This window comes from Glycomyces lechevalierae (assembly GCF_027622945.1).
In the GTDB taxonomy this organism is placed as follows: Bacteria; Actinomycetota; Actinomycetes; order Mycobacteriales; family Micromonosporaceae; genus Glycomyces; species Glycomyces rutgersensis.
Genome location: NZ_JAPZVQ010000001.1, coordinates 572398 through 629283, shown reverse-complemented (window position 1 = coordinate 629283; position 56886 = coordinate 572398). Strand labels below are relative to the sequence as shown.

49 protein-coding genes and 1 pseudogene (1 of these 50 only partly in view) are annotated in these 56886 nt (G+C 70.7%); 36 read left to right on the top strand and 14 right to left on the bottom strand.

Annotated features, from left to right (window positions below; genetic code table 11):
* Positions 1–712, bottom strand: the 5' portion of a protein-coding gene (locus O2L01_RS02905) for an ROK family transcriptional regulator (protein WP_270120257.1). The gene continues 509 nt to the left of window position 1, outside the view; only the first 712 of its 1221 coding nucleotides appear in the window; the start codon lies at positions 710–712; its stop codon lies off the left edge, out of view.
* 153 nt (positions 713–865) lie between these two features.
* On the opposite strand from O2L01_RS02905, the gene O2L01_RS02900 reads away from it, so the two are divergent.
* The 7 genes from O2L01_RS02900 to O2L01_RS02870 are packed head-to-tail and all read left to right on the top strand — an operon-like array spanning position 866 to position 11024.
* Positions 866–2542, top strand: coding sequence for an ABC transporter substrate-binding protein (locus O2L01_RS02900; RefSeq protein ID WP_270120256.1), 1677 nt, complete (start codon positions 866–868; stop codon positions 2540–2542).
* Between the two features lie 30 nt (positions 2543–2572).
* On the top strand, positions 2573–3562 hold the full coding sequence (locus O2L01_RS02895) for an ABC transporter permease (protein WP_270120255.1): 990 nt from the start codon (positions 2573–2575) through the stop codon (positions 3560–3562).
* Between the two features lie 13 nt (positions 3563–3575).
* Positions 3576–4634 (top strand): ABC transporter permease, encoded by a 1059-nt coding sequence (locus tag O2L01_RS02890; protein WP_270120253.1) that lies wholly within the window; start codon positions 3576–3578, stop codon positions 4632–4634.
* Positions 4631–5521 carry an ABC transporter ATP-binding protein gene (locus tag O2L01_RS02885; RefSeq protein WP_270120252.1) on the top strand — a complete coding sequence of 297 codons (891 nt, stop codon included), beginning with the start codon at positions 4631–4633 and terminating at the stop codon, positions 5519–5521. Before O2L01_RS02890 ends, O2L01_RS02885 begins: the two co-directional genes overlap by 4 nt.
* Complete coding sequence (locus tag O2L01_RS02880; protein ID WP_270120249.1) at positions 5518–6420, top strand: ABC transporter ATP-binding protein; 903 nt, start codon at positions 5518–5520, stop codon at positions 6418–6420. The genes O2L01_RS02885 and O2L01_RS02880 overlap by 4 nt, the downstream gene beginning before the upstream one ends.
* Positions 6417–8489 carry a beta-galactosidase gene (locus O2L01_RS02875; protein ID WP_270120247.1) on the top strand — a complete coding sequence of 691 codons (2073 nt, stop codon included), beginning with the start codon at positions 6417–6419 and terminating at the stop codon, positions 8487–8489. Before O2L01_RS02880 ends, O2L01_RS02875 begins: the two co-directional genes overlap by 4 nt.
* A 33-nt stretch (positions 8490–8522) precedes the next feature.
* Positions 8523–11024 carry a glycoside hydrolase family 2 protein gene (locus O2L01_RS02870; protein WP_270120246.1) on the top strand — a complete coding sequence of 834 codons (2502 nt, stop codon included), beginning with the start codon at positions 8523–8525 and terminating at the stop codon, positions 11022–11024.
* A 90-nt stretch (positions 11025–11114) separates the two neighbouring features.
* On the opposite strand, the gene O2L01_RS02865 is transcribed toward O2L01_RS02870, so the two are convergent.
* Positions 11115–12329, bottom strand: coding sequence for a trans-sulfuration enzyme family protein (locus tag O2L01_RS02865; RefSeq protein ID WP_270120245.1), 1215 nt, complete (start codon positions 12327–12329; stop codon positions 11115–11117).
* A gap of 98 nt (positions 12330–12427) precedes the next feature.
* Between O2L01_RS02865 and O2L01_RS02860 the strand changes: the two genes are divergently transcribed.
* Positions 12428–12925: an Lrp/AsnC family transcriptional regulator gene (locus tag O2L01_RS02860; RefSeq protein WP_270120244.1), complete on the top strand. Its 498-nt coding sequence runs from the start codon at positions 12428–12430 to the stop codon at positions 12923–12925.
* 5 nt (positions 12926–12930) lie between these two features.
* A complete protein-coding gene (locus O2L01_RS02855; protein ID WP_270120242.1) occupies positions 12931–13590 on the top strand; it encodes a dihydrofolate reductase family protein in 660 nt (219 codons plus the stop codon).
* A gap of 6 nt (positions 13591–13596) precedes the next feature.
* Here the strand turns inward: O2L01_RS02855 and O2L01_RS02850 are convergent, their stop codons facing one another.
* Positions 13597–14808 (bottom strand): ROK family transcriptional regulator, encoded by a 1212-nt coding sequence (locus O2L01_RS02850; RefSeq protein ID WP_270120241.1) that lies wholly within the window; start codon positions 14806–14808, stop codon positions 13597–13599.
* Between the two features lie 449 nt (positions 14809–15257).
* On the opposite strand from O2L01_RS02850, the gene O2L01_RS02845 reads away from it, so the two are divergent.
* A complete protein-coding gene (locus tag O2L01_RS02845) occupies positions 15258–15866 on the top strand; it encodes a hypothetical protein (RefSeq protein WP_270120240.1) in 609 nt (202 codons plus the stop codon).
* Positions 15867–15939: 73 nt separating this feature from the next.
* Positions 15940–17058 (top strand): serine hydrolase domain-containing protein, encoded by a 1119-nt coding sequence (locus tag O2L01_RS02840; RefSeq protein WP_270120239.1) that lies wholly within the window; start codon positions 15940–15942, stop codon positions 17056–17058.
* A gap of 67 nt (positions 17059–17125) precedes the next feature.
* On the opposite strand, the gene O2L01_RS02835 is transcribed toward O2L01_RS02840, so the two are convergent.
* A complete protein-coding gene (locus tag O2L01_RS02835; RefSeq protein ID WP_270120237.1) occupies positions 17126–18586 on the bottom strand; it encodes an MFS transporter in 1461 nt (486 codons plus the stop codon).
* A gap of 109 nt (positions 18587–18695) precedes the next feature.
* Here O2L01_RS02835 and O2L01_RS02830 point away from each other — a divergent pair, with 109 nt between their 5' ends.
* On the top strand, positions 18696–19343 hold the full coding sequence (locus O2L01_RS02830) for a TetR/AcrR family transcriptional regulator (RefSeq protein ID WP_270120235.1): 648 nt from the start codon (positions 18696–18698) through the stop codon (positions 19341–19343).
* A gap of 49 nt (positions 19344–19392) precedes the next feature.
* On the opposite strand, the gene O2L01_RS02825 is transcribed toward O2L01_RS02830, so the two are convergent.
* Together O2L01_RS02825 and O2L01_RS02820 are read right to left on the bottom strand one after the other, a co-directional pair.
* Positions 19393–20220 (bottom strand): serine protease, encoded by an 828-nt coding sequence (locus O2L01_RS02825; RefSeq protein WP_270120234.1) that lies wholly within the window; start codon positions 20218–20220, stop codon positions 19393–19395.
* Between the two features lie 104 nt (positions 20221–20324).
* Positions 20325–20945, bottom strand: a complete 621-nt coding sequence (locus O2L01_RS02820; RefSeq protein WP_270120232.1) for a histidine phosphatase family protein — start codon at positions 20943–20945, stop codon at positions 20325–20327.
* 99 nt (positions 20946–21044) lie between these two features.
* Here O2L01_RS02820 and O2L01_RS02815 point away from each other — a divergent pair, with 99 nt between their 5' ends.
* From O2L01_RS02815 to O2L01_RS02765, 11 genes are all read left to right on the top strand, one after another.
* Positions 21045–22061 carry a LacI family DNA-binding transcriptional regulator gene (locus tag O2L01_RS02815; RefSeq protein ID WP_270120231.1) on the top strand — a complete coding sequence of 339 codons (1017 nt, stop codon included), beginning with the start codon at positions 21045–21047 and terminating at the stop codon, positions 22059–22061.
* Positions 22062–22157: 96 nt separating this feature from the next.
* Positions 22158–23039: an ROK family protein gene (locus tag O2L01_RS02810; RefSeq protein WP_270120229.1), complete on the top strand. Its 882-nt coding sequence runs from the start codon at positions 22158–22160 to the stop codon at positions 23037–23039.
* Positions 23036–24850 (top strand): class I mannose-6-phosphate isomerase, encoded by a 1815-nt coding sequence (locus O2L01_RS02805; protein ID WP_374727651.1) that lies wholly within the window; start codon positions 23036–23038, stop codon positions 24848–24850. Before O2L01_RS02810 ends, O2L01_RS02805 begins: the two co-directional genes overlap by 4 nt.
* 33 nt (positions 24851–24883) lie before the next feature.
* Positions 24884–26143 carry an ABC transporter substrate-binding protein gene (locus O2L01_RS02800; protein ID WP_270120227.1) on the top strand — a complete coding sequence of 420 codons (1260 nt, stop codon included), beginning with the start codon at positions 24884–24886 and terminating at the stop codon, positions 26141–26143.
* A 6-nt stretch (positions 26144–26149) separates the two neighbouring features.
* Positions 26150–27049: a carbohydrate ABC transporter permease gene (locus O2L01_RS02795; protein ID WP_270120225.1), complete on the top strand. Its 900-nt coding sequence runs from the start codon at positions 26150–26152 to the stop codon at positions 27047–27049.
* A gap of 1 nt (position 27050) precedes the next feature.
* Entirely contained in the window at positions 27051–27863 is an 813-nt protein-coding gene (locus O2L01_RS02790) for a carbohydrate ABC transporter permease (protein WP_270120223.1), read from the top strand.
* An 8-nt stretch (positions 27864–27871) separates the two neighbouring features.
* Positions 27872–30004, top strand: a complete 2133-nt coding sequence (locus O2L01_RS02785; protein ID WP_270120222.1) for a glucosidase family protein — start codon at positions 27872–27874, stop codon at positions 30002–30004.
* Between the two features lie 14 nt (positions 30005–30018).
* A complete protein-coding gene (locus O2L01_RS02780; protein WP_270120220.1) occupies positions 30019–31173 on the top strand; it encodes a GDSL-type esterase/lipase family protein in 1155 nt (384 codons plus the stop codon).
* Between the two features lie 19 nt (positions 31174–31192).
* Positions 31193–32284 carry a DUF4185 domain-containing protein gene (locus O2L01_RS02775; RefSeq protein WP_270120217.1) on the top strand — a complete coding sequence of 364 codons (1092 nt, stop codon included), beginning with the start codon at positions 31193–31195 and terminating at the stop codon, positions 32282–32284.
* A 124-nt stretch (positions 32285–32408) separates the two neighbouring features.
* Complete coding sequence (locus tag O2L01_RS02770; protein WP_270120216.1) at positions 32409–32885, top strand: SRPBCC family protein; 477 nt, start codon at positions 32409–32411, stop codon at positions 32883–32885.
* Between the two features lie 69 nt (positions 32886–32954).
* On the top strand, positions 32955–33584 hold the full coding sequence (locus O2L01_RS02765; protein WP_270120215.1) for a dihydrofolate reductase family protein: 630 nt from the start codon (positions 32955–32957) through the stop codon (positions 33582–33584).
* A gap of 58 nt (positions 33585–33642) precedes the next feature.
* Here the strand turns inward: O2L01_RS02765 and O2L01_RS25610 are convergent.
* Positions 33643–34804: pseudogene (locus O2L01_RS25610) on the bottom strand (macrolide family glycosyltransferase).
* A gap of 62 nt (positions 34805–34866) precedes the next feature.
* A complete protein-coding gene (locus O2L01_RS02755; protein ID WP_270120214.1) occupies positions 34867–37230 on the bottom strand; it encodes an ABC transporter substrate-binding protein in 2364 nt (787 codons plus the stop codon).
* Positions 37231–37471: 241 nt separating this feature from the next.
* Here O2L01_RS02755 and O2L01_RS02750 point away from each other — a divergent pair, with 241 nt between their 5' ends.
* From O2L01_RS02750 to O2L01_RS02735, 4 genes are read left to right on the top strand one after another with little or no spacing between them, the layout of a single operon-like run.
* The gene (locus tag O2L01_RS02750) at positions 37472–38695 is read left to right on the top strand and encodes an L-talarate/galactarate dehydratase (RefSeq protein ID WP_270120212.1); all 1224 of its coding nucleotides are present in this window, start codon (positions 37472–37474) and stop codon (positions 38693–38695) included.
* A complete protein-coding gene (locus O2L01_RS02745; RefSeq protein ID WP_270120211.1) occupies positions 38692–39495 on the top strand; it encodes an IclR family transcriptional regulator in 804 nt (267 codons plus the stop codon). Before O2L01_RS02750 ends, O2L01_RS02745 begins: the two co-directional genes overlap by 4 nt.
* Positions 39492–40991, top strand: a complete 1500-nt coding sequence (locus O2L01_RS02740) for an aldehyde dehydrogenase family protein (protein WP_270120210.1) — start codon at positions 39492–39494, stop codon at positions 40989–40991. Before O2L01_RS02745 ends, O2L01_RS02740 begins: the two co-directional genes overlap by 4 nt.
* Positions 40988–41776 carry a sulfite exporter TauE/SafE family protein gene (locus O2L01_RS02735; protein WP_270120208.1) on the top strand — a complete coding sequence of 263 codons (789 nt, stop codon included), beginning with the start codon at positions 40988–40990 and terminating at the stop codon, positions 41774–41776. Before O2L01_RS02740 ends, O2L01_RS02735 begins: the two co-directional genes overlap by 4 nt.
* Here O2L01_RS02735 and O2L01_RS02730 read toward each other — a convergent pair.
* Together O2L01_RS02730 and O2L01_RS02725 are read right to left on the bottom strand one after the other, a co-directional pair.
* Entirely contained in the window at positions 41751–42707 is a 957-nt protein-coding gene (locus O2L01_RS02730) for an NAD-dependent epimerase/dehydratase family protein (protein WP_270120206.1), read from the bottom strand. The genes O2L01_RS02735 and O2L01_RS02730 overlap by 26 nt on opposite strands.
* Before the next feature lie 95 nt (positions 42708–42802).
* On the bottom strand, positions 42803–43378 hold the full coding sequence (locus O2L01_RS02725) for a TetR/AcrR family transcriptional regulator (protein WP_270120205.1): 576 nt from the start codon (positions 43376–43378) through the stop codon (positions 42803–42805).
* Between the two features lie 187 nt (positions 43379–43565).
* Between O2L01_RS02725 and lhgO the strand changes: the two genes are divergently transcribed.
* Positions 43566–44771: an L-2-hydroxyglutarate oxidase gene (lhgO, locus tag O2L01_RS02720; protein WP_270120204.1), complete on the top strand. Its 1206-nt coding sequence runs from the start codon at positions 43566–43568 to the stop codon at positions 44769–44771.
* On the opposite strand, the gene O2L01_RS02715 is transcribed toward lhgO, so the two are convergent.
* A complete protein-coding gene (locus tag O2L01_RS02715; protein ID WP_270120202.1) occupies positions 44764–45732 on the bottom strand; it encodes an NADP-dependent oxidoreductase in 969 nt (322 codons plus the stop codon). The two genes, lhgO and O2L01_RS02715, sit on opposite strands and share 8 nt — an antisense overlap.
* Before the next feature lie 87 nt (positions 45733–45819).
* Here O2L01_RS02715 and O2L01_RS02710 point away from each other — a divergent pair, with 87 nt between their 5' ends.
* Both O2L01_RS02710 and O2L01_RS02705 read left to right on the top strand, forming a co-directional pair.
* Positions 45820–46419, top strand: a complete 600-nt coding sequence (locus tag O2L01_RS02710) for a TetR/AcrR family transcriptional regulator (protein ID WP_270120201.1) — start codon at positions 45820–45822, stop codon at positions 46417–46419.
* Between the two features lie 85 nt (positions 46420–46504).
* Positions 46505–47383: a pirin family protein gene (locus O2L01_RS02705; RefSeq protein WP_270120200.1), complete on the top strand. Its 879-nt coding sequence runs from the start codon at positions 46505–46507 to the stop codon at positions 47381–47383.
* On the opposite strand, the gene O2L01_RS02700 is transcribed toward O2L01_RS02705, so the two are convergent.
* Together O2L01_RS02700 and O2L01_RS02695 are read right to left on the bottom strand one after the other, a co-directional pair.
* Positions 47371–48435, bottom strand: a complete 1065-nt coding sequence (locus tag O2L01_RS02700) for a LacI family DNA-binding transcriptional regulator (RefSeq protein ID WP_270120199.1) — start codon at positions 48433–48435, stop codon at positions 47371–47373. The two genes, O2L01_RS02705 and O2L01_RS02700, sit on opposite strands and share 13 nt — an antisense overlap.
* Positions 48436–48488: 53 nt before the next feature.
* Positions 48489–49496 (bottom strand): hydroxyacid dehydrogenase, encoded by a 1008-nt coding sequence (locus O2L01_RS02695; protein ID WP_270120198.1) that lies wholly within the window; start codon positions 49494–49496, stop codon positions 48489–48491.
* Positions 49497–49761: 265 nt separating this feature from the next.
* Between O2L01_RS02695 and O2L01_RS02690 the strand changes: the two genes are divergently transcribed.
* The 4 genes from O2L01_RS02690 to O2L01_RS02675 are packed head-to-tail and all read left to right on the top strand — an operon-like array spanning position 49762 to position 53676.
* The gene (locus O2L01_RS02690) at positions 49762–51096 is read left to right on the top strand and encodes an ABC transporter substrate-binding protein (RefSeq protein ID WP_270120197.1); all 1335 of its coding nucleotides are present in this window, start codon (positions 49762–49764) and stop codon (positions 51094–51096) included.
* A 59-nt stretch (positions 51097–51155) separates the two neighbouring features.
* Positions 51156–52118 (top strand): carbohydrate ABC transporter permease, encoded by a 963-nt coding sequence (locus O2L01_RS02685; protein WP_270120196.1) that lies wholly within the window; start codon positions 51156–51158, stop codon positions 52116–52118.
* The gene (locus tag O2L01_RS02680; protein WP_270120195.1) at positions 52115–52975 is read left to right on the top strand and encodes a carbohydrate ABC transporter permease; all 861 of its coding nucleotides are present in this window, start codon (positions 52115–52117) and stop codon (positions 52973–52975) included. Before O2L01_RS02685 ends, O2L01_RS02680 begins: the two co-directional genes overlap by 4 nt.
* Positions 52976–52980: 5 nt before the next feature.
* Positions 52981–53676, top strand: a complete 696-nt coding sequence (locus O2L01_RS02675) for a hypothetical protein (protein ID WP_270120194.1) — start codon at positions 52981–52983, stop codon at positions 53674–53676.
* A 29-nt stretch (positions 53677–53705) separates the two neighbouring features.
* On the opposite strand, the gene O2L01_RS02670 is transcribed toward O2L01_RS02675, so the two are convergent.
* Positions 53706–54767 (bottom strand): LLM class flavin-dependent oxidoreductase, encoded by a 1062-nt coding sequence (locus O2L01_RS02670; RefSeq protein ID WP_270120193.1) that lies wholly within the window; start codon positions 54765–54767, stop codon positions 53706–53708.
* A 208-nt stretch (positions 54768–54975) separates the two neighbouring features.
* Between O2L01_RS02670 and O2L01_RS02665 the strand changes: the two genes are divergently transcribed.
* The gene (locus O2L01_RS02665) at positions 54976–55893 is read left to right on the top strand and encodes a carbohydrate ABC transporter permease (protein ID WP_270120192.1); all 918 of its coding nucleotides are present in this window, start codon (positions 54976–54978) and stop codon (positions 55891–55893) included.
* 9 nt (positions 55894–55902) lie between these two features.
* Positions 55903–56718: a carbohydrate ABC transporter permease gene (locus O2L01_RS02660; RefSeq protein ID WP_270120191.1), complete on the top strand. Its 816-nt coding sequence runs from the start codon at positions 55903–55905 to the stop codon at positions 56716–56718.
* The last annotated feature ends 168 nt before the right edge of the window (positions 56719–56886 follow it).

Sequence of the window (56886 nt, the reverse complement as noted above, 5' to 3'; positions counted from 1 at the left end):
CGACGGCGTTGGACGCCCGGCCCCGGTAGCTCTCGCCGTCGACGATCACCCCGCCGCCGATGCCGGAGCCCATGTAGACCAGGCCGAACGTGTCCGTCGGGACGGCCCCGGCCCACTGCTCGCCGAACGCGGCGGCCGTGGCGTCGTTCTCGAGCAGGACCGGGATGCCGAGCCGCCGTTCGAGGGTCGCGGTGAGCGGGAACTCGAGCCACGCCGGATCGGGCTGGACGGTGAGCAGCACGCCCCGGTCGCGGTCCTGCGGGCCGTGCGTCACGAGCCCGGCCCCGAGCACCCGCTCATGCGCGATGTCGTTGCACCGCAGCAGGTCCGCCACGTGCTCGCCGAGAGAGGCGATGGTCGCGTCCGGGCTCTGGCCGCCCGAGCCGCGCAGGCTCGCGTCGGCGACGCGGACGCCGGCGAAGTCGAGCACGACGATCGTGGTGGTGGTGCGGTCGATCTGCACGCCCACGGCGTACCAGGCCGTGGGGTCGAGCTCGAGGAGGCGCCGCGGCTGGCCGCGCCCGCGCTGGTGCCCGCGCCCGATCTCGTGCACGAGGCCGGCGTCGATGAGGCGGCGCATGGTGTTGGTGATGGTCGCCGGGGTCAGGCCGGTGCGCTCGGCGAGCTCGACACGGCTGAGGGTGCCCCGCGTGCGCAGCAGGTCGAGCATGCGCCCGGCGGTCGTGGCGCGGCCGACCGCGCTGGCGGCCATGGGGTGATCCATCCGAGCGGTTCCGTTCACTGGGCCGAAACTTCTTCTTGACACGTTTAATTTAACGCGTTAATAATAAACGCGGCGCCCGGAGCGGACGCCACCCCTCCCGTCCCGTGGGAGTTCCCTCCCCACGGTCCTGAAAGGACAATGATGTCTCTCTCCATCCGAAGGCGAAGTGCCGCGGCGCTGCTCGCGGGCGTGGCCGCGGTCGGCCTGCTCGCGACGGGCTGCTCCTCAGGCGGCTCCACCGGCAGCGGCGACCCGGCCACCCTCATCGCCTACACCGGCCAGGCCGGTGACTACCAGATCAACTTCAACCCCTTCTCGCCCTCCCGGATCGGCGCGCTCGGCACGATCTACGAGCCGCTGTTCTTCAACAACAAGGCCGAGGTCTCCGACCCCGTGCCGCTGCTGGGCACCGAATCGGCCTGGAGCGAGGACGGCACCGTGCTCTCGGTGACCCTCCGCGAGGGCGTCAAGTGGAGCGACGGCGAGGCGTTCACCGCCGACGACGTCGCCTTCACCTTCAACATGATCAAAGACAACCCCGCCATCAACACCGGCGGCTTCGACGGCGAGGTCGCGGCCGTCGACGACACCCACGTCACCCTCACCTTCGCCGAGCCCTCGTTCGTGCGCGGGCCCGACCTCCTCAACACGCCGATCGTCCCCGAGCACCTGTGGAAGGACGTCAACCCGGCCGAGGACGTCATCGAGAAGCCGGTGGGCACCGGCGCCTACATGCTCGACGACTTCAAGCCGCAGGCGTTCACCTACAAGGCCAACCCCGACTACTGGGGCGGCGAGCCCGCCGTGAAGCAGATCCGCTTCCTAGCGCTCTCCGGCAACCAGGCCGGCGCGGACGCGATCGCCGCGGGCACCATCGACTGGCAGACCGGCCCGATCCCGGACATGCAGAACACGCACGAGAACTTCCCGAACTACGACGCGTACACGCAGGCGCAGAACCAGATGGTGCTCTCCACCTGCTCGAGCGCCGACATGGGCTGCGAAGGGCCGCAGACCGATCCGGCCGTGCGCCAGGCGCTCTACTACGCGATGGACCGCGAGCAGATCAACAGCCTCGCGTTCATGGACACCGCCAGCGACATGTCGCCGACGTTCGCACTGACCCCGAGCCAGGACTCCTTCGTCTCGGCCTCGGTCACCGAGAAGACCGTGCCGATGGCGCCCGACACCGCCAAGGCCGGGCAGCTCCTCGAAGCCGCCGGCTGGGCCAAGGGCGACGACGGGATCTACGCCAAGGACGGCGAGCGCCTCTCGCTCACCATCGAGGTCGTGACCGGATGGACGGACTACATCACCGCCGTGGACACCATCACCTCGCAGGCGGCCGCGGCCGGCATCGAGGTCAAGGCCGCGCAGTCCTCCTGGAACGAGTGGACGGACAAGAAGGGCAAGGGCAACTTCCAGCTCGCGATCGACTCGCTGTGGCAGGGCCCGATCGCCGACCCGTACTACCTCTACAACTACTTCTTCGACTCCTCCTCGGGCGCCGAGGTCGGCGAGGCCGCCGGCAACAACTACTCGCGTTACTCCAACCCGGTCGTGGACGAGGCCATGCAGGCACTCGTGCAACTGCCGCTCGACGACGCCGCCGCGAGGCAGCCGTACTTCGACACGATCCAGGGCGAGATCGTGCGGGACATGCCGTACATCCCGATCCTCACGGGCGGTACGACCAGCGTCTGGAACACCGCGAAGTTCACCGGCTGGCCCTCCGACGACGACCTGTACGCCTTCCCGGCGGTCTGGTCGGCGATGGACGCCGCCGAGATCTTCAAGCACCTCGAGCCGAAGGGGTAGCGGGGCCCGTCGCCCCCGAAGGAGAACCGCATGAGCTACTTCCTGCGCAAAATCGGCTTCTACGCCGTCGCCCTGTGGGCCGCGCTGACGCTGAACTTCGCGATCCCCCGCATGCTCCCGGGCAACCCGGTGGACATCCTGCTGGCCAAGCTCCAGCAGCGCGGCGGCCAGATCACGCCCGAGACCAGGAAGGCGTACGCACTCCTCCTCGGGGGCGACGACACCCAGCCGCTGTGGCGGCAGTACTTCGACTACCTCGGGAACCTCTTCCAGGGCGACCTGGGCGTCTCGGTGAGCTACTACCCGGCGCCCGTGAGCGAGGTGATCGGCCAGTCCCTGCCCTGGACCGTGATCCTCGTCGGGCTGGCGACGGTCATCGCCGCCGTGCTCGGCGTCGCGCTCGGCGCGTTCGTCGGCTGGAAGCCGGGCACCTGGCTCGACTCCCTCATCCCCGCGACCACGCTGCTCGCCGCCGTCCCGTACTTCTGGCTGGCACTGCTGCTCACGTACCTGCTCGCCCGCGTCCTGGGCTGGTTCCCGCTGCAAGGCGGGTACGACGTGGTCCTCACGCCCGGATGGAACGCCGAGTTCATCGGCTCGGCGATCCAGTACGGCTTCCTGCCCGCGCTCACCATCGTGCTGGCCTCCATCGGCGGCTGGCTCCTGGGCATGCGCAACATGATGGTCTCCACCCTCTCCGAGGACTACATCCTCACGGCCGAGGCGAAGGGGCTCTCACCGCGGAAGATCCTGCGGTCCTACGCCTCCCGCAATGCGGTGCTGCCGTCCGTGGCCGGGTTCGCGATCTCGCTCGGCTTCGTCGTCTCGGGCTCGGTGATCACCGAGCAGGTGTTCTCGTACCCCGGCATCGGCGGCCGGCTGCTCGGCGCGGTGTCCAACAACGACTACGCGCTCATGCAGGGGCTCTTCCTCTTCATCACCCTCGCCGTGCTCGGCGCCAACCTCGTGGTCGACCTGCTGTACGGCCTGATCGACCCGCGCACCCGCGCCCGGTCCTGACGGGAGACGCACCATGACGAACCTGAAACCCACCAGCGAGCCCTCGGTCGCCGACAGCGCCGAACTGCTCGCCGAGACCTCGGTCGAGACGGGCCGCAAGCCCCGCGCGGGCTGGCGGATGCTCGTGCCCACCATGACCCCCTGGCTCGCGATCGGCCTCGGCCTCATCGCCGCCATCACCCTCTTCGGCCTCATCGGGCCGCTCTTCGTGGGCGACCCGCGGACCATCCGCGACATGGGCCTCACCCCGCCCTCGGGCGAGTTCTGGCTGGGCACCACCCAGACCGGCCAGGACGTGCTCGCGCAGCTCGCCTACGCCACCCGCGGCTCGCTGCAGATCGGCGTCATCGTCGGCCTGCTCGCCACCGCGCTCTCGGCGTTCTTCGGCATCTACGGCGCCTACCGGGGCCGGGTCGTGGACGAGGGGTTCTCCTTGTTCACCAACGTGTTCCTGGTGATCCCCGGCCTCCCGCTGGTCATCGTGATCTCCGGATTCGTGCCGGCCGAGAGCCGCGGACTGTGGACGATCGCGATCGTCCTGGCCGTCACGAGCTGGGCCGGCTCGGCCCGCGTGCTGCGCGCCCAGACCCTCTCGGTGCGCAACCGCGACTACGTGGCCGCCTCCCAGGTCTCGGGCGAGCGGCCCTGGCGGGTCATCGTGGTCGAGATCCTGCCGAACCTGCTCCCGGTGATCGCCTCCCAGTTCGTGTTCGCCGTCATCTCGGCGATCCTCGGCGAGGCCGGCCTGTCCTTCATCGGCCTCGGCGCCTCGAACTCCTCCACGCTCGGCACGATGCTCTTCTACGCGCAGAACGGGTTCGCGCTCTCGCTGGGCGCCTGGTGGTGGTTCGTCCCGCCGGGCCTCATCATCGCCCTGTTCGGCATGGGCCTCTCCCTCGTCAACTTCTCGATCGACGAGATCATCAACCCCAAGCTGAAGAACCTCCGCCTGCACCGCAAGCGCGCCCGCCGCGCGGCCCGCCTCGAACGCGAGCTCGCCCAGGCCTCCCGCCGCAACGGGGTCCCCTCCCAGCAAGCAAAGCCGAACCAGGACAAGGAGATCGCGCGATGACCGCCGACCAGCGCCAAGCGGTGCTCACCGTCGACGACCTCACCGTCGTCTACGAGACCGAGGAGCCGGTGACCGCCGTCAAGCACGCCGACCTCGTGCTCCACAAGGGCGAGATCCTGGGGCTCGCGGGCGAGTCCGGATGCGGCAAGACCACCCTCGCCTACGCCGTCAACCGCCTCCACCGGCCCCCGGCCCGCATCGCCTCCGGGCGCATCACCTTCCACGGCGACGACGGCGACACCGACATCCTCGCCCTCGACGACGCCGAGCTGCGCGCCTTCCGCTGGGAACGCCTCTCCATGGTCTTCCAAGGCGCCATGAACGCCCTCAACCCCGTCACCACCGTCCGCGCGCAGCTCAAGGACACCCTCCTCGCGCACCGGCCCCGCATGTCCCGCAAGGAGATCCGCGAACGATCCGAGGACGTGCTCACCCGCGTCGGCGTCGACCCGCGCCGCCTCGGCTCCTACCCGCACGAACTCTCCGGCGGCATGCGCCAGCGCGTCATGATCGCCATGGCCATGCTCCTCGAACCCCAGATCATGATCATGGACGAGCCCACCACCGCGCTCGACGTGGTCGTCCAGCGCGACATCCTCCGCGAGATCGTGCGCCTGCGCGACGAACTCGACTTCGCCGTCATCTTCATCACCCACGACCTGCCGCTGCTCCTGGAGATCAGCGACCGGATCGCCGTGATGCTCGACGGCGAGATCGTCGAACTCGAAACCGCCGACCGCCTCTACCGCGAAGCGAAGCACCCCTACACCCGCAAGCTCCTCGGCTCCTTCCCGAGCCTCTCGGGGGAGCGGGGCGCCTTCATCCGCACCGGCGTCGACGAGACCACTGAGGACAGCACCGTGGCAACCGCGAAGGAGCGGGCATGACCAGCGTCAAGATCACCGACCTCGTCAAGGACTACACGCTCCGCAGCGGCCTCAAGCGCACCCGCCTGCGCGCCGTCGACCACGTGAGCCTCGAACTCACCCCCGGCCGCACCGTCGCTCTCGTCGGCGAGTCCGGCTCCGGCAAGTCCACCATCGCGAAGATCCTCACCCGCATGGAACGACCCACCGCCGGCACCGTCGACGTGCGCCTCGACGACGGCACCCCCGTCACCAACGCCCACTACCGCCGCGAAGTCCAGATGGTCTTCCAGGACCCCTTCGCCTCCCTCAACCCCTTCCACTCCATCGAGCACCACATCGCCCGGCCCCTGAAGATCCACGGCCGCACCAAGACCCAGGACGACACCCGCGCGCGCGTCCTCGAGATGCTCGAACGCGTCAACCTCACCCCGGCCGAGGCCATCGCACCCCGCCGCCCGCACGAGCTCTCCGGCGGCCAGCGCCAGCGCGTCGCCATCGCGCGGGCCCTCGCCCCCGGCGCGCAAGTGCTCATCGCCGACGAGCCGGTGTCCATGCTGGACGTCTCGATCCGCCTCGGCGTGCTCAACCTCCTGGGCCGCCTGCAACGGGAAGACCAGCTCGCGGTCCTCTACATCACCCACGACCTCGCGACCGCCCGCCACTTCTCCGACGAGATCGTGGTCCTCTACCGCGGCCGCGTCGTCGAACGCGGCCCCTCGGACGCCGTGATCCTCGACCCGCACCACGACTACACCAAGCTCCTCGCGCTGGCCGCCCCTGACCCCGAGCGGCCCGGCCGCGTCACGTCGGAGGCGCCGGTCGACCGCGAGGCGATCGACAACAGCACCTGCTACGACCACTTCAAAGGCGAGTGGACCGAAGCCGGCGTCCCAGCCCGATCGGAGTCCAAGGCATGATCGACCCGTTCCAGAGCGGCGGCGGCGAGCCCGCGGTGCTCGCGAGCGTCCCCGCGCCGCCGCCCCCACCGCCTCCGATCCGCCTGGCCGACGGCCTGGCCTTCGGCGGCGACTACAACCCCGAGCAGTGGCCGCGGGAGGTGTGGGACGAGGACGTGCGCCTCATGCGCGAAGCGGGCGTGAACCTCGTGAGCCTGGGCATCTTCGCCTGGGGCACCATCGAGACCGCCCCCGGCGTACGCGACTGGTCCTGGCTCGACGACGCGGTGGACCTGCTGCACCGCAACGGGATCGGCATCGACCTGGCCACGCCTACGGCGGCCCCGCCGAGCTGGCTGCTGACCGCGCACCCGGAGATCGCCCCGGTGCTCGCGGACGGCTTCCGCGAACCCGCGGGCGGGCGCCTCGCCTGGTGCGCGGCCTCCCCGATCTTCCGCCGGTACGCGCTCCTCCATGTGGAGGCGCTGGCCGAACGCTACGGCCGCCACCCGGCGGTCCGCCTGTGGCACATCGGGAACGAGTTCGGCGGCGGCAACGCCCGCTGCTACTGCGACTTGTCCGCCGAGGCGTTCCGGGCGTGGCTGCGCGAGCGCCACGGGACCCTGCAGGCCGTCAACGCCGCGTGGGGCACCGAGCAGTGGGGGCACCGCTACAGCGACTGGGACGAGATCCTGCCCCCGCGCGGGCGGCACGGAGCGCCGAACCCGGGCCAGTTCCTCGACTACGAGCGCTACTCCTCGGATGCCCTGCTGTCGCAGTACCTGGCCGAGAAGGCCGTCATCGAACGGCATTCGGCCGCGCCGGTCACGACGAACCTCATGGTCGGCGCGGGCGCGCAGGTCGTGGACTACGCCTCCTGGACGCCGCACACCGCTATCGCCGCGAACGACCACTACACGCTGGTGGACGATCCGCTGCGGGAGCAGGAGCTGGCATTCGCGGGCGATCGGATGCGCGGCATCTCGGCCGGGCGCCGCCCCTGGCTGCTCATGGAGAGCTCCACCGGCAGCCCGAGCTGGCAGCCGCGCAACCGCTCCAAGGACCCCGGCGAGATCGTGCGGCACTCCCTCGGGCACATCGCCCGTGGCGCGGACGGCGCGATGTTCTTCCAGTGGCGCGCGTCGCGCGCCGGGGCCGAGCAGTTCCACTCGGCGATGCTGCCGCACAGCGGGACCCGATCGCGCGTCTGGCAGGAGGTCCTGGAATTGGGCCGCCACTTGCAGTCGCTCGCGGAAGTGCAAGGGACGCAGGTGGAACCGGCACGGGCGGCGATCGTCGTCGACGACGTCGCCGGATGGGCGCTCAACCACGGCCTCAAACCGCACCGCGGCCTCCGCTACGGTCGCGAGCTGCGCGAATGGCACCGCGCGTTGTGGGAGCGGCAGATCCTGTGCGACGTGGTCGCCCCCGACGGCGACTTCGACGGCTACGACCTGGTGATCGTGCCGACGCTGCTGAACATCGCCGAGTCCGACGCCGCGCGACTGCGGGCCGTGCCCGAGCGCGGCGGGTCCCTCCTGGTCACGTACCTGTCGGGCGTCTGCGACGATGACGGCCAGGTGATCACCGGCGGCTTCCCCGGCGCGTTCCGTGACGTCCTCGGCGCGTGGTCCGACGAGTTCTACCCGCTCCAGGCCGGCGAGTCCACGGCGCTGGACGACGGTACGGCCGTTGCGGAATGGACCGAGCGCGTCCACCTCGACGGCGCCGAGGCGGTCGTCCGGTACGACTCCGGCTCGCTCGCCGGAGGCCCGGCCGTCACCCGCCGCGCGGTCGGCGACGGCGCCGCCTGGTACGTCTCGGCGCACCTGGCCTCCGCCTCGATCGACCGCATCGCCGACCGGCTCATCGCCGAGGCCGCGCTCGCCCCCGTGGCCGAAGCCGAACCCGGCGTCGAAGCGGTGCGCCGCACCGGCGACGCGGGCTCGTTCCTGTTCCTGCTCAACCACACCGACGCCGACCGCAAGGCCACGGCCGAGGGGTTCGACCTGCTCGCGGGCGAACCCGTCGGCCCCGCCGTCACGATTCCCGCCGGCGGCGTGCGCGTCCTGCGCGAGCCGACCGCCTGACCGCTGACCTCACCCATCTCGAGGAGCCATTCCATGCCACACCCGCCGACCTTCCGCGCCCTCCACGAGGGATGGACGCTGACCGCCGCCGACCTGGCCGGCACCGCCCCCGAGGCGGTGGCCGCGCCGCTCGCGGACGGCATCCCGGCCGCCGTCCCGGGCGAGGCCCACCTCGACCTGCGCCGGGCCGGGCTCATCGCCGACCCGTTCGACGGCGACAACGAGGCCGCGCAGCAGTGGATCGGCGACACCGCCTGGCGGTTCACCACCACGTTCGACTGGACCGACGACGGCTCCGCCCGCCACGACCTGGTCGCGCACGGCCTCGACACCGTCGCCACCGTGGCGCTCAACGGGATCGAGATCGCCCGCACCGAGAACCAGCACCGGAGCTACCGCTGGGACGTGCGTGATGCGTTGCAGGAAGGCGCGAACACGCTCACGGTCACCTTCGCGGCCCCGATCCCGGAGGCGGTCGCCCGCGCCGAGCGCGACGGCGCGTTGCCGCACACCAACCACCACGAGTACAACCAGCTCCGCAAGATGGCCTGCTCCTTCGGCTGGGACTGGGGCATCGACGTCGCGGGCGCCGGGATCTGGAAGCCGATCGGCCTCGAATCCTGGTCGGGCGTGCGCGTCGCCGCGGTGCGCCCCCTCGTCGACGTCGTCGGCACGGACGGCGTCCTGACGGCCCATGTGGACCTGGAGCGCGACACCTCCGCGCCGGTCGAGGTCCGCGTCAAGGTCACCGGCCCCGACGGCGAGACCTTCGAGCAGCGTGCGACCGTCGCCGCCGAGCACGCCTCGGCCACTGTCGAAGTGACCGTCCCCGACGCGCGGCTGTGGTGGCCGGTCGGCCACGGCGACCAACCCCTCTACCGCGTCGAGGTCACCGCCGGAGACGCCGCTTGGGAGCGCCGGATCGGCTTCCGCACCGTCGAGCTCGACACCGAGCCCGACCCCGCCGGGGCGCCGTTCCTGTTGAAGGTCAACGGGGAGCGAGTCCTCGTACGCGGCGCGAACTGGATCCCCGACCACGCGTTCCTCACCGAGATCGACCGCGACCGGTACGCGCTGCGCGTCGCGGACGCCCTCGAGTCGAACATCAACCTGCTGCGCGTGTGGGGCGGCGGGATCTACGAGTCCGACGACCTGTACGACCTCGCGGACGAGCACGGCCTGCTCATGTGGCAGGACTTCCTGTTCGCCTGCGCCGCGTACAGCGAGGAGGACCCGCTGCGGTCCGAGATCGAGGCCGAGGTCCGCGAGAACGTGACCCGGCTCAGCCCGCACCCGTCGCTCGTGATCTGGAACGGCAACAACGAGAACACCTGGGGCTCGGTCGACTGGAGCTGGGCGCACCGCCTGAACGGGCGCGGCTGGGGCGACGCGTACTACACCGAGGTCCTGCCCGCGATCCTCGCCGAGCTCGACCCGACCCGCCCGTACTCGCCCGCGAGCCCGTACTCCTTCGGCGACTACCGGCACCCCAACGACGAGCGGTACGGGACCATGCACGTCTGGGACGTGTGGAACCGCGTCGACTACAAGGTCTACGCGGACTACCTGGCGCGCTTCGTCTCCGAGTTCGGGTTCCAGGCCCCGCCGGCCTGGTCGACGCTCGTGTCCGTGGTGCACGACGAACCGCTCGACCCGTTCGGCGCGGAGATGCTCGTGCACCAGAAGGCCAACCGCGGCAACGAGAAGCTGGAGCGCGGCTGGCAGGGCCACCTGCCCGACCCTGAGTCCATCGAGGACTGGCACTGGACGACGCAGCTCAACCAGGCGCAGGCGATCCGCTTCGGCGTCGAGCACTACCGGTCGCTCACCCCGCACAACACCGGCACGATCCTGTGGCAGCTCAACGACAACTGGCCCGTGGTCTCCTGGGCCGCGGTCGACTTCGCGGGGCACCGCAAGCCGCTGTGGCACGCGCTGCGCGACGCGTACGCGCCGCGGCTGGCGACGCTGCAGCCGCGCCCGTCGAACGAGAGCCGCGCGAACGCGTGGGAAGGGGTCAAGCCCGAGTTCGACCAGCTGGCGCTGGTGCTCGTGAACGACACGGGCGAGGCGTACTCGGGGTCGTTCACCGTGACCCGGGAGTCCTTCGACGGCAAGGTGCTCGCGAAGGCCGTGGTCGAGGCGCGGGTCGACCCGCGCGACGGCGCGACGGTCACGGTGCCCGCCGAAGTGGCGGCGTTCGGCGACCTGAGCGGCGAGTACATCCGCGCCGAGGGCGACGGCTTCGCGCCCGCGTTCTCCTACGGCGCCGAGGTGATCGACCAGGAACTGGACCCGCGTCCGTTCGAGGTCGCGGCCGAGGCCGTCGAAGGCGGATGCGTGCTGCACGTGTCCGCGAACTCGCTGGTGCGGGACCTGTTCTGTCACGCGGACAAGGTCGACCCGGCCGCCCGCGCCGAGCAGGGGATGCTCACGCTGCGAGCGGGCGAGTCGGCCCGGATCGACATCGTGTCCCCTTCGGGCGACCCGGCCGCCTTCGCCGCGGTCCTGCGCTGCGCGAACGACCTGCGTTAGGGGGCTACCCCCCCCCCCCCCCCCACCCGCCGGGGGGCCCCCCCTCGGCCCCCGCGCGGAGCAGCGGGCGCGGTCGCCTTCGGCGCCGGCTCACGCGACCGTCGGCTGCGCCGCGTCGCGTGAACCCGCCATCATGGACAGCGGGGGAGTGAGGGCCTGATCCAGATCGGCGATCAGGTCCTCGGGCGCTTCGAGCCCGATCGACAGCCGCACCAGGCTGTCCGCCGGGCGGGCGTCGGCCGCGACGGGCCGGTGCGTGAGCGCCGCCGGATGCTGAATGAGCGAGTCCACCCCGCCCAGCGACACCGCGTGCGTGAACAGCCGCACCGTCGAGGTCACCTGCGCGGCCTGCTCGAACCCGCCGCGCAAGTCGACCGAGATCATCGCCCCGGTGCCTAGCATCTGCCGCCCGATCAGCCCCTGCGGATCCCCGTCGCTCCCCGGGTAGTACACGCGGGCGACACTCGGATGCCGCTCGAGCCAACCGGCGACGCGCTGCGCGTGCTCCTGCTGCGCACGCACTCTGATCGGCAGCGTCGTCAATCCCCTGTGGAGCAGGTATGCGCCGAGCGGATGCAGGAGCCCGCCCGTCACCGCCCGGACCCGCCGCAGCGCGGCCGCCGTCTCCTCGTCGCAGGCGATCACCCCGGCGATCACATCGCCGTGTCCGCCAAGGTACTTCGTGGCGCTGTGCAGCACCATCGAAGCGCCGAAGTCGATCGGGTTCTGCAGCACCGGCGTCGCGAACGTGTTGTCCACCAGCACCGGAACCCCTTGGGCCGCTTCGACGACCGCCCGGATGTCGACCAGTTCGAGCGTCGGGTTCGCGGGCGTCTCGAGCACGACCATCGCCGTGTCGGGCCGGATCGCCTCGGCGACCTCGCCGGCCGCGCAGAAGGTCGCCTCGGTCCCGAGCAGCCCCGTGGACAGCAGGTGGTCGGTCCCGCCGTACAGCGGGCGGACCGCCACGACGTGCCGGCCGGTCCCGGCCGCGAGGATCGCCGCCGTCATCGCCGCCATGCCCGAGGAGAACGCCACCGCCGCCTCCGCGTGCTCCAACCGCGCCAGCGCCGTCTCGAACCGCGCCACCGTCGGATTCCACAGCCGCGCGTACACCGACCCGCCCTCGGTCGTCGGCGTGCCGCCGTTCGCCATGGCCTCGTAGGAGAGTCCGCCCGCCTCGATGCCCGGCAGCGGATTGGTGGAGGAGAGGTCGATGGGCAGCGCGTGCACGCCGAGCGCCGCCAGGTCCTCGCGGCCCGCGTGGACCGCCACGGTGTCGAATTGCAGTCGAGGCGAGATCATGCCCAGAATGTAGGCTGAACCGCAATTACGCGCAATACAGCCTGCGGAAATCCGCACAGATCGCGCGAATCCATGAAGATTCAGCGGAAGGACCGGGAATGGCCGAGGAGCGGTCGAAGAAAACGCAACCCCCAGCGGCGTCGCTCGACGGCACCGACCTGGCGATCCTCGCCGCGCTCGTCGAGGACGGCCGGATGACGAACGCCGCGCTGGCGGTCCGTGCGGGCGTCGCCGAGTCCACCTGCGCGTACCGGCTGCGCGCGCTCCGCGAATCGGGCGTCCTCACCCGCATCGCCGCCCACCTCGACCCCGAGGCCTTCGGCCGCCCGCTACACGCGATCATCAAGGTGCGCTTGGGAAGCCACAGCCGCGAGCACGTGCACCACCTCTACGACCGCCTGGTCGAACTGCCCGGCGTGATGACCGTCTTCCATGTGGGCGGCGACGACGACTTCCTCCTCCACGTCGCCGTGGCCGGACCCGAGGCGCTGCGCGACCTCATCCTCGAGCACGTGACCGCCCACGCCGTCGTGCGCCAGACCGAGACCCAGCTGGTCTTCGAAGTCCGCGAGGGCCGCGGCGTGCTGCCCCGGTAGGTGGAATGCTGGAGCCCAACGACACCGGACTCTCAACGACGAATGTGGAGGTGCGCATGGGCAAGGTCGTCTGCGGCATCACGATCACGGCCGACGGCTACGCGGCCGGTCTCAACCAGACGGAGGAGCGGCCGTTCGGCGACGACGGCGGCAACGGCATGGGCGAGAGCCTGCACGCCTGGATGTTCGACACCGCCGAGGAGAACCCCGAGGAGATCGCGCAGATGACCGCCGCCAAGGCGTTCATCATGGGCCGCAACATGTTCGGCCCCGTCCGCGGCGAATGGGACCGCGAATGGAACGGCTGGTGGGGGGACGATCCGCCCTACCACGCGCCGGTCTTCGTGCTCACCCATCACCCGCGCGAACCGCAGGTGATGGACGGCGGCACCACCTACACGTTCGTCACCGACGGCATCGAGTCGGCGCTGGCGCAGGCGCGCGAGGCGGCCGGCGACGGCGAGATCGCGGTCATGGGCGGCGCGACCACGGTCAACCAGTACCTTGCGGCCGGACTCATCGACGAGCTGCGGCTCCACATCGCACCGATCACGTTCGGCGCGGGCACGCGGCTCTTCGAAGGCGTCCCGCCGCTCGACCTGGAGCAGGTGAGCGCTCGCGCGGCCACAGGCGTGGTCCACGTGACCTACCGCGTGCGCCGCTGAGGCGGTTCAGAGCGCCGGAATGACCCTGGTGGTCACCAGGCCGACGTCTCTCATGAAGCGCTCCAAGGCGATCGCGGCGATGCCCTCCATCCCGCACCTGGGGGAGATCTCGATCGCGAGGCCCGCCGCGGCGTCGCCGGGGGCGTCCGCGAGGACTCGCTGCCGCACGATCGGCAGGACCCGCTCGCGCGACGCGGGCGCGTCGGCCCAGCCCGACAGGGTGATGACCTCGGGGTTGAGGATCGCGACGAGGTCGGTGAGCGCGGCGCCGAGGTAGTGGGCGCTGCGCTCGACCGTCGCGATCGCGGCCGGGTCGCCGGACTCGACCGCGGCGGCCAGGTCCGATGCGAACGTCCAGTCGTCGCGGTCGCCGGCGAGCGGGTGGCCGGGCGCGATCTCGGCGAGTGTGCGCTGGATGCCCGGCAGGCCGACGTACGCCTCGACGCATCCGTCACGGCCGCACCGGCATCGGCGGCCCTCGAAGGCGAGCAGGCTGTGGCCCCATTCGCCCGCCGCGTTCGTGGCGCCGCGCACGACCACGCCGTCCTGGATGATGCCCGCGCCCACCCCGATGCCGAGGCTGACGGCGACCACGTTCGCGGAGCGGCGCCCGGCGCCGAGCCACAGCTGCGCGGTCGCGATCGCCTTGAGCGGGTTGTCGACCACGACCGGCAGGCCGAGCCGGTCGCGCAGCCGGTCGAGGTGGAGCCAGATCGCGCTCGGCACCGTCTCGGCCTTCACCGGCCGCTGCATGCCGCCGGGCAGGAGGATGCCGACGCCGAGGATGTCCTCGCGGCTCGCCTTCGCCTTCCCGAGCGCGTCGTCGAGCGCGCCGACGATCCACTCGATCACGTCGTCGGCGTCCTCCACCGGCTCTTCGGAGGTCGCCTCGACCGTCGAGAGCTCGCCCAGCGCCGCGTCGAACACGGTCGCCTCCAGGTACCGGTCTTCCAGGTAGAAGCCGACGACCCGGCCGCGATCGGCGTTGAGCCGCAGCCCGGTCGTGGGCCGACCGATGCCGCCGTGCACCGGGCCGGTCTCGGCGATGATCTCGTACTTGAGGAGGTCCTGCACGATCGTGGAGACCGTCCCGAGGCTCAGCCCCGTGGCCTCGGCGAGCTCGTTGCGGGTCGACCCACCCGCCGCGAGCAGCGCCCGCACGACCACGAGCCGCGATTCGCTGCGGATGTCGCGTGACGTGAGCCGGGCGGCGGCCATGAGCCCTCCTGAATGTTCGGCTTTGAAGACTAACAAAGGATTTCGCCCCGATTCGCGTCCTCGACGACCGATGCATCCGTGACCGCTGTCTCGTCGAATACGCAGCGGCCGCCCGGCCGCCCCGGTGGTCCTGGACCGCCCCGCCCGAGCGGTCGGCGAAGAGATCCTCGACCTCTACCGCCGCGAGGCGGCACTGGCCGACGCGGCCGTCGCCGGCCTGCCGCTCGACGCCGGCCCGGCCTGGCGGCCCGACCCCCACGGGCCCTGGCGCCACGGCGACCTGCGCGAGGTCATGCGTCATCACCGACACCGCCTGCCACGCAGGGCAACTCGACATCCCGCGGGAACTCTGCGACGGCCGCCAGTGGGCTCATGGTCGACCAGCCGCGATGTCGCTGGGGCGCAGTACCGTGGGAAGGGAGTGCCGACCCCTACCGAAAGGCCCTCGCATGGCGGCCGATACCCCCGCGACCCACGGCGACCCGGACGCGCTCCTCGCGCTCTACACCACCGACCGGGACAAGCTCTCCACACTCGCGGGCGAGCGCCTGGCGCTCCTCGCCATCCAGGTCACGTACCTCGGCCTCGCCATCATCGCGCTCGGCGGCCAGCGGCCGATCGGCGGCGAATGGGTCGCGGCCTTCAGCGCCGCGCCCCTGTGGTTCATGCACGCCCACCACCAGATCCTCGTCGCGGCGGCCCTGCAGCGCTCCCGCTCGGTGGTCCTGCTCGAACGGCACGTCGTCGCCCGCGCGGGCCTTCCCGCGGAGGACCACGGCGAGATCGGCCACCGCGCGGGCGTCACGATCCGCGAGCTCACCGGCAGGTACCGGATCTTCAAGATCCAGATCCTGATCTCCTTCGGCGGCATCGCCGCCGCCCTCATCTCGTTCACCGGATACGCGCTGGTGGTGGCCGCCGCCAACTCGAGCTGGCATTCGCTGCCGGTGCTCCTCGCGATCCTCTTCTACGGCGCGTTCGCCGCGACCGCCGCGATCGGCTGGACGCGCACGATCCAACTCCAGCTCGCGACCGCGCGGACCGGCCGCCTGGAGTGAACCCGTTCCGCGTCAGCGGTCATGTCAGCGCGATGCAAGGACGGCGACAGGACGGCCTCCGATAGTTGGGGGCATGAACGAGAACCTCACCACGGCGACCGCCACCGCCACCGCCAACCCAGTCGAGCAGGAGCGCCCCGCGCTCCAGCGGGCCATGGAAGGCGTCGTCGCCGCCGGATTCACCGGCGTGCAGCTGCGCGTCACCGATGCGCACGGCGAATGGACCGCCAGCGCCGGGCACCGCGAGATCGGCGGCACCGAGAAGCCCTCCACCGAAGGCGCCTTCCGCATCGGCTCCAACACCAAGACCTTCACTGCGGCTCTGGTGCTCCGCCTCGTGGCCGAAGACGGGATCGACCTCGACGCCCCGGTCGCCGACCTGCTGCCGAAGTTCACGCTGGACCCGCGCATCACCGTGCGGATGCTCTTGCAGCACACCAGCGGCGTCTACAACTTCACCGGCGACTTCGAGGACGGCGAACTCGTCCCCGGCATCACCTGGCAGGGCAAGGCCTGGGTCGAGGACCGGTTCAGGACCTTCTCGCCCGAGGAGCTGGTCGAGTTCGCGCTCGCGAAGCCGCTCAACTTCGAACCGGGCACGGCCTGGAGCTACTCCAACACGAACTACGTCCTGGCCCGCCTCGTGGTCGAGGCGGCCACCGGCCGCCCGTTCCCCGAGGAGATGCGCCGACTCGTCCTGGACCCGCTGGGCCTCAAGGACACCGCGGTCCCCGAGACCTCGCCGGACATTCCCGGCGAGCACGCCCACGGCTACTACAGGCTTGAGGAGGACGGCGAGGTGCGGATCGTCGACGTCTCCCGCATGAACCCCTCGCGGGTCTCCACGGGCGGCGACATGATCTCGACGACGAAGGACCTGCAGGCGTTCATCACCGGACTCCTCGGCGACGAGTTCCTGCCCGCCGGGCTCCTGGCCGAGATGGTCGAGCCCTACCCGACCCCGATCCCGAACATGGGCTACGGCCTCGGCGTCTTCGTCCAGGAGACGGCAGGCGGCACGCTCATCACCCACAACGGCGGCATCGCCAGCTATGCGGCCCTGATGTTCAGCACGCCCGACGGCTCCAGGACGCTCACCGCCTCACTGAACTATGTGGATGATGTCCGGATGACCCTCGCGACGGCGTTCCAGGAAGTCCTCCAGAGCTTGGTCGACGAGGTCTTCGCCTAGAGCCCCTATGCGTCAGGCCGCGGCCGCACCACCCGGTGCCGCCGCGGCCCGACGCGTGCCGGTCCCCTTACGCCGGCGCGCCCGCGGTCTGTAGCGCCTCCGCCGCTGATTCCGGTTCGCGCCTGCGGCGCGGCAGGAACGCCGCGATGAGCATCGCGCCTATGGCCGCGCCCGCCGAGATCGCCATGATGAGCTGGAACCCGGCCTCCGAAGGCACTGCCGTGCCGTGGAAGTCGGTGGTCATGTTCGCCAGGACCACGCCGGAGACGGCGCTGGCGAACGAGGTGCCGATCGAGCGCATCAGCGTGTTGAGGCTGTTGGCCGAGGCGGTCTCGGACGGCGGCGTCGCGTCCATGATCAAGGCCGGCATGGCGCCGTAGGCGAGTCCGATGCCGACGCCGATGAGCGCGGAGACGACCACGAGCTGCCAGATCTCGGCCATGAAGACCGTGCCGAGCGCGTACGCGGCGGCCACGACGACCGCGCCGGTCATCAGGGTCGTCTTGGGGCCCTTGGCCTTCGTGATCCTGGCCGAGACCGGCGCGAAGAGCATCATCGCGATGCCCGAGGGCGCCATGACGAGGCCGACGGCGACCATCGACTGTCCCATGCCGTATCCGGTGGCCTCCGGAAGCTGGATCAGCTGCGGCAGCAGTAGTGAGATCGCGAGGGTCGCGAAGCCGAACACGATCCCGGCGAGGTCGGTGAGCAGCACCTGGCGGCGCGCGGTGGTGCGCAGGTCCACCAGCGGCTCGCGCGTCTTGAGCTCGAACCGCCCCCAGGCCAGCAGGATCACGACGGCCGCGGCGAACATGCCGAGCGTCAGCGGGTCGGTCCAGCCCCAGCCGGCGCCCTTGGAGACGGCCAGCAGCAGCGCGACCAGGCCCGCCGAGAGCCCGGCGGCCCCGACGAGGTCGAAGCGGCCGCCGCTGCGGACCTTGGATTCGGGGACGATCGAAGCCACGAGGCCGATGCACACGACGCCGATACCGGCTGCGGCCCAGAACAGGACGTGCCAGTCGACGTTGTCGGCGAGGAACGCGGCGGCCGGGAGGCCGAGCGCGCCGCCGACGCCGAGGGAAGCGCTCATGAGCGCCATCGCGCCGGGCAGGCGTTCCTTGGGCAGCTCGTCGCGCATGATGCTGATGCCCAGCGGGATGACGCCCGCCGAGAGGCCCTGCATGGCGCGGCCGACGATCATCGGCGTGAGGGTGTCGCTCATCGCCACGACCACCGAGCCGGCGGCCAGGAGGCCGAGGCTCACCAGGAGCATCCGGCGCTTGCCGTACATGTCGCCGAGCCGGCCCATCACGGGCGTGGCCACGGCGGCCGCGAGCAGCGTCGCGGTCACGGCCCACGACGTGTCGGCGGGGGAGGCCCCGAGCAGGCCCGGGAGCTCGGGCAGCAGCGGGATGATCAGGGTCTGCATGAGCGCCACGGTGATGCCGGCGAAGGCCAGGACGGCCACGACCGCGTTCGTCTTCGGTGGTCGCTCGCCCGCGAGGGGCGTGTCTGGGACGGTGTTCATCGGTTTCCTTACCTGTCGATGACCTCAATAGTAAGTCAAGTGACTGACTTATGAAATAGGGTAGGCTTGCGAGTGGCCGATCAGACAGCTTTCGAAGGAGGACGCCGCCATGCCCGCCGGGACCAGACGCGCTGAACAGCTCCACGCCACCCGGGAGGCGATCCTCGACGCCGCCGAGCGGCTGTTCGCCGAGCAGAGCCTGGAGGTCTCGGCCCGCAAGGTGAGCGAGACCGCCGGCCAGGGCAACAACACCGCCGTGACCTACCACTTCGGCTCCAAGGAAGGGCTCGTCAAGGCCGTGATCGAGCGGCACTCGGCCGACATCGAGGAACGCCGCCGGGCCATGATCGACCGCGCCGACGGCTCCGACGACCTCCGCGACTGGCTCGCCTGCCTCGTCCGGCCCCTGACCGATCACCTTGCGGCGCTGGGCAATCACACCTGGTACGCCCGCTTCCGCGAGCAGACCGCGACCGACCCCGCCTATCGGGCCGTGCTCACCCGCGAATCCCGCGAGGCGGCGGCCCTCCAGCGCACGGTCCGCGAGATCGACCGGTGCTTCCCGCCGCTGCCGCCCGAGGTCCGCGCCGAGCGCGGCGCCATGATGCGCCTGCTCCTCGTCCACATGCCCGCCCAACGCGAACGCCAACTCGCCGAAGGCGAACCGACCGCCAGTGCCGACTGGGACGGCGCCGCGAACCGCCTCATCGACGCCATCGTGGCCATCTGCCACGCCCCCGCCGCATCGGACGTGTGAACGGCGAAGGGCCGGAAGGGATGCCCCCTTCCGGCCCGGTTCTCCTGCGTCAGGACCAGTCGTCGATCACGTCGTCGATCGCGCTGTTGAAGTCCGCGACCTCGGCGTAGACGCCTGGGCTGCCGGCTTCGGCGCATCCGTAGCCCCAGCTCACGATGCCGACGAGGGTGAGCTCGCCGTCCTCGTTCGGGGCCATGATCGGGCCGCCGGAGTCGCCGTCGCAGGAGTCGACGCCGCCGTTCTCGAGGTCGCCCGCGCAGAGCATGGTCTGCGCGTCGAACTCGCCGGGGTAGGCCGCCTCGCAGTCGTCATCGCTGACGAACGGCACCTCGACCCAGCGCGCGACGGTCGGGAAGCCCGAGCCGGTCTCGCCCCAGCCGGCGGTCTCGAGGACGTCGAACTCCTCGGGCTCGGTGCCCACGTCGATCGGTTCGACGTCGACGGGTTCGTCGAGGAGGAGGAGCGCCCAGTCGTTCGCCAGGTCGACCGGCTCGTTGTAGTCGTGCGCGATGTGGATGTCCGACACGGTGGTCTCGACGATGTCGGGGGACTCGAGGTCCACCGAGCCCGAGCGCACGACGAGCCCGTCAGGGCCCGAGACCGCTTCGGCGCAGTGCGCGGCGGTGAGGACGATGTCCTCGGTGATGACGGTGCCGCCGCAGAGCAGCGAGCCGTCGTCGGCGTAGGCGAGGCTGACCAGCCAGGGGTACTGGCCCTCCTCGGCGGGCTGGCCGCCGATGATCTTGGCTTCGAAGTCGTCCTCGGTCTTCGGTTCGCCCGCGTTGGCGGCGATGCCGGTCCACGCGAGCGCCACGGCGCCGAGGCCGGCTGCGACGCCGGCGCCGAGGCGGAGCAGGTGCTTCCGCTTTCTGTCCACTGTGAATCCTTTCGGGGTGTAGCAGGGGGTCGGCCCGTTCGGCCCGCCCGCGCCCGAAAATATCCGTGTTGTCTCGGGACCCCTCCCGAACCGCTTGGGGGGCTTCAGAGGTGTCGCGCGTCCCCGAGCCGCAGGACCAGCCGTCCGCGGTAGCGGTCGTCCTCGTGGAGGGTGGTGATGCTGCCCGAGGGCGCTTTGAAGAGGGCGTACCCGAGTGCTTCGAGCGGCATCTTGATCCAGGCGGCGACCAGGAACGAGAACGCGTAGCCGTGGGTGACGACGATCTGGTGCTCGCACGGGCGGCTCACGAGGTCGTCGAGGGCCGCGTACATCCGTTGCGCGAGTTCGGCTTTCGACTCGGCTCCGGGGATGACGCGGTGCGCCATCGGGTCGCCGTCCGCCGGCGGCGGGATGAACAGCTCGTCCCAGCGGGACTGCGGGTGGCCTTCGGCCTCACCGAAGCGGGACTCGCGGAGACGGGCGTCGAGGACCGGTTCGAGGCCGAACCGCTCGCCGATGACGTCGGCGGTCTGCTTGGTGCGCTTGAGGTCCGAGGAGTACAGCTCCACTTTGGTCTCGGTGGGGATCGCGGCGCGGAGCGCTGCGGCGATGCGCCCGGCGGACTCGGTGCCGGCGGGGGTCAGGTCGGAGTCGTGCCAGCCGCCGACGAGGCCGTCGACATGGTGGGTGGCCTGCGGATGGGTGACGACATGGAGGGTGCGCACGCGGAAGGGCCTTTCAGTCGGCGGGGGAGTGCTCGACTCTAGACCGGCGGCCGGGCGGGGGTTCGCATAGGATTGGCGCCGACGCAGAGGAGGGCGGGCATGTCGACATCGCGGGGCGCGCGCCAGCCGACGATCAAAGAGGTCGCCTCGCGCGCGGGGGTCAGCCCGATGACCGTGTCGCGCACGCTCGCGGGCGGCGTCAACGTGCGGCCCGACCTCCAGGAGCGGGTGATGGCGGCCGTGCGCGAGCTCGGCTACTACCGCAACGAGAACGCGCGGAGCCTGCGGCCGGGCCAGCCCAGCGGCCTCATCGGAGTCGCGATCACCAACCTCGCCAACCCGTACTACGGGAACTTCGCGCTCGGCGTCGAGGAGGTCGCCGCCGAGCACGGGCGGCGGATCATCCTCGGCAACACCGGCGAGGACGCCGGGCGGGAGCGCCAGCTCGTGAGCGACTTCATCGGCCGTCAGGTCGACGGCCTGATCCTGGTGCCGACCAGCGGCGACGCCGAGCACCTGCAGCCCGAGCGGCTGGGGGACGTGCCGCTCGTGCTCGCCTCGCGGCGCGTGCCGGGCCTCGACGTGGACACCGTGCTCCTCGACGACGTGGGCGGCGCGTACCGCGGCACACTGTCCCTTCTGGATGCCGGGCACACCCGGATCGGCTTCCTGGGCAACCGCAGTTCCGTGTTCACCGGCGAGCGCCGGTACCGCGGCTACGAGCGGGCGATGACCGAGCGCGGGGCGCCGATCGACCCGTCGATCATCGCCCGGGACCAGCAGGACGTGGACGCCGCGAGCCGGGCCGCGCGGGCGATGCTCGACCACCCCGAGCCGCCCACGGCGATCTTCAGCGCCAACAACCGCAACACGATCGGCGCGCTGCGCGAGATCGGGCGGCGCCTCCGCGACGGCGTGCCCGGGCCCCGCCCGGCCCTCGTCAGCTTCGACGACTTCGAGCTCTCCGAGCTCATGCCGGTGCCTGTGACGGTGATCGACCACGACGCGCGCCTCCTCGGCCGCGAGGCCGCGACGCTGCTCTTCGCGCGCCTCGAAGGCACGGCCGAGGCGGAGGCGACCACGGTCGAACTGCCCGTCACGATCGAGCATCCCTGAGGTTTCAAGCTTCCTGAGCTGTGTGTTTGCCAAAACTCGCCCCTGGTTGGTAACGTTACCAACCGCAAGGCCGCGAGCCGGGAAAGGAGACGGGCGATGGAGCTCTGCATCGACTTCGGCGGATCCGAGATCAAGATCGGCATCCTCGAACGGGGCGAACCCCTGCGCACCGCGAGCGTCCCCACCGGCAAGGGCGACCTCGAGCACGCCCGCGACACCGCCGCCGCGCTCCTCGCCGAGACCACCCCGCTCACCCCCGTCACCGTCGGCATCGCCGTCCCCGGCGTCGTCGACCGCGCCGCCGGCCGCATGGTCAAAGCCCACGACAAGCACCCCCGCCTCGACGGCCTCGACCTCATCGCCTGGGCCCGCGAATCCTTCGGCCTCCCCGCCGTCATCGAGAACGACGCCCGCGCCGCCCTCGTCGGCGAGACCGCCGCCGGCTCCGCGCCCGGCGCGCGCGACGCCGTCCTCATGACCCTCGGCACCGGCATCGGCACCGCCGCGCTCATCGACGGCACCCTCCTGCGCGGCGCCCACGACCACGCCGGCATCCTCGGCGGCCACGTCACCGTCGACCTCTACGGGTCCCTCTGCAACTGCGGCAACGTCGGCTGCGCCGAGTCCATCGCCGGCGCCTGGGCCCTCCGCCGCGACCTCGCCGTCCGCGGCGACGCCGTCACCGATGTGCAGGCCCTCTTCGAGACCGACGACGACGCCGCACTCGCCTTGCGCGAGCGGGCGATCCGCGCCTGGGGCGCCACCGCCGTGGCCCTGTGCCACGCCTACGACCCCGAGGTCGTGATCCTCTCCGGCGGCATCCTGCGCGCCGGAACCGCCGTCGCCGCACCGATCGAGGCGTACGTGCGCGAGCACCTCTGGACCAGCTCGCACCGGCCCGCCTTCACCGTCCCCGACCGCCCCGAACTCTCGGTGCTGCGCGGCCTCGCCGTCCTCGCCGCGACACCCCAATCATGAAGGAGCGCACAGTGACCGGACAGTACGAGAAGCAGCCGACCGTCCCGCTGCCGGCCGACGCCCGCGTCCTCACCGGCGTGCAGGCCTGGACCCTCGCCGCCGACGCGGCGAGCGCCGAAGCGGGCGCCCGCGCGCCGCTGCTCGTCGTCGACGCCTACCCCGGCGCCGACCTCCCCCTGCTGGCCAAGGCGATCGCGGACGCGCTGCCGCGCTGGCGGATCGTCGACGTCGAAGACGAAGCCGCGCTGCCGATCGCCCAGATCGACGCCCGGTTCGCGGACAACCTCACCGACGACCGCGTGTTCGGCGTCCTCTCGCACGCCACAGTGGACGCCTTCTACGACCCCGAGCGGCTCGACAAGCTCGCCGTCGAAATCGACGGCGCCGACGGCCCCACAGTGCTCCTCGGCTGGGGCGCCGACCTCGTCGCCCAGCGCCTCCACACCCCGTACGCCCTGGTGCTCGCGGACATGGCCCGCTGGGAACTCCAACTGCGCCAACGCGCCGGGGCCACCAACTGGCGGGCCGAGAACCCCGACGAGGACCAGCTCCGCAAGTACAAGCGCGGCTTCTTCGTCGAATGGCGGGTCGCCGACCGGCACAAGGCCGCCATGTTCGACCGGCTCGACTTCGTCTTGGACGCCAACGCGATCGGGGCCGCCGAGCCGACCTCCCGCCCCGCCGGGATGATCACCGGCGACGCCTTCCGGGCCGGGCTCGCCAACGCCGCGCACGCGCCGCTGCGCGTCGTCCCCTTCTTCGACCCCGGCGTCTGGGGCGGCCAGTGGATGAAGCGCAAGCTCGAACTCGACCCCGGCAAACCCAACTACGCGTGGTGCTTCGACTGCGTGCCCGAGGAGAACTCGCTCCTCCTGGAAGACGCCGAAGGCGCGATCGTCGAGATCCCCTCCCTCGACCTCGTGCTCGCCGAACCCGAAGCGCTGCTGGGGGAGCGGACCTACGCCCGGTTCGGCGCCGAGTTCCCGATCCGCTTCGACTTCCTCGACACCATGGAGGGCGGCAACCTCTCCCTCCAGGTGCACCCGCTCACCGACTACATCCAGCGCACCTTCGGGATGCACTACACGCAGGACGAGTCGTACTACCTCCTCGACGCCGGGGACGACGCGGTCGTCTTCCTCGGCACCAAGGACGGCGTCGACCGGGAGGCGATGCTCGCCGACCTGCGCGCCGCCGAGACCGGCGAGCGGCCCTTCCCCGCCGAGCAGTACGTCAACGCCTTCCCCGCCAAGAAGCACGACCACTTCCTCATCCCGGCCGGCACCATCCACAGCTCCGGCGCGAACTCGATGGTCCTCGAGATCTCCGCGACCCCGTTCATCTTCACCTTCAAGCTCTGGGACTGGGGCCGCCTCGGCCTCGACGGCGTCCCCCGCCCCGTGCACCTCGACCACGGCGAACGCAACCTCGTCTGGAAGCGCGGCACCGCATGGACCGAGGCCAACCTCGTCAACCGCGTCGAAGTCGTCGCGGAGGACGGCGACGTGGTGGAGGAGCGCACCGGCCTCCACGAGCTCGAGTTCATCGAGGTGCGCCGCCACTGGTTCGGCGAACAGGTCGCCCACGACACCGAGGGCACCGTCAACGTCCTCAACCTCGTCGAGGGCGACGAAGTCGAGATCATCAGCCCCACAGGCGCCTTCGCGCCCTACACCATCCACTACGCCGAGACGTTCATCGTCCCGGCCGCCGTCGGCCCCTACACGATCCGCCGCACGGCCCGCTCCCGCAGCGAACGCTTCGGGACCGTCAAAGCCTCGGTCCGCGGCACCAGGACCGTTGAGCATTGAACCCCACCCCTTTACCGAACAAAGGAGTTCACCATGCGATCACGCACGATCCCCCTCATCGCCGCGGCGGCGGCCGCCTCGCTGCTGCTCGCCTCGTGCGGCGGCGGCAATGAAGACGACGGCGCCACCACCGGCACGCTCGACTTCTACACCAACAAGGCCGCCTGGGAGCCCGACTTCGACGAGCTCAACGCCCAGAGCGAAGGCGATGTCGACATCAGCCTCAACACCACCGGCTACTCCGATGCGGCGCAGTACGACGCGTTCATCAAGCAGTCCTTCCGCACCGACAAGAGCCCCGGCCTCTTCACCTGGCAGACCGGCCCCTCCCTCGCCGAACTCGTGGACGAAGGACTCGTCGCCGAGACCACGGACATCTGGACCAAGGCCGTGGACGAAGGCTGGATCGGCGACGACCTCAAGGACGCCTACACCTTCGACGGCAAGCAGTACTGCGTCCCGATGAACGTCGCCTACTGGGTCATGTACTACAACAAGCACGTCTTCGAGGAGCAGGGCATCGCCGAGCCCACCACCTGGGCCGAGCTCGACGCCGCCGCGACCAGGCTCAGCGGCGCCGGCATCACCCCCTACTACCAGACCAGCACGCTGTTCACCTTCCCGTGGTTCCAGCAGCTCGTCGCCGGCACCGACCCCGAGCTCTACAACGGACTCGCGACCGGCGAGGTGAAGTACACCGACCCGCGCATCGTCGCGATCATGGAGACCTGGCGCGACCAGCAGGAGGCCGGCTGGTTCAGCGACGCCGGCGCCACGGTCGATCCCGCCGTCGGCCTCAAGCAGGGCGACTTCGCGATGATCAACTTCGGCTCGTTCTTCAACGGCTCCCTGGACGGCGCCGGCATGGTCTCCGGAGAGGACTACGACATGTTCGTCATCCCCGCCGTCAACCCCGACCTCGACAAGACCCCCGTCGCGGTCGAGTCCGGGCCGCTCTGCGTCGCCGAGAACTCCTCCCAGAAGACCCTCGGCCTCGAGTACTCCGAATGGTGGATGTCCCCGGACGCGCAGACCGCCTGGAGCGCCGCCCGCGGCGACGTCGCCTTCAACCCCAAGGCCACGGTCGCCGACCCGATGCTCGAAGAACTCGGCACCACCGTCGCCGGCGACGAGTACGAACGCTACGACCGCTACTACGAGGCCACGCCCACGCCGATCCTCACCGTCGCCCTCGAGCAGTTCGGCGCGTTCATCGCCAACCCCGGCGACCCGCTCCCGTTCCTCGAGACCATCCAGGCCGAGGCCGACGACTACTGGGCAGACCAGGGGTAGCACCGCATGACGTCCGACCAGACCCCGAACCCGAGGCGCGCCAAGGACCAGTACCGCTGGTCCGCGGCGGGGTTCATCGCCCCCGGCGTGCTCCTCGTGGCCGTGCTGCTCTACCTGCCGCTGCTGTGGACCACCTTCCTCAGCCTCACCGAGTACAACGGCCTCGGCGACCCCGAATGGGTCGGCTTCGCGAACTACGTGGAGATGCTGGACGACCCGGAGTTCATCGGCTCCGTGCTCAACACGCTGCTGTGGGTCGCCGGCACCCTCCTCGTCCCGGTCGGGATCGGCCTCGGCGTCGCCCTGCTCACCTGGAACCTCAAGGGCGGCACGTGGCTGCGCCTGCCGTTCCTCATCCCGTACGCCCTCTCCGGCATCGGGGTCGGCGTGATCTGGTCGTTCATCCTCTCCGGCGACGGCGCGCTCGACCAGGCGCTGGCCGCCTTCGGGATCGCGGACACCCCGCGCTGGCTCGTCGACGCCCCGCTCAACACGGTCGTGATGATCCTCGCGACCGCGTGGCAGGGCGTCGGCGTGAACGCCCTCCTGTTCACGATCGGCCTCCAGTCGATCCCCAAGGAGCCCTTGGAGGCCGCGCGGGTCGACGGCGCGAACGGCCTGCGGCTCTTCACGAGCATCCTGTGGCCCATGCTGCGCCCGCTCACCGCGGTCGTCGTCGGCCTCTCGATCGTGGCCTCGCTCAAGACCTTCGACATCGTGCAGGGCATGACGAAGGGCGGGCCCGGCCGGGCCTCGGAGACCCTGGCCCTCACGATGTACAAGGAGACGTTCGTGAACAGCGAGTACGGTCTCGGCTCGGCGATCGCCGTGTTCCTCACCGTGGTCACGCTCGCGGCCTCGATCCTCTACCTGCGCCAGCAGCTCTCCAGCAAGCACGGGGTCTGACATGAGTCGTATCATCCGCACCACCGTCCTGGCCGTCCTCGGTGCGCTCTGGCTCCTGCCGGTCTACCTGCTCCTGGTGAACGCCGCGAAGTCGCCGGAGTCGTTCACCACCAAGGAGTCCTGGATCCCCACGGACTTCTCGCTGCTCGACAACATCGCCGAGGCGGTGCGCCTCTCCGGGCTCGCCGAGAGCGCCGCGAGCACGCTGCTCTACGCGGTCGTCGCCCCCGCGATCGCCGTGGTCGTGGGCGCGGCGGCCGGGTTCGCGATCGTCGCGCTCCGGCTGCGGCACGGCTTCGCGTGGTTCGTCGTGATCTTCGGCGGCACCGTGTTCCCGCTGCAGATGATCCTGCTGCCGCTGTTCGACGCCTACTCTCGGGTGGGCCTGTTCGACTCCCGGCCGGGCATGATCGTGGTGTACACGGCCATCTCGATCCCGTTCTCGGCGTTCGTGATGCGCAACTTCTTCACCGGCATCGCGCACAACGTCTTCGAGGCGGCCGTGCTCGACGGCGCGTCGACCTGGCGCATCTTCGCCCGCGTCTACCTGCCGATGGCCTCGAGCGCGCTCGTGGCGGTCTTCATCCTGCAGGCCACGTTCATCTGGAACGACTTCCTGCTCGGCCTGGTCCTCAGCCAGTCGGACACCGTGCGGCCCATCGTGACCAGTCTCGCCGGGATGCAGAGCACCTACGGCGGCGCGCAGATGTCCACGGTCCTCGCGGGCGGCCTGCTCGTCTCACTGCCCACAGTGGTCCTGTTCCTGTTCACGCAGAAGTTCTTCGCCCGCGGCCTCGCCCTCGGGCAGTACTAGGAGCCTTGATGCGACTCATTCCCACCGTGGACGACCTCGCCGCCGACACTGTCACGCACCACTACGACGACATGATCGCGCCGAGCGGCCTCACCAACTTCCTCGGCACCGCCCGCGTCGACCACGACCTCACCGCGATCAGCGCCGTCACGTTCCCGCCGGTCTCGCAGGGGCTCACCCGCACCGCCGCGTGCTTCGTGGACGGCCGACTCGTCGAGTCCTACGGCGCCCCGATCACCCACGAGTGGCGCCCGGACCGCGTGCGCCGCAGCGTGTCCCTGCCCGGCCTCGACCTCACCACCACCACGGTCTGCGCCCCCGGTGAGACCGCCGTCGCGATCGACGTCAGCGCTACCAACACCGGCGACACCGCCCGCACGGTGCCGATCACGCTCACTCTCGCCGCCGGTGCCGCCCATGCCGAGGACGCCTGGCTGGACGCCGTGACCCCCGAGGAGCGCAACCGCGCCGCCCTCGGCGACGCCCGCCTCACGTTCACGAACCGGGCCGGGACCGCCTGGAGCGTCCAAGGGGTCGACACCGCCGCCGAGGTCCGCCTCTCCGGCATCGCCCCGATGGCCGGGGAGCACGAGGTCGGCATCGGCGGCATCGAACGCGGCGGCGAGGTCACCGTGCGCCTCGACCTCGCCCCCGGCGCGACCGCCCGCTTCGGCTACGTGCACGCCGTCGCCGCCACCGAGGACGCCGCGCACGCCGCGTTCGACCGCGTCGCCGCCGCCGTACCGAGCACTGTGGACTCCGCTGAATCCTTCTGGGACAGGCAACTCGCAGCCGCCTTCGAGCCCGGCAACACCGAGTTCTCCGGCCACCTGCCCGTGCTCGAGACGAGTTCCGACGCGCTGCGCCGCCTCTACTGGTGGGGCGCGCTCGGCGTCATCTGGTTCCGGCGCGACTTCGCGGGCAACGTGCTCGGCCGCAGCTACGACACCCTCATGCCCAACTACTGGGCCACCACCACCTTCATCTGGGACTACAGCCTCAGCTCCATCACGCACGCCCTCCTCGACCCAGAGGCGATGAAAGCCCAACTGCGGCACTGGATCGCCTCGGACATCCACACCCACTTCGGGACCTCCTCGCTCACCGGCGGGCCCGTGGGCCGCTGGTACTCCGTGAACGACTACGCGATGACCCGCCTCGTGCACGACTACCTGCGGTTCACCCGCGACACCGGCTTCCTGGACGAGACCACGGGCGGTCGCCCGGTCCGCGAGCACCTGCGCGACTGGGCCCTGGCCTGGCAGTCCCTGCGCGGCACGGGTCCGCTCGCCGACTACGGCGAGATCGACAACCTCCTCGAATGCGTCAGCTCCTACACGCACGAGGTCGCGAGCCTCAACGCCGCGAACGTCTGGAACCTCCGCACGGTCGCGGAGATCCTTGCCGCCCAAGGCGACACCGACGGCGCTGCGGCGCTCACCGCCGAGGCCGACGCGCTCGTCAAGGCCGTCGCCGACCTCTACGTGCCGGGCCGGGGCCACTTCGCGGCCCGCCAGCCGGACGGCACGCGCGTGCCGGTGCGCCACGTCTACGACTTCAGCGTCGTCGGCACCACCATCGCCGCCGACCTCGATGCGGCGACCCGCCGCGAGATGGTCGAGTTCTACCGGCGCGAACTCCAGACCGAGGCCTGGCTCCGCTCACTGTCCCCTTGGGACTCCGACGCGAGCTTCAGCCCCCGCCCCGACCACCAGTGGAACGGCGCGTACCCGGCCTGGCCGGCCGACGCGGCGCGTTCGCTCATCGCACTCGGCGCACCCGAGGTCGCCATCGACTGGCTGCCCGGCCTCGCCCGCTCCGCGAACCAGGGCCCGCCCGGCCAGGCGCACTTCACCGAGGAGGCCGTGCCCGCCGTCAACGGCGGCGCGCGCAAGGCCCCGCCGCAGCTCCCGTACATCATCGACTGGGCCTGCTCCTCGGCCGGAGCCTATGTGGCCCTGGTGATCGAGTCGTTCTTCGGCGTCGACCCGAAGCCCGGCGCCGAGTTCTCGGCGGCGCGCGGCTGCATCGCGGACCTCGATCCGGACGCGGTCCTGCGGGGCCTGCGCATCGGCGACCGGCTCGTGGACATCCATGCAGACGGCACTGTCGCCGACGGCACCGTGACCGATGCCGTATGAGCCTGCAGCCCATCATGATCGATCCAAGCATGATCCGCGGCGCGGTCGAGGTCGAGACGACCGAGCGCGGCCTCATCCCGCACCGCCTGCCGCAGTGGGCGAGGCGCCAGATCCCGGACCGCTTCATGGTGCAGACCAGCGCCGAGAGCGCCGGGGTCCGGCTCGCGATCCGCACCGCCGCTGATGCGATCGAACTCGACGTGCAGGCCCGGCGGATCGCCTCGGACGCCGAAGCGCCCATGCCGCCCAGCGTCTACGAACTCACCGAACGCGGCGCGGTCGTGGCGTCCGCCGAGGCTCCCGTGGGCTCCCGCTTCGTGTTCACCTTCGAGCGGCCCGACGGCGCGATCGTGCCCGGCCCCGACGCGACCGTGCGCTTCACCGGCCTCGCCACGGGCGTCGAACGCGACCTGGAAGTGTGGCTCCCGTACTACGACCATGTCGAGCTGCTCGGACTCCGCGCCGACGCGCCCGTCACCGCCATGCCTGAGGGCGGCGCGCTCCGCTGGGTGCATCACGGCAGCTCGATCAGCCACGGCTACCGGGCCGAGACCACCACGGGCACTTGGCCGGCGGTCGCCGCGCTCCAGGCCGGCGTGCACCTGACCAATCTCGCGTTCAGCGGCAACGCCATGCTCGACCCGTTCACCGCCAGGACCATCCGCGACACCGCGGCCGATCTGATCAGCCTCAAGCTCGGCATCAACCTCGTCAACGGCGACGTGATGCGGGTGCGCGCGTTCAGGCCCGCGATCGACGGCTTCCTGGACACCATCCGCGACGGACACCCGGACACGCCGATCGTCCTGGTCTCGCCGATCTGGTGCGAGCCCGTCGAAGCGGCGGCCGGACCGACCACACAGGACCCCGATCGGGCGGAGGAGTGGTCGATCGCGGCGGGCACCGAATCCGAGACGGCCCTGGGCAAACTCTCGCTGCGGGTCATCCGCGCCGCCCTGGCTTCCATAGTGGAGCGACGCCGCGTCGACGGCGACTCGCACCTGCACTACTTCGACGGCCTCTCGCTGTACGGCGAAAGCGACGCCGCCGCGATGCCCCTCCCGGACAACCTGCACCCCGGCCCGGACGTGCAGCGCCTCATCGGCGAACGCTTCGCCGACCGCGTCCTCGCCCGGCACACCGCCGGGGCGATCCCCACCCCCACATGAACCTGCAAAGGAGCAGACCATGACCAACCGATCGCTCACCCTCGCCCTGGCGGCCGGGCTGGCGGCCGCCGCCGTCCCGCTCGCCACCGCGAGCGCGGCCCCGTCCGCTTGCGCCGCACCCGTCTCCACCGAGATCAACACCGAACTCACCGAGCGGTTCGGCACCTACGCCGACACCGCCGGGCGCTGGACCGGCGCCGACTCCGCGTACAGCGTCGACCTGCCTGACGGCTCGACCGCGTGGATCTACTCGGACACGTTCATGGGCGAGGTCGACGAGAACGGCGGCCGCCCCGCCGACTCGCCGTTCCTCCACAACTCGATCATCGTCGACGACGACGGCGTCCTCACCACCTACACCGGCGGCACCGAGGCCGCCCCCGAATCGCTCGTCAAGGTCGCCGGCGCGGACGAGACCCAGCGCTGGTACTGGTTCGGGGACGCGACCGTCGAGAACGGCGTCCTCCGCGTCATGCTCCTCGAGTTCGTCAAGACCGGCACCGGCGTCTTCGACTTCAAGTTCGTCGGCAACGCCGTCGCCACCCTCGACCCCGCCGACATGAGCCTCACCTCGGTCACCGACCTGCCCGACTCCACTGTCAACTGGGGCTCGGCGATCTACGAGGACCCGGCCGACGGCTACACCTACGTCTTCGGCGTCGAGGACAACCAGGCCCAGAAGTACGCCCACCTCGCCCGCGTCCCCAGCGGCTCGCTGACCACCGCTGCCTGGGAGTACTTCAACGCGGGGGAGTGGACCGACGACCCGAACGGCTCGAGCCGCATCCTCGAAGGCGTCTCCAACGAGTTCAGCGTCTCGCGCTTCCAAGGCAGGTTCACGCTCGTCACCGGCGACGCGACCGAACCGCTCAGCGCCAAGATCGTCATGTACACCAGCAGCGACCTCGCGGGCCCGTACACCGGCAAGACCGAGCTGTACACGACCCCCGAGACCGGCGGGAACGTCTTCACCTACAACGCGAAGGCCCACCCGAACCTCGGTGACGGCGACACCCTCGTGATCTCCTACAACGTCAACAGCTTCCAAGGCTCCGACCTGTACGCCGACGCGAGCCTCTACCGCCCGCGCTACATCGACGTGCACTTCTGATGCACCGCTAAGACCGAATTCCGCAACACCCCCGGGCCAGAGGCCACCGCCTCTGGCCCGGATGCCTCTCCTCAGGCCTGTGCGAGGCCTACGCTGATCCGGGAAACCGACGAGGGGAGCCGCCATGGGCGACGACGCGTTCGTGTACCGGTCGCGGATCAAGACCACGCCGCGGGAGCTGTGGGCGGGCCTGACCGAGCCCGCGTTCACGCAGCGGTACTGGGACCTGTCCTTCGACACCGACTGGCGGCCCGGCTCGCCGATGACCTGGCGCGAACGCGGCGGCAGCGTCGCCGACCCCGCCCAGCGCGTCCTCGAAGCCGACCCGCCCCGCCGCCTCGCCTACACCTGGCACACCTTCACGCCCGACTGGGCCGAGCGCTCCGGCGTCGACGGCGACGTGCTCGCCGTGATCGCCGCCGAGCCCCGCTCCCAGGTCGCGTTCGACCTCGAACCCGCCGAGGCCACGGTCAAGCTCACCGTCACCCACGACGGCTTCGCGCCCGGCAGCGTCGTGCGCAGCATGATCACCGAAGGCTGGCCCGAGCTGATCTCGAGCCTCAAGACCCTCCTCGAGACCGGCGAGCCGCTGCCCGGTTGACGGCGCTGAATCCAGGGCACCCGCCTCGTCTCTACCGATATGAGGATTCCCGAGCAGGAGGAGCGGACCATGGGCAAGCTCATCGTCACCGAGTTCATGTCGATCGACGGCGTCGCGCAGGCCCCGGGCGGGCCGGAGGAGGACCCCGAGGGCGGTTTCGAGTACGGCGGCTGGCAGGCGCCGCTCATCGACCGCGACGAGGAGCATTTCATCTACGAGCAGGCCAAGGGCATGGACGCGCTCCTGCTCGGCCGCCGCACGTACGAGATCTTCGCCGGCTACTGGCCCACGGCTCCCGCCGAGTTCGACTTCACCGCGCTCATGAACCGCGTCCCGAAGTTCGTCGCCTCCCGCACGCTCAAGGCCCCGCTGAGCTGGGACACCGCGAACCTCCTCGAAGGCGACCTGGCCGAGGCCGTGCCGGCGCTCAAGGAGCGGTACGAGGCCGTGCACGTGATCGGCAGCCTCGACCTCGTCCAGTCGCTCCTGCGGCTCGGCCTCGTCGACCGGCTCCACCTGTGGGTCTACCCGCTCGTCCTCGGGAGCGGCAAGCAGGTGTTCGGGGACGGCGCGGTGCCCGCGGCCCTGCGCCTGACCGAGTCGCGGATCTTCGCGAACGGCACGGTCAAGCTCGAATACGAGACCGCGGGCGAACCGGCCACCGGCGACATGGACGCCGAACTCCAGACCGACCCCTGACGTTCGCCCGCAGCCGCCCCGCCCGGTCGACGCCGGAGCCGCGTCGCGTCCGGGGCGGTTACGGCAGGTACGACTCGATGAGGTCGGCGGCGCGGGCGGTGCCTCCTTCGGCCTTGGCCTCCGCGCGGAGGGCCGCCGAGCGCGCGGCGACCTCGGGGTCGGCTGCGAGTTCGAGGAGGGCCGTGCGCAACGCCTCGGCGGTGGCGTCGGCCGTGTCGATACGGCGGGCGACGCCGAGCTCGACGAGCCGGTCGGCGTTCATGAACTGGTCCGCTCCCTGCGGCACGGCGATCATCGGCACGCTTGCGAGCAGGCCTTCGCTGCTGCCGCCCATGCCCGCGTGCGTGACGAACGCGTCGGCCTGCTCCAGGATCGCTCGCTGCGGCACCCAGTGGTGCACCTGCGCATTGGACGGGATCGGGCCGAGCTCCTCCGCTTCGACGTACTTGCCGATCTGGAGCACCAGGTGCCAGCCGTCCAGGTTCCCGATCGCGCTCAGGCACTCCCCGGTAGAACCCGGGTTGGCGTGTGTAGGCCGAGCCGAGCGACACGAGCACCACCTTCTCGGCGTCGGCCGGCCGGGTCCACCCGTCGGCCTCCGCGCCCAGCTCGAAGCACGGCCCCACGAAGGTGACCGTCGCGGTGTCGACCCGGTCGGCGTTGGGCTGCATGGCCTTCGGAATCAGCGCGAGTGTCCGCGCGGGGCGGCCGGCGAACGCGTCCATGTCGAGTGTGGTCGCGCCGCTGGAGGCGAGCCAGGCGGTGAACTTCGCCCGGTACTCCTCGGCCCCGGGGAGCTGCCACAGGGGCGCCGCGACCTCCTCGTCGTACCCTTCCCAGGCCACCATCGCCGGGGAGAGCTGCACGAACGGGCGCCCTTGCGATTCGGCGATCGCCCGCGCCGGGTAGGCGGCGATGTCGTAGAGGTACAGGTCCGCCGGGTCGCGGTCGTAGGCCTCGCGAAGCTGCGGGAGCGCCTGGACCGCGTCGTCGAGGAAGACGCCCATCGCGCCGATCGGGTCCGCCGGCCAGTCGTTGTCGGCGACCGGGAGCGTCGACCGGTACGGGACGAGTTCGGCGCCGCTCGCGCTGATCAGGTCCGACACCTGCGGGTCGTTGGCGTAGGTGACGCGGTGGCCGCGCGAGACGAGCTCGCGGACGACTTCGAGACCGGGCCGGACGTGGCTGACGGCGGGAATGCCGATCATCGCGATATGCATGCACGAGAGGGTAACGCCACCCGGAGGGCAGCGCCATCGATGAGCGCGGCCCGTCGAACCGGTCACGCGGTCACCAGTTCGATCACCTCGACCGGGTCTTCGACGTCGGTGGTGGCCGCCAGTACGGTCATCGTCTTGCCGACCGGGTTGCCGTGGCCGTCGAACTCGAGCGGCCCGGTGGCGGTGATGCCGCTGAAGTCGCGCAGTTCGTCGGCCAGCGAGTCGGCGGTGACCGTGGGGCCCTGGCCCTGCGCGATGAGGGCGGTGGTGCGGACGGCCTCGTAGGACATGAGCGCCTGGCCGTTCGCGAGGTTCGCGTCCGTCCCGAACTGGTGCAGGAGCTGGTCGACGGCGCTCTTCATCTGCTCGGAGGAGGACTGGTGCTCGGGCCCGGCCCCGGCCCACTGGTCCGGGTGCGCCAGGCCGATGTAGTACAGGTCGACGTTGGCTCCGCGCATGTCCGCCACGAGCGAGCGGTCGTGCGGCACCGAGGAGGCGTTGTCGCCGGAGATGATCGTGATCCGGTGCTCGAGGCACGGTCCCTTGCGGAGGGTCAGGCTCCGGATGAGCGAGGGCAGCGCGAACCGCGAGAGCCCGGCGAAGAACAGGTACGAGTCCTCCCGCACCTCCTCGCACATCGCCGTCACGGTCTCCTCGAACAGGGACGGGTTGACCGCGGAGACGTTGGAGCCGTTGAAGGTGAACGGCCGCGGCGCGGTGGCGCAGCCCTCGGCGGCCTGCTGCGCCTGGAACGCCTCGTTCAGGCTGGTCGCGTAGTCGTAGCTGCGGTCGGTGTCGCTCACGTTGAACACCGAGCACAGGTCGCCGTGCTCGCGCACGAACGCCGCCAGCGCCTCGGCCTCCTGGGTGTTGGTGGGCGCCACGCGGAACGCGGAGTTGGTCTCCTCGCTGCCGGTGAGCATGTTGTCGCCGGTGATGGTGGAGCCCATGACGACCAGGCCTTCGCGGTTCATGCGGTCGATGAACAGCTTGGTGGTCTCGTAGCTGGCGCTGAGCCCGGCGACGGCGATGAGGTTCTCCTCGGCGCGGCGGTCGAGCAGCACCTCGGCGGCCTCGTCCCACGCGGCGTTGCTGGGGCCGAGGTCGGTGAGGAGGAGGCGCAGCTTGGGGGACTGGCTCTCGTTGATGAGCGCCTGCGCGGCGACCGCGCCCTGGATCTGGTTGGCGATGTCGTCGGGGGAGTTGGCGTCGTCGCCTTCGAAGGTCATCGAGAGCGCGAGGGCGATGGTGAAGGCGTCCTCGTCGTCGCCGACGGCCGCGTTCTGCCGGGCGACGGCTTCGCAGGCGGGCATGAGGATCGGGTTGACGCAGTTGCCGCCTTCGCTCACGCGCTCGCAGCCGCCGGTGGTCGCGTCGCGCTCGAACGGCTCGCCGCACGGGTCGGGGTCGAAGCCGCCGCTGATCCAGAAGACCCCGGCGGCGACGAGCAGCGCGGCGACGAGGGTGAGCGCGGTGGCCGTGACGACGGTGCGGCGGCGCTGCTTTCCGGGCACGATCGGTCTGGCGGCGTTGGGGAGTCCGGTGGCCGCGAAGTGGTCCCATTCGGCGAAGCGGGTCTCACCGGTGCGCAGGTCCCGGAGGAGGCCGACGAGTTCGCCCGGGCGGATGGTCTGGCTGGAGCTCCGGTGCTCGTAGTAGTGGAGTCGCCCGTTCGAGCCGTGCCTGGCGGCTTTGAGTGCGGCGGTGAGCTCGTGGGCCTCGTCGCCGTCGGCGACGCCGGCGAAGACGAGTTCGATGCCGTTGACGGCGCAGTCGGCGATGAAGGAGCGCCCGTAGACCTTCGCCTGCTCTTCCCGGGCTTGCTCGGCGATGGGGCCCCGCGTGTTCGCGTGCGGGAGTTGTTGGGCCGCTTGGCGAACGGAGACGACGTCCCAGCGATCGTCGGTGCTGGTGAGGTTGACGAGCCGCTTGCGGGCGCCGCCGAACACGAGGCCGCGCAGCAGCCGGGTGAACTTCACCGGCACTTCGAGCGAGGCCACGACGAGGTTGAGTCCGAGGCCCACGCCCGGGTCGGTGGGCTCGCTCCGGTTGAGCCGGTTGAGGAGTCGGCTCGGTCTCTCGCGGACGAGCGCGAGGGCCTCGTAGCCGAGCGTCTGCTCGTCGGCGGCGGTGAGGTTCCCGCGGGCGGCGGCGAGCATGAGCGAGAGGAGCTTGAACGGCGAGTGCCGGGCGAATTCCGGGCGGTCGGCGAAACGCTCCCAGACACTCACACCGGGACGGTTCTCCTTGGGGCCGAAGGGGACGACGGCGGCGAACTCGCGGTTGCGCAGCAGGTTCTCGAGGGTCGGCCCGTCGATCGCGGTGCCGGTGACCAGGATGAGCCGGGGGCGCTCGGTCGGGACGTAGGGCTGCGAGGCGGGCCCGGCGGGCCCGCCGTTACCGGCATGGGGTGTGTTCGTTGCCATTCGCACATGTTTTCAGCCGGGTGTGTCGATTCGGCCACGCTGGCGCGCGCGAGTCGGGAATCCGACAGATTCACCTGCGGCCCTGCGGGATGCGTTCATCCGAACGAGGGGCTATGGGCCGGGAGCGGTTCGGGCCCCCTTGCGCCGCTTCGCGGCCTGACCTAAGCTCGTCACGTCCCATTCATCGATATGAATTCCCAATGAATGGGACTTTCCAGCGTAGGAAAGCGAGTGCACCCTGATGTCCCCCGAATCCACCTTCCTCGACCGCACGAGCGCCACCGAGACGAGCGCGGTCAACGAGCGCCACTTCAGCGCCCTCCAGCGCGGTGAGGCCAGCGTCGACCGCATTGCGTCCGTGCGGATCTCGCACGCGATCCTCCCGCTCAAGACCGCGATCAGCGATGCGAAGGTCCTCACCGGCCGCCAGAAGCCGATGACCGAGATCGCGTTCCTCTTCGCGGAGATCACCACCGAGTCCGGCCTCGAAGGCGTCGGCTACGGCTACTCCAAGCGCGCCGGCGGCAAGGGCCAGTACGCCCACGCGCGCGAGATCGCTCCCGACCTCATCGGCGAGGACCCCAACGACATCCAGCGGATCTGGACCAAGCTCGTGTGGTCCGGCGCCTCCGTCGGCCGCAGCGGACTGTCCACACAGGCCATCGCCGCGTTCGACATCGCCCTGTGGGACCTCAAGGCCAAGCGCGCCGGGCTGCCCCTCGCGAAACTCCTCGGCGCCCACCGAGACTCCGTCGCCTGCTACAACACCTCCGGCGGGTTCCTCTCCTCCTCCATCGAAGAGGTCCTGGAGAACACGAGCGCCGCCATCGCGAGCGGCATCGGCGGCGTCAAGATCAAAGTGGGCCAGCCCGACACCCGCATCGACCTGCGCCGCGTCGCCGCCGTCCGGGAGCACCTGGGCGAGGACTTCCCGCTCATGGTCGACGCCAACCAGCAGTGGAACCGCAGCACCGCGATCCGCATGGGCCGCAAGCTCGAAGAGTTCGACCTCACCTGGATCGAAGAGCCCCTCGACGCCTACGACGCCGAAGGCCACGCCGACCTCGCCCGCGAACTCGCCACCCCCATCGCCACCGGCGAGATGCTCACCAGCACCGCCGAGCACGCCGAACTCATCCGCCACCGCAGCGTCGACTTCATCCAGCCCGACGCCCCCCGCGTCGGCGGCATCACCCCCTTCCTCAAGATCATGTCCCTCGGCGAGCACGCCCGCGTCCGCATGGCCCCGCACTTCGCCATGGAGATCCACCTCCACCTCGCCGCCGCCTACGAGCACGACCCCTGGGTCGAGCACTTCGAATGGCTCGAACCGCTCTTCAACGAACGCCTCGAGATCGCCGACGGCCGCATGATCGTCCCCGCCCGCCCCGGGCTCGGCTTCAGCCTCAGCGAGCAGGCCCGCGCCTGGACCGAGGCGACCGAACGGTTCGGATCGTCCGCGTGACCCCCCGCGCCGAAGCACCCAAAGGCGCGCTCGACCGGGCCCTCGAGATCCTCGAGGTCCTCACCATGCGCGGCAAGGCGACCACGGCCGAACTCGTCGAAGCCGTCGGCGTCAGCCGCAGCGCCGTCTACCGCCTCGTCGAACGGCTCGAGACCGCCGAATACCTGACCCTCGCCGACGGCCAGTGGCGCCTCGGCCCCGCCGCCGCCCGCATGGCCATGGCCGCCGTGCACAACATGGACGTCCTCACCGTCGCCCCGCCGATGCTCCGCGACCTCGCCCACCGCACCGGCGAGACCGTCAGCCTCGGCGTCCTCAGCGGCGACGAGATCGTGTTCGTCTTCCGCGAGATCGGCCACCAGTCCGTGCACGTCCGCTCCGAACTCGGCGCGCGCCGGCCCCTCCACGCCACCTCCGTCGGCAAGGCCTACCTCGCCGGCCTCGCCCCCGACCGGTGCGAGGAGACCATCGCGCGACTCCCCATGCAGGACTTCACCAAAGCCACCGTCACCGACCGCGGCCGCCTCCGCGAGGCCGTGGCCGAAGCGCGCCGCCGCGGCTGGGCCGAAGAGCACGGCGAATTCGACGCGGGCAGCACCTGCTTCGGCGCGCCCGTGTTCGACCAGAGCGGCGCCGTCACCGCCGCCATCAGCATCGCCGGGCCCACCGCCCGCATGGACGCCGCGAGCGACCCCTTCGGCCCCCTCGTCGCCGAGACCGCCGCCGCCCTCTCCCGCCGCCTCGGCCACAGCGACTGGACGAAGCAGACCGCCATACCGGAACCTAGGAGCCGCACATGACCGCCATCGCCAGCATCGACCCGCGCACCGGCGCACACGTCTCGACAGCCACGCCCACCGCGATCGACGAGGTACACCGCCTCACCGCCGCCGCGGCCGCCGCCGCGCCCGAACTCGACCGGCGCGGCCGCGCCTTCCGCGCCCGCCTCCTCCGCGCCGTCGCCGCCAGGCTCGAAGAACGCCGCGACGCCATCGTCGCCCTCGGACAGCAGGAGACCGGCCTCCCCGAGGCCCGCCTCAACGGCGAACTCACCCGCACCGCCTACCAGGCCGAGTTCTTCGCCGCCGTCGTCGAAGACGGCGGCTACCTCGAAGCCACCATCGACCACGCCGGCGACACCCCGATGGGACCCGGCCCCGACCTGCGCCGCCTCCTCGTCCCGCTCGGCCCCGTCGCCGTCTTCGGCGCCTCCAACTTCCCGCTCGCCTTCTCCGTCCCCGGCGGCGACACCGTCTCGGCACTGGCCGCCGGCAACCCGGTCATCGTGAAGGCGCACGACTCCCACCTTGGCCTGTCGCAGCTCGCCTTCGAGGCCCTGGTCCAAGCTTGCGAGGACGTGGACGCGCCCGCAGGCACCGTGGGCATCGTCTTCGGCACCGAGGCCGGCGCGGCCCTCGTCGCCGACCCCGCCGTGAAGGCCGTGGGCTTCACCGGCTCGCTCACCGGCGGCAAAGCGCTGCTGGACATCATCAACGCCCGCCCCGAGCCGATCCCGTTCTACGGCGAGCTCGCGAGCGTCAACCCCCTCGTCGTCACCGCCGCCGCGGCCGCCGAACGGGCCGAGGCCATCGCGAGCGGCCTCGTCACCTCCATCACCGGCTCGGGCGGGCAGCTCTGCACCAAGCCCGGCATCGTCTTCGTCCCGGCCGGACCGGACGGGGACAAGCTGCTCGGCGCGGCCGCGGCCCTCATCGCCGAATCCGCCGCGCACCCGCTGCTCAACGCCCGCATCGCCGAGTCCTACCAGGCCATCGCGGCCTCCTACACCGCCGCGCCCGGCGTCAAGGAACTCGCCACGGGCGCCGCCGCACCGGCGTCCGGCTCCTTCGGCAGCCCGCGACTGCTCGAAGTGGACGCCGCCGACTTCACGCCCGCGGTGGCCGAGGAATGCTTCGGCCCCAGCGCGATCGCCGTCCGCTACGCCAGCGCCGAGGAGCTGCGCGACGCGTTCGCCGTCCTCCCCGCCTCCCTCGCCGCGACCCTCCACACCGCCGAGGCGGACCCGGAGCTCGAAGCGCTCGTCGACCTCGTCAAGCCGCTCGCGGGCCGCCTCGTCTTCGACCAGTTCCCGACCGGCGTGCTCGTCTCCTGGGCCCAGCACCACGGCGGCCCGTGGCCCTCGACGAACACCCTCCACACCTCGGTGGGCGCCACCGCGATCCGCCGCTTCCTGCGCCCGATGACGTGGCAGAACGCGCCGAAGTCCGTGCTGCCGCCCGAACTTCACGACGACGCCGCCGTCCCGCAGCGCGTGGACGGCCGGCTGCGGCCGTGACCGCCCTCCCCGCCACTGTGCCTCCTACAAGCGTCGCCGCCTGGGCCATGCTGGCCCTCGCGGCGGCGCTGGTCGGCTTCTCGAAGACCGGCATCGCCGGGATCGGCTCGCTGCCGATCCTGCTGTTCGCGACCGTGCTGCCCGCCAAGGAGTCCACGGGCGCGCTGCTGCCGGTGCTCATCATCGCGGACCTGTTCGCGATCCGCTTCTACTCGCGCCACGTGGAGTGGCGGGTGCTCGGGCGGCTCGCGCCGTGGGTCGTGGTCGGCACGGTGGCGGGCGCGGCCGTGCTGTACTTCGTGGACGACACGCTGATGCGGCTGCTCATCGGCGTGATCCTGCTGGCGATGCTCGCCCTGCAGCTCTGGAACCGCATGCGGCCCAAGGTGGACGACCCGAAGCCGCCCAGCGGCTTCGCACGCCGCAGCGCCGCCGCCGGAGCCGGCGTCGCGGCGGGCGCGACCACGATGATGGCGAACGCGGCGGGCCCGGTGATGGTCCTGTACCTGATGCTCTCGGGCTTCCCGAAGCTGCGGTTCCTCGGCACGATGGCCTGGTTCTTCTTCGCGGTCAACCTGTTCAAGGTCCCGTTCAGCGTCGGCCTCGGGCTCATCTCCTGGCACTCGCTCCTCATGGCGGCCGTCCTGATCCCGGCCGTCGCGGTCGGCGCGCTGATCGGCCGCGCGGTGGTGCACCGCGTCAACCAGCGGCAGTTCGAACTCGCGACGCTCGCCCTCTCAGGCGTGGGCGCGAGCCTCCTCATCCTCTCGGCGGTTGCGAACTGAACGCCGCGCGGTACCAGTCGAGCGTCGCCTGCAGCGCCTCGCGCCAAGGGGTGGGCCGGACGCCGAAGGTCGCCTCGAAGTCGGCCGAGACCATGTTCTGCGGGATCTGGTGCTGGTAGAACATCTCGGCGTACTCGCCGATGAACTGCTCGTCGAAGGGCCCGTACGCGACGAGCTCGGTGAGCACGTCGACCTCGAGCGGCCGCCCGATCAACTCCTCGACCATGCGGTGCACCTCGGTGGTCGCCAGCGCGGGGTTGGTCGGGAGGTGCCACACGCGCCCGTCGCCGCGCGGGTCGGTGCCGAGGGTGACGAGACCGCGCGCGACGTCGCCGATGTACGTGTAGCTGTGGGGGAGTGCGAGGTCGCCGAGGCCGAGGACCTTCCCGCCGGTGAGTGCGCCGGGGAAGAACGCCCCGCCGAGGGTCGAGCTGAGCACGCCGGGCCCGAAGAAGTCGGCGGCCCGGCCGAGCGCGACGCCGGCCTCGCCCGCGCGGTGCGTCGCTAGGTACTGGCGGTCGAGTTCGGCCCGCAGCCGCCCCTTGTGGCTGGTCGCGGCCCACGGGGTCCGCTCGGTGATGGCCTCGCCGTCGGCCTGGCCGTACGGGTAGAGCGTGTCGAGCACGACGAGTCGCGCGCCGTGGTGCGCGGTCGCGGTGAGCACGGAGGCCGTGATGCCGGGCAGGACTTCGGCTTGCTGGTGGTACGGCACGTTCACCGCGTGGTAGACGACCGCCGCGCCTGACGTCGCCTCGACCGCGGCCTCCGAGATCGACAGATCGGCCCGGACTCGTTCGATCCGCTTGTCGGTCAAGGGGATCTCGCTGCGGGAGACGTGCCGGACGCGGAGACCGCGTTGGGCGAGTTCAGCGGCGATGGCGGTCCCGGCGGGTCCGGCGCCGAGGACGACGTGCAGGGGAGTGGTGTCCATGGTGGAGCTCCTGAGATTGTTGAGTGGTTAGTCACTCACTAAATTGGTTGAAAAAGTCGCCCTTCGGGACTCGGCCGTCAGGGCGTCGGTTGCGGTCAGGAAGTCTTCTTGGGCGGCTCGTGGAACATGCCTTCGGTGAGCGTCTTGGCCCATTCGGCGTTCGAGTCGAACGCGTCGATCGCGATGAGCAGGTGGCAGAGCTGCCCGTACGCCAAGAAGCGCTGCACGGCCGGGCCGTCGGCCCGCGAACGGGCGGTGACGAACTCGGTCACGTCCGCGATGCCCTCGCGCACCGTCCGGGCGATCGACGGGTCCGCCGTCGCGGACTGGGCGTGCACCTGGATGGCGAGCAGGTCGCGGTCGGCGATGAGCGCCGCGTAGGCCGCGCCCATCGCGTCGAGCACCGAATCGGGCGAACCGTCTTCGCTCGCTTCGGCACCGCGCTCAAGCGCGTCGATGATGCGCCGGTAGCACTCTTCGAGCGCCGCGACGAACAACTGGGTCTTGGAGGAGAACAGCTTCGACACGTACGCGGGGGAGATGCCGGCGTGCTTGGCGACCTCCGCGATCGTGACGGTGTGGAACCCGCCGCGGGCGAAGGTCGCGATCGCGGAGGAGACCACCGCGCCGCGGCGCTCTTCGGCCGTGGAGAGGACTCGAGCTGCTTTCATGTGAATGACTGTACACTCACTCTTTTTCGCACGCAAGCCGGGGCGGATCTGGAGGCGATCGCGGGGAGCCGACCTTGTAGGGTCGGCTCGGTCCACGCGAGGCGATCCCGGGCGAACCGGGCTGAAACCGAAGGCGGCGTTTATAAATGCGACTTTCCGGGCACTCGGGTAGCGACGGAGGTCCATCATGGCGGATGAGGTAATCGGTGTCGTAGGCGCTGGAATCGTAGGACTCGCGGTCGCGCGCGAGCTGACGCTGCGGCGCCCGGGCGCCCGGATCGTGGTCTTCGAGAAGGAGGATCGCGTTGCGGCGCACCAGACCAGCCATAATTCAGGGGTCGTCCACGCCGGAATCTACTACGTCCCCGGCAGCCTCAAAGCCCGCCTGTGCATGCGCGGCGTCGCCCTTCTGAAGGAGTACTGCGCCGCCAAGGAACTACCCTATGTGGAGTGCGGCAAGCTCGTGATCGCGGTGCGCGAGAACGAGGTGCCCCGTATGGACGCCCTCTACGGCCGCGCCGTCGCCAACGGCGTCCTCGGCCTGCGCCGGGTCGGACCCGAGGAGCTGCGCGAGATCGAGCCGCACGCGACCGGTCTCGGCGCCATCCACTCCCCGGGCAGCGCCATCACCGACTACGCCGCCGTCGCCCGCTCCTTCGCCGCCGAGGTCGTCGCCGCCGGAGGCGAAGTGCGCCTTGGCTACCCGGTCGACCGCATCGAGCCCGAGGGCTCGCGCGTCCGCGTCGGCTCCGGCGAGCAGCAGATCGTCGTGGACCAGCTCGTGCTGTGCGCCGGGCTCCAGGCGGACCGGGTCGCGAAGCTCGCCGGCGACGAGCCCGGCCCCCGCATCGTCCCCTTCCGCGGCGAGTACCTGCGCGTCAAGAACGACAAAGCCGCCCAACTGCGCGGCCTCGTGTACCCCATCCCCGAACCCGGCTACCCCTTCCTCGGCGTGCACTTCACCCGCCGTACGGATGGCACCGTCGAAATCGGCCCCAACGCCGTCATCGCCCTCGCCGCCGAGGGCTACCGCTGGCGCGACCTCAGCCCGGCCCACCTCGCCCGACTCGCCGCCTGGCCAGGGGCCTGGCGCATGGCCAAGCAGCACTGGCGCATGGGCGCCCACGAGGTCTACGGCTCGATCTCCAAGCGCGCCTACATGAAAGCCTCGCAGCAGTACTTCCCGTCGATCGGCGTCGCGGACGTCGAACGCGACACCTCCGGGGTCCGGGCCCAGGCCCTCGACCGGGACGGCGCCCTGGTGGACGACTTCCGCATCCACCGCCTGGGCCCCGTCACCGCCGTCCGCAACGCGCCCTCGCCCGCCGCGACCTCGTCGATGGCGATCGCCGAGCACGTCGTCGAGCAGATCATCCTCGACCCGATCAGCTGACGCGGACCACGAGCTTCCCGAACGTGTGCCGCCGCGCGAAATCCGCGATCGCCTGCGGCCCTTCGTCCAGCATGTAGCGCCGACCGATCACCGCGGCCAGCTCCCCGCGCCCGGCCGCCTCGGCGACCTCCCGCATCCCGCCGAACTTCCCGTCCATGTCCAGCACGAACCGCAGGTCCACGTCGTCGCGGCCGAGCCATTCCGGCTGCGTCACAGGGAAGGTGATGGTCACCAGCCGCCCACCCGGGCGCAGGGCTGCAGCCACGTCGGCGAGCCGGTCGCCCGGCAGCGTCACGTTGAACGCGATGTCGACGCCGGACGGGTACTCGGCCGCGTCGTAGCCGATCACCTCCGCCGCACCGAGCTCCCGCAGCCGGTCCGCGTCCTCCGGCCGCCCCGTCGCGGTCACCTTCGCGACCGCCGCCAGCGCCGGGAGCAGTGCCGTCCCCACGCCGCCCGTGGCCCCGACGACGAGCGCCGAGGCACCCGGCTCCACGTCGGCACTCGCGAGCATGGCGCGCACGGTCAGGCCGACCGTGGGCAGCGCCGCCGCCGCCTCGACGCCGAGTCCTTGCGGCCGTACGGCGATGAACGGGGTGTCGGCCTCGAAGACGGCGTACTCGGCGAGCGCGCCGGTGGTCAGCGAAGGCCGTTCACCGCCCGCCATGGCCCTGATCGCGCGCGGCACGGCGAACCCGAAGACCTCGTCGCCCACGGCGTAAGCGGTGACGCCGGGCCCGACCTCGCTGACGGTGCCGGCGAAGTCGTTGCCGGGCACGTGCGGGAACGGGAGGGCGAACTGCTCGCGGAACTCGCCGCTGGGGATTCTGACGTCGGCGGGGTTGACCGAGGCGGCGGCGATGCGCACCTGGATCTGGCCGGGCCCGGGTTCGGGGGCGGGGATCTCGGTGACGGTGTAGGTCTCGGGCGGGCCGTAGTCGTTGGCGACGACTGCCTTCATGGTGTCCTCCTCTAAGCGGACCGTGCGGTCATGTTCCGGAACGCTAGCACTAACCGGACCGGGCGGTCAACTTGGTAGGGTGGGGCCATGACCGCAGCCCGCCCGCTCCGCGCCGACGCCGCCCGCAACCGCAAGCTCCTGCTGGCGGCGGCCGCCGACGAGTTCGCCGAGCACGGCCTCGACGCCTCTGTGGCGGACATCGCCCGCCGGGCCGGGGTCGGCAAGGGGACGGTGTTCCGGCACTTCGCGACCAAGGACGAGCTGGTCGCGGCGATCCTGATCGACCGCATGGAGGCGTTGAGCGACCTCGGCGAGCGCCTCTACGAATCAGACGACGCGGACGCGGCGATGCGCGAGTTCCTGACCGCCGCCGCGATGCAGCGCCAGGAGCGCGACCTCTCCTTCCTCGCGGGCGCGAGCGAGTCGATGGCCGACGTCAACCGCGCCCGCGAGCGGATGACGGCCGCGATCGACCGGCTCGTGGCGCGGGCCCGCGAGCGCGGCGCGATGCGCGAGGACGTGACCGGCACAGACGTCTTCCTCCTCATGTGCGCCCCGAACTACGTCGCCGGGTACGTGCCGAACGCCTCGCCCGACCTGTGGCGGCGCTACCTCGCGCTCATCCTCGACGGCCTGCGCCCCGAGGGCGCGCGCCCGCTCCCCGAGGCGGCCCCCGACCTCGGCTGACCGTGTTCCGCGCGTCGGCCGAGCGCAAAAAGATGAGACATCATGTAGCTTTGAGGGACACGATCGAACGAGCGGAGGGCGGACCATGGACGCCGCACTGCAGCGGACCCTGAACCGGGTGGAGGCCAGGCAGATGCTCGGCCCGGACTCGCAGGTCGACGACAAGGCGCTCGCCTTCGCGCCCAATGATCCGGCCCTGACCGACCCCTTCCTCATCATGGCCGAGGACTGGTTCTCCAGCCCCGGCTTCGAATGTCACCCGCACCGCGGCCTCGAGACCGTGACCCTCGTGGTCGACGGCGTCCTGGAACACGGCGACAACCTCGGCAACGCCGGGGCGCTCGAGCCGGGGGAGGTGCAGTGGATGACCGCCGGGAAGGGCATCGTGCACCGCGAGCTCGCCTACCGGAACGAGCACGCCCACACCTTCCAGCTCTGGCTGAACCTGCCGCGCGCCAAGAAGATGACCGCCTCCCGCTACCAGGACCTGACCCGCGGGACGATGCGGCAGGTCGCCGCCCCGGGCGTGCTGCTCGACGTCCACGCCGGCACGGTGGACGGCGTCACCGGCGGCGCGGACACGCACCACCCTGTGCAGGGCGTGCTCGCGCAGCTCGACCCGCTCGCGTCCTACGACCTCGCCGTTCCCGGCGAGCACCGGCTCTTCGCGCACGTGGTGAGCGGCCGCGTCCTCGTGGGCGGCCGTGAACTGGAGGCCGGCCAGACCGGCTGGTCCGAGCCCGTGCCCGGCGCCGAGTCAACGACCCTGCACCTGGCCGCGCCGGACGGCGACGAGCGCTCGCGCGTGCTCGTCTACAGCGGCACGCCGCTGCGCGAGCCGGTCGCGTTCGGCGGCCCGTTCGTCATGAACAGCCGCGCCGAGATCCAGCAGGCCTTCCAGGACTTCCAGCGCGGCGACTTCGGTCCCGTGCCGCGCCAGGCCCGCCTCGCCTACGACCGCTGACGGCGCGGCGGCGCGACCGAGTCGCGCACGACGATGTGGGTGCCGAGGACGATGCGGTCGGTCGCGGCGCCTTCGCTGCGGCGCAAGGCGAGCCGCACGGCCTCGCGGCCCAGCTGCTCGTGCGGGACGTGCACCGTGGTGAGCGCCGGAGTGAGCTCGGCGGCGATCGGGATGTCGTCGAAGCCGACCACGGACATGTCCTCGGGGACACGGATGCCCTTCTCCCGCAAGGCCTTCAGCACGCCTATGGCGACCATGTCGGTGCCCGCGAAGATCGCGGTCACGTCGTCGCGTTCGGCGAGGAGCCGCTTGGTGAGCGCGTACCCGTCGTCGATCTGGAACCTGCCGGGCAGGATCAGCCGCTCGTCGAGCTCGACGCCGTGGTCGGCGTGCGCCCGGCGGAACCCCTCGATGCGCTCGTCCGAAGTGGAGAGTCCGACTTCGCGGCCGAGGTAGCAGATCACGCGGTGTCCGGCGGAGAGCAGATGCGCGGTCATCCCGTACGAGCCGCCCACGTTGTCGTACTGGACCACCAGCGCGGGCACGCCCTCGCCGAGGGACGGGCGGCCGCACAGCACCAGGTGCGAACCGGACTTGTCGAGCGCCTTCGCGAAGTACGCCATGCGCTCCTTGTACACCTCGTTGTCCCAGGCCCCGCCCACGAGGATCACGGCCTCGGCGCGCTGCTCGCGCATGAGCTCGACGACGGCGAACTCGCGCTCGGGGTCGCCGTGCGTGGTGCACAGGAGGCACAGGCGCCCTTCGGAGGCGGCCTGCTGCTCGACGCCGCGCGCGATGTAGGCGTAGAACGGGCCGGTCACGTCGTCCACGACGAACGCCACGGTCTTGGTCGTCGCCCCCGCCAGGCCCCGGGCATGCGCGTTGACGACGTAGTCGAGGTCCTTCATGGCCCGCAGCACCTTCGCGCGCGTGGCCGGGGCGACCGGGTAGTTCCCGGCGAGCACGCGGGAGACCGTCGGCGCGGACACGCCGGCGGCCGCCGCCACGTCCTTGACCGTGGGACGCTTCCCGCCGCCTGAGGTCTCGCGCACCTGGTGCCCCTTTCCCGTCCGGACGTTCAAAAGCCTAGATCAGGCGGGGGCGCTCACGCCCGCCTGCCGAGGAGTTCGGGGTCGACCCGGTTGAGCAGCGGCTGCCCGGCCGCGAATCGTTCGGCCTCCTCCACCGTGCACAGTCCCATGCGGGCGAGCTCGTTCCCCTGCGAACCGGCCACATGCGGGGTCATGAAGACGTTCGGGAGGTCGAACAGCGGCGAGTCCGCCTGCGGCGGTTCGGGATGGGTGACGTCGAGGACGGCGGCGAGGCGGCCGGTGCGCAGTTCGGCGACGAGCGCGTCCGTGTCGACCAGGCGCCCCCTCGCGGTGTTGATCAGGACGGTGCCGTCCTTCATTGCGGCGAGGCGTTCGGCGTCGATGAGGTGCCGGGTCTCGGGCAGGTCGGGGGCGTGGACGCTGACGACGGCGGCCTGCGCGACGAGGTGGTCGAGGTCCACGAGGCGCACGCCGAGCGCGGCGGCCTCGTCCTCGCTCACGAACGGATCGGCGAGCAGCACCTCGACGTCGAAGGGCCGCAGCAGTTCGATGACGCGCCGCCCGATCGCCGAGGCCCCGATGAGGCCGACCCGCAGGCCGAAATTGCCGACCTCGGGGTGGATGTAGCCCAGTTCGAAGGACCGCTCGGCCCGGAACCGTTCGCGGAGGCCGAAGATCCCCTTGCCCGCCATCAGGATCGCCGCGAGCGTGTACTCCGCGACCGGCAGCGCGTTCGCTCCCGCCGCCGAGGCGACCGCGATGCCGCGCTCCCAGAGGGCGTCGCCCACGAGGCCCTTGACCGACCCGGCCGCGTGCAGCACGGCCCGCAGCTTCGGGGCCCGCTCCAGGACCGCCGCGTCGAGCGGCGGCGCGCCCCAGCCGGAGACGATCACCTCGACGTCCGCGAGGATCTCGTCCGTTCCGGGGCCGTCGAGCCGCTCGGCGACCGTTCCCGGGTCGATGTCGAGCGCGGCGCCGAGGCGGCGCATGAGCGGTTCGGGGAAGAGCTGCGGCAGGAACACGGGGTCCATCGCGAACAGCGCCTTGGGGTGATCGGCCACGAGAAGGGTCCTCCGAACGATGCGTGTAGAAATCGATTTCTACTGTAAAGGAGCCGAGTGGATCTGTCGACCCCGGCCCCGCGTCGCGGGCGTCGATGCGCCATCAGGCCGTTGTACTGGGATTTCGATGCCAACCGCAACGACCTCGACCCTCGCGTGTAACGATTCGGCAAACTCGGCTTGCGCTCGTGACAGCCCTCACCTAGTCTCACAGAATCCGGTTTCTATGCGAGCGACCCACTCGCTCACCCCTGAAGGAGATCCCATGAGCTCTGCGAACCTCTCGCGCCGCGCGGTCGTCAAGGCCGGGGCGGCGGCCGCGGTGGCGGCCCCCGCGCTCGCGGCGTGCGGCCCCTCGGCCGGCGGCGGCGACGGCGGCGGCAAGACCCTGATCCGCTTCCTCTACGCCACCGGCGACGCCACCTGGAACGAGGTCGTCGCCGCGGTCACCGAGGCCTTCAACGCCCAGAGCGAGAACGTCGTGGTGGAGCCCGAGCCCCTGCCCGCCGCCGCCGACTACGCGACGGCGCTGAAGACCATCGACGCCACCGGCAACTGGCCGGCCCTGGTCGACATGCGCGACACGCTCACCTACATGGAGGCCGGGAAGATCGCGCCGATCCCCGAGAGCGTCACCGCCCTGCTCAGCGACGAGGTGTACTCGCCCGCCGAGGACGGCTCGGTCTACATCGTCCCGAGCACGGCCCTGAACGGCGAGATCGGGTTCAACATCGTCTACGACAAGGACTACTTCGAGGCGAACGGCCTCGCGGTGCCCACCACGTACGCCGAGTTCATCGCCCTCATGGACGCCATCAAGGCCAACGGCGACGTCCCGCTCGCGATGGCCGCCGCCGAGGTCTGGCCCTCGGACCAGATCTGGAAGCCCCTCGCCGCGCCCACCTTCGCGCAGTACAGCGAGAGCGGCGGCTTCTGGAACACCGTCGAGGCCGGGGAGGCGACCATCGCCGACCTGCGCGAGCCCATGGAGCGGCTGAAGACCATCACCGACGAGTACGCCCTCGAAGGCTGGCAGTCCACTCAGGACGCCCAGACCTCCACGCTCCTCGTCAACGGCCAGGCGATCATGGCGACCTCCTCCGCCGGCCTCGGGCGGCTCAACGACATCGCGAAGGTCGACCCGGACTACAACGCGGGGCTCTTCATCATCCCCGCCGACGACGGCACCCTCAACGTGCTCAAGAACTCCGTCAACGGCGAGACCGCCTCCGGCATCGCGATCTCCAAGCAGGCGCAGGACGACGGCGCCCAGTACGACGCCGCCGTCGAATTCCTCGAGTACTACTACTCGGTCGAGGCCTGCGACCTCATGGAGGCCACCGGCGTCGTCTCCCCGAACATCAAGGCGGCCGCCGAGGTCACCCGCAACTCCAGCATCCCCGGCGCCGCCGACTACTTCGGGCTCCTGGAGAACCCGAAGCTCGCCTGGTACGAGAACGAGCCGAACAACCCCAACCACTCCACGTTCCAGACCTTCTTCCGCCAGAGCCGGATCGAGATGATGGACGACCAGATCACCGTCGACGAGCTCATCGAGAAGTCCCAGGACGAATTCGAGAAGAACATGGCCGAGGGCTAGCGGCAACTTCGGCGGCGCCCACCCCGGGGCGCCGCCCGAACCGTCAGAGAGGACGACCTGTGACCGACCAGCAAGTGCTCGTCAAAGCGCTCCCGGCCGAGCCCCCGCCCGCCGCCCGGCCCGCGCCGGGCCGCCGCCGCGCCCGCTTCGACCGGCAGCGCACCGCCATGCTCCTGTTCATCGCCCCGGCGGCGATCCTGTACGCGCTCATGATGATCGTGCCCTCGCTGCAGTCGATCCAGTTCAGCCTCACCGACTGGGACGGCATCAGCGACACCTTCCAGTACGTGGGCCTGCGCAACTACGAGGACATCCTCACCTCCGGCCGGTTCTGGAACGCCGTCAGGAACACCCTCATCCTCGGCCTCGGCTCGGCCGTCGTCGTCAACGCGATCGCCCTCGGCGTCGCGATGATGCTCGACAAGCTCGACCACGCCCAGGGCTTCTTCCGCACCATCGTGTACCTCCCCGCCCTGGTCAGCGGCTTCATCGCCGCCACCATCTGGAAGTACGTGCTGAACTACAACTTCGGCGCCGTCAACTCCACGCTCAAGGCCCTCGGCCTCGACGCGCAGACCCGTGACTGGCTCGGCGACCACGACATCGTCCTCTGGGTCCTGCTGTTCATCATCTGCTTCACCTTGGGCGGCAACACGACCCTGATCTACCTCGCGAACCTCCAGTCGGTGCCGCAGGAGCTCGTCGAGGCCGCCCGCATCGACGGCGCCTCGCGCGCCCAGGTGTTCCGCTACGTCACCTGGCCCATGCTCGCCGGGGCCGTCACCGTCAACATGACCCTCATGATGATCGCCGGATGGACGATCTTCGACCAGATCATGGTCCTCACCATGGGCGGGCCCGGGTTCATCAGCGAGACCATGGCGTTCTTCATCTACAAGGTCGGCTTCGGCGAGTACCGCGCCGGCTACGGCAGCGCCGCCGCCGTCGTCCTCTTCATCGTGGTCATGGCGACCACGATGATCGCCAACCGCTACATGCGCAGCAGGGAGATCCAAGCGTGACCGTCGTGAAGCCGAAGCGCGCCAAGGAGCGCCGCCGCCTCAAGCCCGGCGAGGTCGTCGTGATGGCCGTGCTGTCGGTCCTCGTGCTCGCCGTGTCCTTCCCGGTGCTGTACGCGCTGCTCAACTCCTTCCGCGGCTACGCGGACATCACCAAGGACCCCATGGGCCTGCCGACCTCCCTCGACTTCGGCAACTACGTGACCCTCTTCAAGACCACCGAGTACGGCGAGGCGCTGCTCAACACGGCGATCATCACGGCCGGGACGCTCGCCATCCTCCTGGCCCTGGTCCCCATGGCCGCCTACGGGATCGAGCGGGTCGGCGGCCGCACCGGCCGCTGGATCTACCTGCTCTTCATCGCCGGGCTCATGATCCCCTTCCAGGTGCGGATGATCCCGCTCGTCACCTCCATGAACGAGATCGGGCTCTACAGCACCCTCACCAGCGTCATGCTCGTCCACTTCGGCGGGTCCGCCGCGTTCGGCGTGCTCCTCTACTGCAGCTTCATCAAAGGCGTGCCGCGCGAGATCGAGGAGGCCGCGAACATGGACGGCGCGGGCCGCCTGCGCACCTTCTGGTCCATCGTCTTCCCGATGCTCCTGCCCGTGACCTCGGCGTTCGTCATCATCCAGGCGCTCGGGCTGTGGAACGACTTCTTCATCCCGCTGGTGTTCCTCGACGCCTCGTCGGCCGGGACGATCAACGTGGCGCTCAGCCGCATGTCCGGGCTGATGGCCTCCCAGTGGGAGCTCATCTACACCGGCGCGATCGTCGCCACTGTGCCCTCGGTGCTCCTCTTCGCCGCGTTCCAGCGCTACTTCATCAAGGGCATGTCGATCGGGGCGGTGAAGGGTTGAGCGCCATGGGAGTCCCCAAGGGACTGTTCGCGTACGACGGCCGGCTCTCCCGCGTCCTCCTCGCGGTCTTCCAGTGCTTCGCCGTCTCGGCACTGTTCCTGCTCACCGCCCTCCCGGCGATCGTGCTCGACCAGGCCTCGGGCCGCGCCTCCCACGCCGCCATCTGGCTCGGCGTCGTCGCCGCCCTCCCGATCGGCCCCGGCGTCTACGCGGTCCTCGCCGGGACGCGCGACTTCATCGCGGAGGGCGGCTACGCGGGTGCGGTGTTCGGCCGCTTCTGGCGCGCCTTCGCCACCGGCGCCGTACGACTGCGCCGGCTCTGGGCGGGCACGGCCGTCATCGAACTGCTCCTCGCCTACAACGCGGCCCTCTACGGCTCCGGCGACGGCGCGTTCCTCGCGATCACCGCCGGGGGAGCACTCGTCGCGGCAGCCGTGATCGCGGTCTGCTGCGTTGCACTGCAAGGAGTCACAGCGGAGCGACCCCTCGAACTCCTCACCGTCGCGCTCCACGCCGCGGCGGCCCGCCCTCTGGCCCCGCTCGCCTGGCTCGCCGTGCTCGCCGCCGCCCTCGCCGCGACGCAACTGCCGGTCTTCGGCCCGAACCTCGCCCTGTTCCTCCCGGCCGCCGCGGCCTGGGCGGTCCTCACCGCCAACCGCCGTCTGGGCTTCGACCGCAAGGCCGCCGAACTGGGCCGGTAGCGAGCAGCACGCCGCACCGCTCGAGCAGGTCAGCCCCGCAGGAGCGGCAGCAGCTGGTCGCCCTGCCGCTTGATCTCCGGCAGGTACGGCGTGTCCGAGAGGACGAAGTGGCTGACGCCCAGGGCTTCGTACTTGCGCAGCGACTTCGCCACGTCCTGGGCCGATCCGACGAGCCAGGTCGTGCCCGCGCCGCCCCCGCCCACCCGGCCCGGGGCCGTGTAGAGGTTGTCGTCGAGCACGTCGCCGCGCGCGGCGAGGTCGAGGAGTCGCCGCTGGCCGGTGGCCCCGCGCCAGTCGTGGTCGAGGACCGCCTTGTTCGCCTTGGCCATCCGCTCCACGCGCGCCTCGGCGTCGGCCCAGGCCTGCTCGGTCGTGTCGCGCACAAGCGTGGTCACGCGGAGGCCGAACTCGAGCGGGGCGTGCTCGCGGCCGAGGTCGGCGCTGAGCTTCTTGAGTCGGTCGATGCGTTCGGCGACGCCGTCGAGCGGTTCGCCCCAGAACAACTGCACGTCCGCCTCGGCGGCCGCGACCTTCTCGGCGGCCTCCGAAGCGCCGCCGAAGTACAGGCGCGGGTGGCGGCGCTCGCCGTCGACGACGGGCTTGAGCTCGAGGGTCGAGTCGGTGACGCTGAAGTGCTCGCCCCGGTAGGTGACGTGGTCCTCGGTCCAGAGGCGGCGCGCGATCTGGATGAACTCGCGGGTGCGGGCGTACCGGTCCGCCTGCGCGCCTTCGCGGTCGCCGTAGGCCTCGATGCCGTCCTTGCCGGAGACGATGTTGACGAGGACCCGCCCGCCGGTGAGGTGGTCGAGGGTGGCGGCGGCCGAGGCGAAGTTGGCCGGACGCCAGTAGCCGGGCCGGATCGCGATGAGCGGCTTGAAGGCGGTGGTCCGGGCCGCGAGCGCCGTGGCCACGGTGAAGGTGTCCGGACGGCCCCAGCTCGTGCCGAGGAGCGCGCCGCCCCAGCCGTGGTCCTCGAGCGCTCTCGCCTGCTCGGTCAGGGTCTCCAGGCTGTTGTGGCCCTCGACGACGTCGTCGCCGCGGTGCCCGGGGCGGGCCTGATTGGGGATGTACCAGAGGTATTCGCTGCTCATGACGGCTTCTCCGAGTCGGGGCGGACTGATATTACAGATATCCTATCGACATAGTATAGATTCACCTCCGCTTCGTCCACGTCCTTCGCGCCCTGCGTCTGTGAGCGCTCACGGAAACCGAACCGAGATCGATTCAGATATTGACGTGTCTCGACCGTGAGCGCTAACATTTCTTCACTCCCGACCCCTACGTGACAAGCCAGGTGCCATGCCTCCAGTTCCTGACGCCGCGCCCGAGAAGCGCCCGCGCCTGCGCACCCGCGCGGCCGTCGAGGCCTACGCGATGCTCGCGCCGAGCATCCTCGGCTTCGCGGTCTTCCTGATCGCGCCGATCGTCATCGTCGTGATCCTGAGCTTCTACGACTGGAACCTGCTCTCCGACCCCGAGTTCATCGGCCTCGAGAACTACCGCGAACTCGCCGGGGACGAGCGGGCGCTCAAGTCGATCGGCAACACCTTCTACTACGTGCTCCTCAACATCCCCGCCCAGACCGTCCTCGCCCTGCTCCTCGCGCTGGCCCTGAACTCGAAGATCAAGGCCCGCAACACGTTTCGCGTGCTCTACGTGCTGCCCTGGATGGCGATGCCGGTGGCGCTCGGCGTGATCTGGCGATGGGTCTTCGACCCGCAGTACGGGGCCTTGAACCGCTTCCTCGACCTGTTCGGCGTCGACGGCGCCGCCTGGCTCACCGACTCGAAGTGGGCGATGCCGGTGATCGCTTCGGTGAACGTCTGGCAGTTCACCGGCTACACGATGCTGTTCTTCCTCGCAGGGCTGCAGGCGATCCCGGCCCAGCTCTACGAAGCGGCCGATGTGGACGGCGCCTCGCCGCTGTACCGGTTCTTCAAGATCACCCTGCCACTGCTGCGCCCGGCGATGCTGTTCGTGCTCATCACCAGCGTCATCGGCTCGTTCCAGGTCTTCGACACCATCCACGTGATGACCGCCGGCGGCCCGGCCGGCTCGACCGCGACGCTGAACTACCAGATCTACCTGGAGTCGTTCACGCAGCGCAACGCCGGGTACGCGTCGATGCTCGCGGTGATCCTCTTCGCGATCATCGCGCTCATCACCCTCGCGCAGGCCGCGTTCTTCCGCAAGCGCACCACCTACGACTTCAGTTAGGGCCCAAGCATGAAGAAGATCCCGCTCTACCTGGTGCTCATCGCCGGCGCGCTGCTCTCCGTGGCCCCGTACCTGATGACGCTGAACGCCGCGTTCAAGTCCAAACAGGAGATCCTGACCTCCGAGCCGTGGGCGCTCCCCGCGAACCCGATCCTCACGAACTTCGGGGAGGTCTGGAGCCGCTACGACTTCGCCACCTTCGTCGTCAACTCCGTGCTCGTCGCCGTGGCTGTCACCGTGGGCCAGCTCGTGTTCTCCACCCTCGCCGCGTACGCCTTCGCGCGCCTCGACTTCCCCGGCCGCGACCAGCTGTTCTGGGCCTACATCGCGACGCTCATGGTGCCGCAGATCGTGACCCTCGTGCCCACGTTCATCATCGTGCGCGAGCTCGGCCTGGTCGACACGCACGTGGGCCTGATCCTGCCGTTCGTGTTCGGGTTCCTCATGCCCTACGGCGTGTTCCTGGTGCGCCAGTACTTCAAGACCATCCCCGAGTCGATCGAGCAGGCCGCCCGCATCGACGGGGCCGGGACGTTCACGATCCTGTGGCGCGTCATGGTCCCCATGGCCAAGCCGATCCTCGGCACGCTCGCCATCATCAGCTTCGTCAACACCTGGAACAACCTCCTGTGGCCGCTCATCATCACCCACTCGGAGTCCACCCGGGTCATCACGCGCGGCATCGCGCAGATGCAGTCCCAGTTCAACCAGGAGTACCACCTCATCCTGGCCGCCTCCACCATGGCGCTCCTCCCGCTGGTCGCCGTCTTCCTGGTCTTCCAGCGCCACATCGTCCGCTCCATCGCCCTCAGCGGCATGAAGTGACGCCCCGAACCCTTCAAAGACGAAAGGCAACAGGCATGAACAAGACGCGCACGGCGGCCCTCGCCGCGCTCGCGCTCGCCCTCCCCGCCGGACTCGGCGGCGGGGGGGGGGGCGCCGGGGGGGGCGGGGGGCAGGGGGCGCGCGTAGGTGGGCGACACCCACCCGCCC

Bases quoted from the DNA above. Each gene is read 5' to 3' on its own strand.
- O2L01_RS02900 (WP_270120256.1), top strand. From the start codon at position 866: ATGTCTCTCTCCATCCGAAGGCGAAGTGCCGCGGCGCTGCTCGCGGGC.
- O2L01_RS02895 (WP_270120255.1), top strand. From the start codon at position 2,573: ATGAGCTACTTCCTGCGCAAAATCGGCTTCTACGCCGTCGCCCTGTGG.
- O2L01_RS02890 (WP_270120253.1), top strand. From the start codon at position 3,576: ATGACGAACCTGAAACCCACCAGCGAGCCCTCGGTCGCCGACAGCGCC.
- O2L01_RS02885 (WP_270120252.1), top strand. From the start codon at position 4,631: ATGACCGCCGACCAGCGCCAAGCGGTGCTCACCGTCGACGACCTCACC.
- O2L01_RS02880 (WP_270120249.1), top strand. From the start codon at position 5,518: ATGACCAGCGTCAAGATCACCGACCTCGTCAAGGACTACACGCTCCGC.
- O2L01_RS02875 (WP_270120247.1), top strand. From the start codon at position 6,417: ATGATCGACCCGTTCCAGAGCGGCGGCGGCGAGCCCGCGGTGCTCGCG.
- O2L01_RS02870 (WP_270120246.1), top strand. From the start codon at position 8,523: ATGCCACACCCGCCGACCTTCCGCGCCCTCCACGAGGGATGGACGCTG.
- O2L01_RS02865 (WP_270120245.1), bottom strand. From the start codon at position 12,329: ATGATCTCGCCTCGACTGCAATTCGACACCGTGGCGGTCCACGCGGGC.
- O2L01_RS02860 (WP_270120244.1), top strand. From the start codon at position 12,428: ATGGCCGAGGAGCGGTCGAAGAAAACGCAACCCCCAGCGGCGTCGCTC.
- O2L01_RS02855 (WP_270120242.1), top strand. From the start codon at position 12,931: ATGCTGGAGCCCAACGACACCGGACTCTCAACGACGAATGTGGAGGTG.
- O2L01_RS02850 (WP_270120241.1), bottom strand. From the start codon at position 14,808: ATGGCCGCCGCCCGGCTCACGTCACGCGACATCCGCAGCGAATCGCGG.
- O2L01_RS02845 (WP_270120240.1), top strand. From the start codon at position 15,258: ATGGCGGCCGATACCCCCGCGACCCACGGCGACCCGGACGCGCTCCTC.
- O2L01_RS02840 (WP_270120239.1), top strand. From the start codon at position 15,940: ATGAACGAGAACCTCACCACGGCGACCGCCACCGCCACCGCCAACCCA.
- O2L01_RS02835 (WP_270120237.1), bottom strand. From the start codon at position 18,586: ATGAACACCGTCCCAGACACGCCCCTCGCGGGCGAGCGACCACCGAAG.
- O2L01_RS02830 (WP_270120235.1), top strand. From the start codon at position 18,696: ATGCCCGCCGGGACCAGACGCGCTGAACAGCTCCACGCCACCCGGGAG.
- O2L01_RS02815 (WP_270120231.1), top strand. From the start codon at position 21,045: ATGTCGACATCGCGGGGCGCGCGCCAGCCGACGATCAAAGAGGTCGCC.
- O2L01_RS02810 (WP_270120229.1), top strand. From the start codon at position 22,158: ATGGAGCTCTGCATCGACTTCGGCGGATCCGAGATCAAGATCGGCATC.
- O2L01_RS02805 (WP_374727651.1), top strand. From the start codon at position 23,036: ATGAAGGAGCGCACAGTGACCGGACAGTACGAGAAGCAGCCGACCGTC.
- O2L01_RS02800 (WP_270120227.1), top strand. From the start codon at position 24,884: ATGCGATCACGCACGATCCCCCTCATCGCCGCGGCGGCGGCCGCCTCG.
- O2L01_RS02795 (WP_270120225.1), top strand. From the start codon at position 26,150: ATGACGTCCGACCAGACCCCGAACCCGAGGCGCGCCAAGGACCAGTAC.
- O2L01_RS02790 (WP_270120223.1), top strand. From the start codon at position 27,051: ATGAGTCGTATCATCCGCACCACCGTCCTGGCCGTCCTCGGTGCGCTC.
- O2L01_RS02785 (WP_270120222.1), top strand. From the start codon at position 27,872: ATGCGACTCATTCCCACCGTGGACGACCTCGCCGCCGACACTGTCACG.
- O2L01_RS02780 (WP_270120220.1), top strand. From the start codon at position 30,019: ATGATCGATCCAAGCATGATCCGCGGCGCGGTCGAGGTCGAGACGACC.
- O2L01_RS02775 (WP_270120217.1), top strand. From the start codon at position 31,193: ATGACCAACCGATCGCTCACCCTCGCCCTGGCGGCCGGGCTGGCGGCC.
- O2L01_RS02770 (WP_270120216.1), top strand. From the start codon at position 32,409: ATGGGCGACGACGCGTTCGTGTACCGGTCGCGGATCAAGACCACGCCG.
- O2L01_RS02765 (WP_270120215.1), top strand. From the start codon at position 32,955: ATGGGCAAGCTCATCGTCACCGAGTTCATGTCGATCGACGGCGTCGCG.
- O2L01_RS02755 (WP_270120214.1), bottom strand. From the start codon at position 37,230: ATGGCAACGAACACACCCCATGCCGGTAACGGCGGGCCCGCCGGGCCC.
- O2L01_RS02750 (WP_270120212.1), top strand. From the start codon at position 37,472: ATGTCCCCCGAATCCACCTTCCTCGACCGCACGAGCGCCACCGAGACG.
- O2L01_RS02740 (WP_270120210.1), top strand. From the start codon at position 39,492: ATGACCGCCATCGCCAGCATCGACCCGCGCACCGGCGCACACGTCTCG.
- O2L01_RS02730 (WP_270120206.1), bottom strand. From the start codon at position 42,707: ATGGACACCACTCCCCTGCACGTCGTCCTCGGCGCCGGACCCGCCGGG.
- O2L01_RS02725 (WP_270120205.1), bottom strand. From the start codon at position 43,378: ATGAAAGCAGCTCGAGTCCTCTCCACGGCCGAAGAGCGCCGCGGCGCG.
- lhgO (WP_270120204.1), top strand. From the start codon at position 43,566: ATGGCGGATGAGGTAATCGGTGTCGTAGGCGCTGGAATCGTAGGACTC.
- O2L01_RS02715 (WP_270120202.1), bottom strand. From the start codon at position 45,732: ATGAAGGCAGTCGTCGCCAACGACTACGGCCCGCCCGAGACCTACACC.
- O2L01_RS02710 (WP_270120201.1), top strand. From the start codon at position 45,820: ATGACCGCAGCCCGCCCGCTCCGCGCCGACGCCGCCCGCAACCGCAAG.
- O2L01_RS02705 (WP_270120200.1), top strand. From the start codon at position 46,505: ATGGACGCCGCACTGCAGCGGACCCTGAACCGGGTGGAGGCCAGGCAG.
- O2L01_RS02690 (WP_270120197.1), top strand. From the start codon at position 49,762: ATGAGCTCTGCGAACCTCTCGCGCCGCGCGGTCGTCAAGGCCGGGGCG.
- O2L01_RS02675 (WP_270120194.1), top strand. From the start codon at position 52,981: ATGGGAGTCCCCAAGGGACTGTTCGCGTACGACGGCCGGCTCTCCCGC.
- O2L01_RS02670 (WP_270120193.1), bottom strand. From the start codon at position 54,767: ATGAGCAGCGAATACCTCTGGTACATCCCCAATCAGGCCCGCCCCGGG.
- O2L01_RS02665 (WP_270120192.1), top strand. From the start codon at position 54,976: ATGCCTCCAGTTCCTGACGCCGCGCCCGAGAAGCGCCCGCGCCTGCGC.
- O2L01_RS02660 (WP_270120191.1), top strand. From the start codon at position 55,903: ATGAAGAAGATCCCGCTCTACCTGGTGCTCATCGCCGGCGCGCTGCTC.